We start from the raw sequence: 56,562 nt of genomic DNA, 5'->3' as shown, positions 1-56,562 counted from the left end.
CCCCAGCTCGTCGGCGAGCACCGCGTCGACGTAGGTGATGTCGCCGACGCAGTCGCACCCGAGCTCCAGCTCGTTGGTGTAGCGCCCGAACAGGTATTCGCCGGTGTCGAAGTAGTTCTGCCAGAAGCGGTTGGGCGCGGGGTCGGCGTACGGCACGACCATCTCGCTGATCGAGCCGCGGTACATCACCGGTCGTCCCTGGAAGCTCAGCTGGCGCAGGATCAGCCCTTCGCGCGCGTCGAAACCGATGCGCAGATCCCAGTCCCCCCACACGACGTGCTCCTGGTCGACCGTGAAGCTCGACCCCTCGGGCTGGGTGATGACGATCGGCTTCAGCCCTTCGAGGGGCGGGCCCTGGAGGGCGGGATCGTCGTAGTTGCCGCTCGTCTCGGGCACCGCGAACCCGGGGGTGTCCACGATCTCGATCACCGAGCGCGCCGCGACGTCGATGTAGGCCGTGAGGCCGTCGACGGGATGGGCCCACGGATGGTCCTGGGGGTGATCCTGGCGGAAGGCGAAGGTGCGGAGGATGCGCCGTCCCTCCTCGGCCGGGTACCCGTAGTGTCCCGCCGACAGCGGCACGAGCACGACGTCCTCGACGGTCAGACCGCGGGCGGCGAGCGCGGCCACCCATCCCTCGTCGGCGCCGGCGATCACGCCGACCTCCTCGAACTCCGCATCGAGGATCGGGAGCTGTCCCGCCGTTCCGTCGAGCACCGTCTCGCGCAGCACCTCGCCGCTGGCGAGGGACACGACGAGGTCGCTCGACCGGGTCGTCGCCATGTCGAGCAGCTGCACCCGTGCGCGCCGCTCGGGCGCGGGCCCGCCCTGCTCCCACGCCGCGATCTCGCCCTTGGCCGGCTCTTCGAGTCCGACGTAGACGAATCGGACGCGATCGGTGGTCGACGCGAGCGCCAGCACGATCGTGCGGACCGCGTCGATCTCGGCGGCGGAGAGGGAGGCCAGCGGGTGGGCGGGCACGGCGGGGGCGGCGAAGCCCGACGCGGTGAGGTCGGTGAGGGTCATCCGGATGTCCTTCGTTCGAGGGGTGGGGCTTTCGTGGGGTGCGGCGTTCGAGGGTGCTCAGCCGGCGATGGCGTCGGTGAGCTTCGCGTAGGCGGCGGGGCGGCGCGCGCGGATCCACGCGGCCTGGACGTAGCCCAGAGCGGGGAAGAGCACGACGAGCCCGATGAGGAACCAGCTCAGCCCGCCGAACACCGGGGCGCCCTCGGCATCCACATCACCGACCATGATCGGGAAGTAGGCGACGATGAGCGCCGCCGAGATGACGAGCCCCGCGAACCCGAGCGCCGGGGCGACGATCGTGTTCCAGACCCGCCGGTCGGAGCGCCGCCTCAGGAAGTAGACGATCACCGCCACCGAGGTGACGGCCATGAGGATGGCGATGGCGAGCGTGGCGACGCCGGCGAACCACGTGAAGACGGCCAGCACCGGGTCGAGCTGGAAGGCCGCGAAGACCCCCGTCAGCACGGCGGCCGTGACGGTCTGGACGATGGAGGACGCGTGCGGCGACAGGTGGCGGTGGTGCACGGCGGAGAGCCGCTCGGGCAGAACGCCGGCGGTGGCCATCGAGTGCTGGTAGCGGGTGACGACGTTGTGGAAGGAGAGCACGCACGCGAACATCGACGTGATCAGCAGCACGTTCGTGACGATCTCCCCGATCGGTCCCAGGTAGGTGGCCATCGTGCGCAGGATGAGGCTGCCCGGATCGGCGGCCGCCTCGTCGACGATCGTGCTCGGTCCCCACGCCATCACGAGACCCCAAGAGGCCACGGTGTAGAAGACGCCGATGCCGATCACGGCCATGTAGGTGGCCCGCGGGATGGTGCGATCCGGGTCGCGAGCCTCGTCGCGGAAGATGGCGGTGGCCTCGAAGCCGATGAAGGCCGCGATGGCGAACATGAGCCCGACCCCCGGCGAGCCGCTGGCGATGTTGGCGGGCTCGAAGGGGGCGAGGCTCAGCCCCTCGGGGGCACGGAACAGCACGACGGCGACGAGCACGACGACGACACCGACCTCCGCGATCAGCAGCACCCCGAGCACCTTGCTCGACAGGTCGATGTGCCGATAGCCGAGGATGCCGACCAGTCCGATGACCAGCAGCGAGAACAGCCACCACGGCAGCGAGATCCCGGCCGTCGACGCGAGCGTGTAGGAGAGGATGTAGCCGACGTAGCCGTACACCGAGACCTGGATCGTCGTGTAGGTCAGCATCGCGATCCATGCCGCCGCCAGTCCCGTCGAACGTCCGAGGCCGTAGCCGACGTAGGTGAAGAAGGCGCCCGGCCGCGGGATGTGCCGCGACATCGCGGCGAGACCCACGGAGAACAGCAGCAGGATGACGGCGCTGACGGCGTACAGGGCCGGGAAGCCGACCCCGTTTCCGATCAAAATGCCGAGCGGCGCCGCACCCCCGATGACGGTGAGCGGCGACGCCGCGGCGACGACCATGAAGACGATGGCCGTCGCGCCCAGCGAGCCCGTCAGGGCGCGGGCGGGCGACGCGGCGGACGGCGCGGCGGCGCCGGGTGAGTCGATTCTCGTCATGATGACCTCTCCAGATCGGGGTGCGGAGCGAGGCGGAAGGAACGGATACCGGGATCGTCGCGCAGGGCCGTCACGGCGCCGTCTCGGGGCCGTGAAAATCCCGCGCTCCCGGAATGGGAGGGCCCGCCGACGGCGTCTCATTCGGGGAAACCAGGCGGAAACACGAGAGACGTGGGGCGGCAACGGCGCCGCCCTAGCATCGGCGGGCAAGGAGGGACGATGACCGCACTGGAGCGCGCGATCCGCAGCCCCGCGCCGGTCCGCGACTTCGGCGGACGCTCACCGCTGCACGGCCTGGACCGGCGCAGCGTCGGGTTCATCGACGTGATGGCGCAGTCGGTCGCCGCCGTCGCCCCGGCCGCGGCGGCGACCACGGTCACGGTCCTGGTCGCCGGCGTGTCGCCCGGTGGCGTCATCGTGTCGGTGCTCGTCGCCGGGGTCCTGAGCCTGCTGGTCGCCTCGGCCGTCGGCCAGTTCGCGCGCCGCCTCGCCGCGTCGGGCGCGCTGTACACGTACGCGGCGCGCGGACTCGGGCCGGCGGGCGGACTCGCGACGGGAACCGCCGCCGTGGTCGGGTACGCCGCCGTCGCGATGTTCGCGCTCCTCGGCGGCGCCTATTACACCGCCCTCCTGCTCCGGCCGTTCTGGCCGGCCGCCGACGCACCGCTCGGGATCGCCTGCGTCCTGCTGGCCGAGGCGGGACTGCTGACTCTCGTGCTCGTCCGCGGCATACGCCTCTCCGCTCGCGTCGCGCTGCTCGTGGAGTTCGCCTCCGTCGTGCTCATCGTCGTCCTGCTCGTGGTGCTGCTGACGCGGATCGGTCCGGTCGATCCGGCGGCGCTGCTGCCGTCGCCCGCCGCCGACACGCCGCTGGGCGTGGGCGCCGGGGCGCTCATCGCCCTGACCGCCTACGTCGGGTTCGAGAGCGCGGCGACGCTCGGGGTGGAGGCGCGCACCCCGCTACGGACGATCCCCCGCGCCGTCCGCGCCACCGTCGTGATCTCGCTCCTGCTCTACCTCCTGGCCGCGGCCGCCCAGGTCGCCGGGTTCGCCGCGCTGGGCCGCGACTTCGCCGCCAGCGCGTCGCCGCTCAACGAGCTCGCCGACGCGTTCGGCATCGGCGGGTGGGCGAGCGTCGCCGACCTCGGCATCGCGGCATCCTTCCTGGCGTGCGCCATCGGGTCGACCACGGCGTTGGCGAGGGTGCTGTTCGCGATGGGACGCGACGACGTCATGCCGCGCCTCGCGGGACGCACCCACGCGCGCTACGGCACGCCCATCGGCGCCATCGCGATCGCCCTGCCCGCGGTGGTCGGCGTCCCGCTGGCGCTCGTCGTCTGCGGCGTCGACCTCCGCGACGCGATGCACATCACGATCGCCCTCGGCGGCATCGGCTACATCGTCTCGTACGTGTTCGCCTGCATCGCGGTGCCGCTGTTCCTGCGCAGGATCGGGGAGCTGACGCCGCTCGTCGCCGTGACGGCCCTGTGCGCGGCCGTCGCGCTGTCGGGGGCCGTGGTCGCCTTCGCGGCGGCCGACATCGCGGCGGGCAGCGCCGCCGTGTGGATCGCCGCCGCGGTCGGCGCCGTCTCGGCCGCGCTGATCGCGTGGCGCCTGCGCCGCCCGATCGGCCCGTTGGGGGCGTACGACGTCCCCGTCGCCGCGGCCGTGCTCGGCGGCATCGCACGAGATGACCGGGATGGCTGAGACACGCGCCGGCCCCTCGCAGCCGACGCTCTCCGCGCGCCAGCCGCGCGCGATCCACAGCGCGCTCACGGTGCTCGAAGCGGTCGCGGAGCTCGGCGCCGGCGTGACGGCGCGCGAGCTCTCGACACGGCTCGCACTGCCGCGCGCGACGACCTACCGTCTGCTCAACCTGCTCGTCGAGGACGAGTACCTCGTTCGCACCCCCGATCTGTCCGGATTCGCGCTGGGGTCGAAGGTGGCGCAGCTGGCCGCGGCCGCCGCCCCCGCTCGACTGCCCACCCGCGCCCACGACATGGTCGCCGACGCGCGATCGACCATACGAGGAGGCGTCCATGTCGCCGTGTACGTCGACCGCCGCGTGCAGTTGCTCGACGAGGACCCCGATTTCCCCTTCAGCGATCCGGTGCGCCTCGCGCGCGAGCCGGAGCGCTACGCGCTCGGCGCCCTCATGCTGGTCGCCGCGGGCGATTGCGGACCCACCGCGACGACCGCGGCGGCCGAGCTCGCGCGGATCGGCGGTGTGCGCCGGCTCGACGGCGGCGTGGCGGGGTTCGGATGCCTGGCCGTCCCCCTCCGCGGCGCCGACGGCGGCATCGCCGGCGCGCTGGCCTTCTCCGGCCCGCGGCACCGGATCGTCGAGGCGGACGAGCTGCTCGGTCGGCTGACCCCCGTCGCCGAGGACGTCGCACCGTACGTCGCGTGATGCGACGTCTCTTCCGAACCCGTTGCATTCTTCGAATCTTTGTTCTATACTGGGGCGGAGAAGTCCCGCGCGTGCCCACCTCGTTTCAGCGGGTTCTGCCTCCCGGTCTCGGCCGGGCGGAGGTGACGATGCACGCGATCCCGGATGCCCCGGCTCGGGGTTCGGCCTGGCCGGCGTTGGATGATCTGGTGACGCGCCTGCGGGCGGCCCGGCGCCGCATCGCCGCAGCGCAGGCGGAGGAAGCGGCCGTGCTCGCGGCGGCGGTCGAGCTCGTCGCAGAGCGGGTGGCGGTGTCACGGCAGGAGGCCCAGCAACAGGGCCGGACTCTGCGGATGGGAGACGCGGATCTCCCGGTGCGCGAAGTGTGCCTCGAACTGGGCATGGCGATCCGGGCTTCCGACAGGGGCGTGCAGCGGCGGATGTCCGATGCGCATCAGCTGAAGACCTCGTTCTCCCGCACCCATGCGGCGTGGGCGGCCGGTGAGATCGACGCCGGTCATGCCTGGGCGATCAGCAGGACCGGGACCATGCTCACCGGCGACGAGGATCGCGCGCGGTTCGAGGATCGTGCGCTGGAGGTCGCCCGATCCGAATCCCCGACGCGCGCGGCGCCGGCGATCACGGCGATCGCCGCGAGCATCGACCCGGCCGCGTTCGAGCAGTCCGCCCGTCGGGGCTTCGATGAGCGCTCGGTGCGCCTGTTCGACCTCGACGACGGGATGGCGAGGTTGATCGCCGACCTCCCGGCCCCGCTCGCCCACGCGATCCACGACGCCCTGACCACCCGTGCCCGCGCGATCCTCGACCGCGAGCCGGAGGCGGAGGCCGACGCGGCCCCGCCGCGGGCCGACGCCGATCCCGATGGCGGACACGACGGCGACGAGGATGCCGTGGTCACCGGGGACGGCAGGGGAACCGGCCCGGGAACGGGCGGGCGAACCGGCAGCCGCCACCGGGCGGACGCCCGCACGCTGGCGCAGGTGCGCGCGGACGTCTTCAGCGACCTGGTGCTCACCGGCCGACCGACGACCCGCGCGACCGGCGACGGCCTCGAGGCCGTCGCGGCGCGGATCCACGTCACGGTCCCCGCCCTCACCCTCGCCGGCGACCCGACCGGTGGCCCGGCCCTGCTGGCGGGGTACGGCCCGATCGCCACATCTTTCGCCCGTCGCCTCGCGGGGCTCGCCCCCGGCTGGGACCGGATCTTCACCGACCCGCACACCGGTGAAGTCCGCGCGGTGGACCGGTACCGCCCCAGCGCGGAGCTACGCCGCTATCTCACCGCCCGCGACGAGCACTGCCGCACCCCCGGCTGCACCCGCCCCGCGCAGCGGTGCGACATCGACCACACGACCGCGGCCGCGCACGGCGGCGCCACCGCCCACGACAACCTCGCCCACCTGTGCCGGCGGCACCATACGACGAAGCACCACACGGCGTGGCGCGTCCGGCACCTCGGAAACGGCACGCTCGAGTGGACGAGCCCGGCCGGACACCACTACCGCGACCGCCCACCGGCCACCGTCAGGTTCGTCCCCGCCGCGGAGGACCCGCCGCCGTTCTGACCCGCGCCGAAACGCGGGCACATCGGCGACCGGGTCGCACCGCTACGAGTCGATGCCGAGGTTCGCGTCGTCGCCCGTGACCGCACCGACCACCGGGATGCTGCCGGTGATCACCGGGATCGAGGTGGTCATCGTGGGGACCGAGGCCGACAGCAGTGTGCCGTCCTCACGCAGCGCCTCACCGATGTCGCTGATCGTGGGGCGGCCCGACAGCTCCGGCCCCTGGCCGCGCAACGGCACGACCACCGTGGCGCCCGGCTGCACGACGAGCGACTCGCCCCGCACCGAGAACGCGACGGGCTCGCCGGCACCGGCATCCACGCGCAACTCGTCGGCGGTGATCTCGACCTTCAGACTCGTCCCCTGCCACTGGAGGGAGAACGAGAGCGACGGCCAGTCCTTCGGCAGACGCGGGTCGAAGCTCAACTCGCCGTAGTGGTCGCGCATGCCGCCGAAGCCGGCGACGAGCGCGGTCCACACCCCGCCGGCTGACGCGACGTGCACGCCGTCCGCGGCGTTGTGATGCAGGTCGCCGAGGTCGACGAAGATCGACTGCGAGAAGTACTCGCGCGCGAGGTCCTGGTAACCGACCTCCGCGGCGAGGATCGCCTGGACCACCGCGGACAGCGTCGAGTCGCCCGTGGTCAGCGGGTCGTAGTACTCGAAGTCGGCGAGCTTCTCCTCGTCGGTGAAGTGGTTGCCCTGCAGATACAGCGCCAGCACGACATCCGCCTGCTTCAGCACCTGGTAGCGGTAGATCACGAGCGGGTGGAAGTGCAGCAGCAGCGGACGCTGCTCGCGCGGCGTGTTCTCGAGATCCCATACCTCGCGCTCGAGGAACACCTCATCCTGCGGGTGGATGCCGAGGCCCTCGCTGTACGGGATGTGCATGGCCTCGGCCGCGGCATCCCACGCGTCGGCCTCCGCCGGGTCGAAGGAGAGCCGCTCGACCATCTGCGCGTAGTGCTCGGGAGCGTCCTCTGCCATCTCGCGTACCGCACGCGCCGCGAAGCGCAGATTGAAGCGCGCCATCACGTTCGTGAACAGGTTGTCGTTGACGACCGTCGTGTACTCGTCCGGGCCGGTCACGCCGTGGATGTGGAACACCTCGGGCTGGCCGTCCTCGGTGAAGCGCCAGAAGCCGAGCGTCGCCCACAGCCGTGCCGTCTCGACGGCGATGTCGACGCCCTCGCGGTAGAGGAACTCGTCGTCGCCGGTGGCGCGCACGTACTTGGCGAGCGCGAAACTGACGTCCGCGTTGATGTGGTACTGCGCGGTGCCGGCGGCGTAGTAGGCCGACGCCTCCTCGCCGCTGATGGTGCGCCACGGGAACAGGGCCCCCGCCTCGTTGAGCTGCGCCGCACGACGACGCGCGGCCGGCAGCATGAGGTAGCGCATCCGCAGGGCGTTGCGCGCCCAGATCGGGGTCGTGTACATGAGGAACGGGAGCACGTAGATCTCGGTGTCCCAGAAATAGTGACCGCTGTAGCCCGAGCCCGACACGCCCTTCGCGGGGACGCCCTGACCGTCGGCGCGCGCCGCGGCCTGCGCGAGCTGGAAGAGGCACCAGCGCGTCGCCTGCTGCAGGTCGTCGTGGCCGCCGATGACGACGTCGGAACGGTCCCAGAAGGCCGACATCCACTCGCGCTGACGCTCGAACTGGCGCTCGATGCCCTCGGCCGCCACGCGGTCCAGCGCGCGGCGTCCGCGGTCGACCAGCTCGCGAGCGGGCACCCCGCGCGACGTGTGATAGCTGACGAGCTTGGTGACCGTCACGGGCACCCCGGCCTTCGCCTGCACCCGGTAGACGTTCTTGGCGATGTCGGGCTCGATGAGCGTGCGCGACGAGTACTCGTTGTCCGTCTCGATCACGTGGTCGGCGACCACCGACATCGTCATCCCCGACGCGGTCACGCGGTAGGCGAGCGCGGCACGGTCGCCCTCCTGCCAGTACTCCTCGGGCTGGAGCACGCGGTCCTCGATCTTCTCCGCCTTACGCGGATCGAATCCCTTCGCGGGGCCGCCACCGGGAGCCGAGCCCCCGTACACGTCCTCGCCGTCCTGACGGTTGATGATCTGGCAGCTCACCGTGATCGGGGCGTCGCTGTTGAGCACCGTGACCGTGACACGCATCACGGCGAGGTGGCGCTCTTCGAACGAGACCATGCGCTCGAAATCGATGACGACGTCCTTGCCGCTGGGGGTCATCCAGCGCACGTGGCGCGTGAGGAGCCCGTTGCGCATGTCGAGGGCGCGCTCGTACTCGCGGATGTCGGCGACGTCGAACGACAGGGGCTCGTCGTCGACGTAGACGCGCATGACCTTGGCATCCGGCGCATTGATGATCGTCTGGCCGACCTCGGCGAAGCCGTAGGCCTGCTCCGCGTGGCGGATCGGGAAGATCTCGTGGAACCCGTTGATGAACGTGCCGTGCTCGTGGGCATGGCGGCCCTCGGGCTGGTTGCCTCGCAGGCCCAGGTAGCCGTTGCCGAGCGCGAACAGCGTCTCGGTGACGCCGACGTCGTCGAGCGAGAAGCGCTTCTCCACCAGACGCCACGGGTCGATCGGGAAACGGTCGCGATCCATCCTGTCCATCCTTCCGTCGGACTGGTCGGTCATCAGGCGACGAACGCCGCGAGGTCGTCGACGACGAGCGTCGCGCCGAGGTCGAGCAGCGCCTGGGCACCCGCGCCGCGGTCGACGCCGACCACGAGCCCGAACCCGGCCGCCACGGCGGAGGCGACGCCCGAATGCGCGTCTTCGACGGCGGCGCTGCGCGCCGGGTCGACGCCGAGCATGCGGGCCCCGGCGGCGAACATGTCGGGCGCGGGCTTGGAGCGCAGCCCCTCGCGCGCCGAGACCACTCCGTCGACGACGACGGGGAAGAAGTCGCGGATGCCGGCCGCGGCCAGCACCTCCTCGGCGTTCTTGGAGCTCGAGACGACGCCGATCGGCGTCCCCGCCGCGCGCAGCTGTTCGAGGAGCGCCAGAGAGCCCGGGTAGGGCGCGATGCCGTCGGCGCGCAGGACACGCGCGAACACCTCGTTCTTGCGGTTGCCGATGCCGCAGACGGTGTCCGCGGAGGGATCGTCGTCCGGATCGCCCCAGGGCACCTCGACGTCGCGCGAGCGCAGGAGGCTCGCGACGCCGTCGTAGCGCTGCTTTCCGTCGAGGTACCGGAAGTAGTCCTCTTCCGTGTACGCGGGCTCGATGCCCCACGCGGAGAACAGTTCGGTGAACATCGATTCCCACGCGTGCATGTGCACCTCGGCGGTCGGGGTCAGCACGCCGTCGAGGTCGAAGAGCACGCCGTCGAGAGCGCTGAGGTCGGGAAGGTCGGCTGTCACGGATTCAGCGTAGTGGGCAGGTGCGGACGTCGCGTATCGGTGAGCCGCGTCGCGGCGGATCGGCCGGTCAGTCGGCCACGACCGCGAGCGTCTGACGGGCGATCTCGAGCTCCTCGTTGGTCGGCACGACGAGCACCGTGACGCTCGAGTCGTCGGCCGAGATCGTGCGGATGCCGCGTTCGCGGGCCTCGTTGCGCTCCGCGTCGACACGGATGCCGAGGAATCCCAGCGTCGCCAGGGCCTCCGCACGCACGAGCGGCGAGTTCTCCCCCACCCCGGCCGTGAACGAGATCACATCCACCCCGCCGAGCTGCGCGATGTAGGCGCCGATGTACGCCCGCAGCCGGTGGATGTAGACGTCGAAGGCGAGCATGGCCGCACCGGCGCCCTCTTCGCGGCGGTCCTCGATGTCACGCATGTCGGAGACGCCGGCGAGACCGACCATTCCGCTGCGCTTGTTGAGGAAGTCGTCGAGGTCTCCGGGGCTCATCTCCTCACGGCGGGCGAGCACGAGCAGCACGGAGGGATCGAGGTCGCCGGAGCGCGTCCCCATCACGAGCCCCTCCAGCGGCGTCAGCCCCATCGAGGTGTCGACGGAGTGCCCGCCGTCGATCGCGGTGATCGAGGCGCCGTTTCCCAGGTGCAGCACGAGCTGCTTGAGCTCGCGCAGCGGCCGTCCCACATAGTCGGCGGCGGCCTCGCTGACGAACTTGTGGCTGGTGCCGTGGAAGCCGTAACGGCGGATGCGGTGCTTGCGCGCGATCGTCTGGTCGATCGCGTAGGTGTAGGCGGCCGGGGGCAGCGTCTGGTGGAAGGCGGTGTCGAAGACCGCGACGTGCGGCAGGGCGGGGAAGGCCGCGCGTGCCGCGCGGATCCCCTGCAGCGCTCCGGGGTTGTGCAGCGGCGCGAGCACCGAGAGCTCGTCGATGTTGATCTCGACGAGGTCGTCGATGAGCGTCGGACGGAAGAAGCGCGCGCCACCCTGGACGACGCGGTGGCCCACGGCCGACGGCGGGGTCTCGACGAGCGACGGCCCGTACTCCTCGAACGCATCGAGCATCACGCGGAAGCCGGCGGTGTGGTCGGGGATGGGCAGCTCGCGCGTGTGGTCGGCATCCCCCGTCTTGTGCCGGGCCGACCCGATCTCCTGTCCGATGCGCTCGACGAGTCCCGATGCGAGCGCCGTCTGCGACTCGACGTCGACGAGCTGGTACTTGAACGACGAGGAGCCGCTGTTGATGACGAGGACGACGGTCATGCGTTGTTTCCCTGCTGCTGGTTCTGCGCCTGGATCGCGGTGATCGCGATCGTGTTGACGATGTCTTCGACCAGCGCACCGCGCGACAGGTCGTTGATCGGCTTGTTGAGCCCCTGGAGGACGGGGCCCATGGCGACCGCGCCCGCCGAGCGCTGCACGGCCTTGTAGGTGTTGTTGCCCGTGTTGAGGTCGGGGAACACGAACACGGTGGCTCGTCCCGCGACGGCGGAATCGGGCATCTTCGCCTTGGCGACGGCGGCGTCGGCGGCCGCGTCGTACTGGATCGGACCCTCGACCAGCAGCTCCGGTGCGCGCTCGCGCACGAAGGCCGTGGCCTCGCGGACCTTGTCGACGTCCTCACCCGAACCCGACTCGCCGGTCGAGTAGGAGAGCATCGCGATACGCGGGTCGATGCCGAACTGGCGAGCGGTCGCGGCCGACGAGATCGCGATGTCGGACAGCTGCGTCGCCGTCGGATCGGGGATGACCGCGCAGTCGCCGTAGACGAGCACCCGGTCGGCGAGCGCCATGAGGAACACGCTCGAGACGACCGAGACGCCGGGCCGGGTCTTGATGATCTCGAAGGCGGGACGGATCGTGTGTGCCGTGGTGTGCGCGGCGCCCGAGACCATGCCGTCGGCCAGGCCGAGGTGCACCATCATCGTGCCGAAGTACGAGACGTCGGTGATGGTGTCGGCCGCCTTCTCGTACGTGATGCCCTTGTGCTTGCGCAGCTCCGCGTACTCCTCGGCGAAGCGGTGCACGATCTGGGGGTCGAAGGGGCTGAGCACCTGTGCGGCGCCGAGGTCGAGGCCGAGCTCGACGGCCCGGCCGCGCACCTCGGCCTCGTCGCCGAGGATCGTGAGGTCGGCGATGCCGCGGGCGAGCACCGTGGCCGCAGCCTTGAGCACGCGGTCGTCGCCGCCCTCGGGCAGCACGATGCGCTTGCGTCCCGCACGGGCGCGCTCCAGCAGCTGGTACTCGAACATGAGCGGCGTGACCACGGTGGAGTGGGCGAGGCCCAGCGCGCGCGTGAACTCGTCGGTGTCGACGTGCTGCTCGAACAGGGCCAGGGCGGTGTCGAACCGGCGCTGCGAGCCGGCCGCGAGACGACCCCGGGTGCCCATGACCCGCACCGCGGTGTCGTACGTGTCGAGGTCGGTCTGGATGATCGGCAGCGGCGAGTCGAGGCCGACCATGAGGTCCTGCACCGCCGGCGGCAGCGGGAACGGGCCGTTGAGGATGATGCCCGCGATCGACGGGAACGTCCCCGAGGAGTTGGCCAGCAGCAGGCCCAGCAGCACCTCGGTGCGGTCGGCGGGGACGATGACGATGGCGCCCTCGGTGAGTCGCGGAAGGATGTTGTTGAGCGACATGCCGGCGACGACGACGTCGAGCACCTCGCGCACGAGCAGGGCCTCGTCGCCGCGCAGCAGCGTGCCGCCGAGGGTCAGCATGATGTCGCGCACGGCGGGAGCGACGAGGAACACGTCCTCGGGGATGGACCACACGGCCACGTCGGCCTCGCGACTGCCGTCGACGGCCGGGATGTCGCGCACGACCTCGCCGATCGCCGCGTTGATCTCGTCCAGGTGATCGGGGTCGGCGCGATTGGTGATCACGGCGAACAGCTCGGCGCGCTGGTGCGTGATGTCGGTGAGCGCGAGCGCGGTGAGCTGCGCCAGCTGCTGCGGCGTGCGCGCCTCGCTGACCCCGAGACGGTCGCCTTCGTGGCCGCGCCCGTTGAGCACGACGAGCACCGGCGCGCCGAGGTTCGCGGCGATGCGCGCGTTGTACCCGAGCTCGCTCGTGGAGCCGACGTCCGTGAAGTCACTGCCGACGACGACGACCGCATCGCACTTCGCCTCGACGGCCTTGAACCGCTCGACGATGCGCGAGAGCGCGGCATCCGGGTCGTTGCGCACGTCGTCGTAGGTGACGCCGACCGCCTCCTCGTAGTCGAGGTCGACGCCGATGTGGTCGAGCAGCATCTCGAGCACGTAGTCGCGCTCGTCGATGGAGCGCGCGATGGCGCGGAACACCCCGACCCGCGGAGTGGAACGGCTCAGTGCGTCCAGCACTCCGAGAACGATCGTGGATTTTCCGGACAGGCCCTCGGTGGAGGTGATGTAGATGCTCTGCGCCACGGGTTCCAGCCTAGGCGGGGCCCCCGCGGGGCCGTGAGGGATCTGCCGGAGAAAACCTTCCGGCGGGACGGAAGCACGGCGCGGTCCGTACCCCACCGGGCAAAAGAAAGACTCTCCGCGAACCCGGCAGAGCCCGGTTACCCTTGCTACGTTTCCGTCCTGGGGGAGTTGGCCTGGATGCCGTCTCGCGGAGAGCTACATGCGAGTTTACCCGACGTCGCGCCCGCGGCTCGCCAGCCGGGTTAGCATCGAGCAAGCACCGCCGCTGAGACAGGGAGACGCATGCCCGACCACCCGCTCACCGCCGCCACGTTCGCCCGGGCCGCCGAGGCGGTCGAGACCTCCGTCACGCGCGTGATCGACGGCAAGCCGGATGCCGTGCGCGCCGCGCTGGTCTGCCTCCTGGCCGAGGGCCATCTCCTCATCGAGGACGTGCCGGGGGTCGGCAAGACCATGCTGGCGCGCGCCCTGGCCTCCTCGATCGACGCGAGCGTGCGCCGCATCCAGTTCACCCCCGACCTTCTGCCGAGTGATGTGACCGGGGTCAGCGTCTACAACCCGGTGGACCGCGAGTTCGAGTTCAAGCCGGGGGCGATCTTCGCGCAGATCGTCATCGCCGACGAGATCAACCGCGCCTCCCCCAAGACCCAGTCCGCTCTTCTGGAGGCGATGGAGGAGCGTCAGGTGACCGTCGACGGCACCAGCCACCGGCTGGCCGATCCGTTCCTCGTCGTCGCCACGCAGAACCCCCTCGAGATGGAGGGCACCTACGCACTTCCGGAGGCGCAGCGCGACCGCTTCATGATGCGCATCTCCATGGGCTATCCGGATGCCGCGAGCGAAGCGCTCATGCTCCGCCAGCGCGAGACCGTCAACCCGCTCGACGGGGTGGCCCCCGTGCTCGGCGCCGCGGATGTGCGCGCCCTGATCGCGTGGGCACGCGGGGTGCACGTCTCCCCCGCCGTCGAGGAGTACACCGTGGGGCTCGCGCGCGCCACGCGCGAGCACCCGGATCTGCGGCTGGGCGCGAGTCCTCGCGCCACCCTGCAGCTGGTGCGGGCCGCCAAGGTGCGCGCCGCGCTCGACGGCCGCGAGTTCGTCATCCCCGACGACGTGGCCGCGCTCGTCGAACCGGTCTTCGCCCATCGCCTCATCGCCGCCCGCGGCACCGCATCGGCGCGGGGGCGCTCGTCGGCCGACACCATCGCCGCCGTCCTGCGCGCGATCGTCGGGTCGGTGCGAGTGCCGCTGGCCACCCGCTGAGGCCGGTCGTGTCCGGCTGGCCTCTGACCGCGCGCGGCACCGGCGCGGTGCTGCTCGCGGCGGTGTGCGGGTTCCTCGCGCAGCGCTTCGGCATCGCCGAGCTCGCCTATGTCGGCGCGCTCCTCGCGATCGTCGTCGCCGTCAGCGCGGCGACGCTGTACCTGGTGCCCCGCTCGGCGCGCGTCTCCCGCTCGTTCTCACCCGACGTGGCGCCGGTCGGCACCGACGTCCGCGTGCGCCTCCGCGTGCGCACCCGATCCTCCCTCCCCTCCAGCGAGGGCCGTTGGCGCGACCGACTGCCGGACGGCATCGACGCGAGCCCCGACGCCACCGCCGCGGGGCCGGCCGGCGTGTTCCCGGCGACCGCCTCCGCCGTGGCCGGCACTGAGGGCGTCGAGCTCGTCTACTCGGCGCGGGCGATGCGCCGCGGCATCCGCACGGTCGGGCCCCTCTCCGTCGTCTCGACCGATCCCTTCGGCTTCACCCGCCGGCGGCGCTCGGTCGGTGACGGCTCTCCGCTCGTGATCGTGCCGGAGGTCGTGGAGCTCGGGCCGCTGAGCGATCTGCCCGGCGACGCCGGCGGCAGCACCCGCAGTGTCGTCGACCGTCTCGGGCAGGGAGCCGACAACCTCATCCCGCGCACCTACGCACCGGGCGACTCGATGCGCCGCATCCACTGGCGCGCCAGCGCCCACCGCGACGAGTTGATGGTGCGACAGGAGGAGCAGGAGACGACACCCGAGGCCGTCGTCGTGCTCGACCGCGGCGCACCCCGCTGGCCCGTCGAGGCGGCGCGCGCCCCGGGAGGCGACCCGGGCTTCGAGATCGCCGTGTCGGCATGCCTGTCCGCGACGGCGCTGCTGGTGCGCGAGGGCTACCTCGTGACGGTGATCGACGCGGACGGCGCCGTGCTGGCCGATCCCATCGAGGGCGGCGACGGCCGCGGTGTCGAGCAGCTGGCCATCGCGCTGGCGACCGTGACGGCACGACGCGACCTCCCCCTCGACGCGCTGGTGCGCCTGTTCACGGGTATCTCGGCCGGTCCCGTCGTGCTCGTCACCGGCGCGATCGACGACGCGGATGCCGCGGCGCTGGCTGCGCTGCCCCATCACAGCACGCTGCCGGTGCTTCTGACCGTGGCGGCCTCCGAGGCGGCGCGTGTCCGCGCCGTCGACACGGGGTGGCGGCTCGGCGTCATCGCTCCGGGCGCCGACCTCGCATCGGCGTGGTCGGATGCCGTCGCCGCGACCAGCACGCGAGGGGGCGGCCGTGCCGTCGCGTGAGGGCCGCCGGCGGCGGACGGCGCAACGCGGAGAGCTGCGGCTCTCCCTCGCTCTGTGGCTCGGACTGCTCGCCACCCTCGTGCCGCTCACGCGCGTCGTCCAGAGCGGCTCGTGGCTGTGGGGCGCGGCCGGCCTGCCGCTGGCGCTCCTGACGATCGGCTACGTGCTGCGCCGGCTGCGGGTCGCGGCGACCGTGGTGACGCTCATCGAGCTCGCGGTGTGGGCCGGCGCCGTCACGGCCGTCTTCTTCCCCCGCGATGCGCTCCTCGGCGTCATTCCGACGGGGACGCTCGTCGAGGCGGTGCCGCGCATGATCGCCGCGGCATCCACGTCGATCGCCGACGGCATCGCTCCGCTGACGGCGACGACCCCGTTGAGCTTCGTGATCGTCGCCTCGCTCGGGCTGCTGACGATCGCGCTCGACCATGTCGTCGTGACGGCGCGGATGCCGCTGCTGGCGAGCGTCGCGCTGGTCGCCGTGTGGCTGATCCCCGCGATCGCCGTGCCCGCGGGCGTCGACGTCGTCGCCTTCGTGCTGCTGGCCGTCGCGGTGCTCCTGTTGATCCGGGCGGAGACGCGCACCCGCGAGTCGCGGGCGCCGCGTCGGGCGGGAGGCGTCTCCGCCGTCGCGGTGACCATCGGCGCGGTGGCGATCGTGACGGCTCTCGCGCTCGGGCCGACGATCCAGGCGGCCACGCCGGCGGCGGGCCCCGGCACGGCCACCATGATCGACCCCTCGTTGGATCTCGGCGCCGACCTGCGCCGCCAGAGCGATGCGACCGTGCTCACGATGCGCAGCGACAGCTCCGTCGTCCCCTACCTCCGCGTCGCGACGCTCTCCGTCTTCGACGGCGCCGTCTGGCAGCCCGATCGCACGAGCACGGTCGATCTCGGCGGCGAGCCGCTGGAGGGTCTCGAGGTCGGCCCCGACATCGCCGTCGCGCAGGAGCGCACGACCATCACCGTCAAGAACCTGGCCACGGCCTACGCGCCCGTCCCCTACGCGGCGGCGCAGGTCGACGGCCTCGTCGGGTCGTGGCGGTTCGTGCCGTACAACCGCACGGTCATGGGCTCCCAGGGCGCGACCCAGGGGCAGGAGTACACCGTCCTCGCGGATGTCGCCCGCCCCACCCTCGAGCAGATCCGCGCGACCTCCGCGGGCGGCACGGGCCTGCGGATCGAGGTCGACGCGGTGCCCGCCGACACCCCGCCCATCATCGGCGCGCTCGCCCGCGAGGTCACGGCATCGGCGACCACCGACTACGACAGACTCATCGCCCTGCAGGACTGGTTCCGCGGCCCCGCGTTCACCTACTCGCTCGACGCTCCCGTGCAGGAGGGCTTCGACGGCCAGGGATCGGATGCGGTCGCCGCGTTCCTCGAGGCCAAGACGGGCTACTGCGTGCATTTCGCGGGCGCGTTCGCGCTGATGGCGCGAAGCCTCGGCATGCCCACCCGCATCGTCGTGGGCTTCCTTCCGGGCGCGTTCACCGGTCAGGTCGTCGACGGCGAGCGCGTCGTGAACGTCACCGGCAGCCAGCTGCACGCGTGGCCCGAAGTGTACTTCCGCGGGATCGGCTGGGTGCCGTTCGAGCCGACGAAGAGCCTCGGCACGGCGACACGGTTCCAGAGCGCCGCGTCGAGCGGCACCGACGCGCCCACGAGCGCGCCGACCGCGTCGCCGACCGCCGCGGCCACGACGGCTCCCACCGAAAGTGTGAACGGTCCGGCCGAGACCGCGCCCGCGGATGCCGCCGGTGCGGGGGCGGCCCTCATCGATCCCCGGCCGGTGCTCGGCGTCGTCGCCGCCGTGATCGTCCTGGCGATCCTGCCGGCCGCGGCCGTTGCCGCGCGGAGGATGCTCCTCCGGCGCCGCGCCAGTGTGGCCGCCGCCTGGCGGCTCGTGCAGGACACCGCGATCGACGCAGGCGTGCCCGTGTCATCGTCCCAGACGCCGCGGGCCTTCGGCGCCGTGCTCGTGGCGTCGGCCGACGCGCCGCCCGATGCCGTGTCCCGGCTGGTCTCCGCGGTGGAGCGCGCGAACTACGCCGCGGGAGCGGGGGCGGATGCCGGTGCGCGCGCCGTCGAGGACGCTCTCGGCATCCGCGCCGCGATGCTCGCCGCGATGACTCCCGCTCGGCGCGCGCGGGTGATCGCGCTGCCCCGCTCGCTGCTCATCCGGCCCGGGTCGGCCTTCGCCGACCGCGACGCCCCGGCCTGATCGGTACCGGGGCGTCGCGGGGCGAGAGCCGAGGGGTCAGCTCCGCGACAATGCCGGGGCGCTCTCGGCGTCGTCCGCCGAGTCGTCCGCGAAGGGCTCCCCGTCGCGGGGCGCGTCGTAGAGCGCGCGGTCGAGGATGCCTTCGCGCTTCGCGACGATCGTCGGAACGAGCGCCTGCCCGGCGACGTTCACCGCGGTGCGGCCCATGTCGAGGATGGGATCGATCGCGAGCAGCAGTCCGACGCCTTCCAGCGGCAGGCCGAGCGTGGACAGCGTGAGCGTCAGCATGACCGTCGCGCCCGTCGTCCCCGCCGTCGCGGCCGATCCGACCACCGACACCAGCGCGATGAGCAGGTACGACACGATGTTCAGCTCGATGCCGAAGAACTGCGCGACGAAGATCGCGGCGATGGCCGGGTAGATCGCGGCGCAGCCGTCCATCTTGGTCGTCGCGCCGAGCGGCACGGCGAACGACGCGTACTCGCGCGGCACCCCGAGGTTGCGCTCGGTCACCCGCTCGGTCAGCGGCAGCGTGCCGATCGACGACCGCGACACGAATCCGAGCTGGACGGCCGGCCACACGCCGGAGAAGTACTGCTTGATCGACAGCCCGTGGCTCTTGATGAGGATCGGGTACACGACGAACAGCACCAGCACCAGGCCGGCGTAGACGGCGACCACGAACCACACGAGCGTGAGCAGCTTGTCCGTGCCGTACTGCACCACCGCGGACGCGATGAGCCCGAGGGTGCCGAGGGGCGCGATGCGGATGATCCACCACAGCACGCGCTGGACGATCTTCAGCGACGACTGCGTGAACGCCACGAACGGTTCCGCGCGGGCGCCGATCTTCAGCGCCGCGATGCCGACGGCCACCGACACCACGATCACCTGGAGGACGTTGAAGCCCACCGTCGACGTCACGGCGCCGGTGGCGGCATCCGCGGAGCTCGAGACGGTGAGACCGAGGACGTTCTGCGGGATCAGGCCCTTGAGGAAGTTCCACCAGGTGCCGACCGTGTACGGGTCGGCGGTGGTCAGCTGGTCGTGCGCGACGCGGTTGCCGGGCTGGATCGTGACGCCCAGGACGATGCCGATCGTCACCGCGATCAGCGCCGTGATGCCGAACCAGAGCAGCGTCTGCCCGGCCAGGCGTGCGGCGTTCGTGACGTTGCGCAACTGGGTGATGCTCGCGACGATGGCGAGGAAGATCAGCGGCACGACGGCCGCCTTCAGCAGCGTGACGTACCCGTTTCCGATGGTCGACAGCGTCGCCGTCAGTCCGTTCGGGCCTCCCGCGGCATCCGGACCCAGGTTCAGCGCGAGGACGCCGAGCAGGATGCCGGCGATCAGCGCGATCGTGATCTGGAAGCCGAACGACCGGTAGAACGGCTTCTTCGGCTTGGGCGGACGCGCGGCGGGCGCGGTGGTGCTGGTGGAACTCATGAGGGGGATATCTCCAGATTGACGGATGCCGGGCGGAGCGGCGGCCGCGGCGGCGACCACGGAGGATCACCCGACTCGTGAGGCCAACCTCGTCCTCATCCACCGTATTCCCGGCTTCGTAGCCAGGTCGCGTCCGCGCGGGTGAACGGCCGGCCCTTCCGTCCCGGGAATGACGATGAGCCCCACCATGGAGAGGTGGGGCTCATCTCGGAGCGGAAGTGACAGGATTTGAACCTGCGAGGCGAGTTACCCCGCCTACATGGATTCCAGCCATGCTCCTTAGGCCGCTCGGACACACTTCCGCCGACGATCCTATCAGCCGCGGGGAAGCCTCGATGTCGACCGAGGGTCAGGACGGCAGCGGGATGCGCCGGGTCCGATCGCCGAGATCCCACGGCTCGGTCCAGCCGAGGCGGTCGAACAGGGCATCGAGCAGCATCGCCGTGAAGCCCCACACCAGGTGCCCCTGAACCTCGAACGCCGGTCCGCGCCAGACCCGGCCGTCGCGCTCGATCACGGTGACGGCGCGGTTGCGCGGGTCGAGCAGGTCCGCGACGGGGGCGCGGAAGACCGCGGCCGACTCGGCGTCGTCCACGACGCGGACGGGCGACGGATGCCGCCACCAGCCCAGCACGGGCGTGACGAGGTGACCGGAGAACTCGAGGGGAACCGACGGGAGCGCCCCCAGCACCTCCACGCCCGCGGGGTCGAGTCCCGTCTCCTCCTCCGCCTCGCGCAGCGCGGCCGCGATCGGCCCGGCATCCCCGGGGTCGAGACGACCGCCGGGGAAGGCGACCTGGCCGGGGTGGGCACGCAGCGTCGTCGCACGCTCGAGCAGCAGCACATCGAGCTCGCGCGAGACCGCGGCATCCTGCGCGTCGTGCGCACTGGGCACCGCATCGAGCACGCCGAACAGGATGAGCACGGCGGCGGGCCGCGCCGATGCCGGGGCGGGCAGCTCGCGCAACGGCACGCTCCAGTCCTCGCCGCCGGCGGCGAGCGCGATCAGCTCGGCCCGTGCTCCCCCGCCCGCGGGGTCGAGAGCACGTTCTGAGGGCACCCGTTCAGGCTACGGCCTCACGGCGGCGGACGGCGCGGGGGCGGGCCCGCCCGTCGATAGGGTGGAGCGGTGAGCTCGCCCGCGCCGCGCATCGGCATCGTCGTGACGGACGCCTACTCCGACGAAGACCCCGACCACGACACCCCGCTGCTGCTCGACGCTCTTCGCAGCCGCGGCGCCGCGGCGGACGCCGTGGTCTGGCATGACGATCGCGTCGACCTCGCCGCGTTCGACCTGCTCGCGATCCGATCGCCGTGGGACTACCCCGAGCGTCCCGCGCAGTTCCAGGCATGGCTCGACCGCGCCGAGGCGTCCACGCGTGTCGTGAACGCCCCCGCGACCATGCGCTGGAACCTCGACAAGCACTATCTGGCCGAGCTGGACGGCGCGGGCATCCGCGTGGTGCCGACCGCCTACGCGCGGAGCGTCGACGAGGCTCGCGCGGCCCTCGGCGCCCACGAGCGCGTCGTCGTGAAGCCGTCGGTGTCGGCGGGGGCCCGCGACACCGGGCTGTTCGACGCCGTCGACCCGGCGGCGCTCGCCCTCGCCGCGCGGATCATCGACGGCGGCGGCACGGCGATGATCCAGCCCGAGGTGGCGGAGCTCTCGCGCGGATGGGAGAAGGCCCTCTACCTCGTCGACGGCGTCTTCACCCACGCGATCTCGAAGGGTGCGCTGCTGGAGGTGGGCGGCGGTCTCATCGGCGGCGTGTACGAGGAGCATCCCGAGCAGGTCCCCGCGTTCGACGACGAGGTCGCCTTCGCGACCGAGGTCGTGCGCGCGGTGCAGACCGTGACCGGCGGCCCCCTCCCCCTGTACGCCCGCATCGACACGGTGCGCTCGCGCCGCTACGGGCTCGTGCTGCTGGAGGTCGAGCTCGTCGAGCCCGCCCTGAACCTGCACGTGGCGCCGCACGCGACGCCCGCGGTCGTCGACGCGCTCCTGCGCGCCGCCGCGCGCTGACGCGGCGGCCTCACCGTCGGGGTCGACCCGACCGCGGCAGCAGCGTCATGACGAGCGGCACGACGGATGCCGCCATCAGCACGGTTCCGAACACCCCGTCGGTGGCGCGCAGCAGGATGCCGGCGATGAGGAGGATGCCGAACACCATCGCCGTGAGCCCTCGCGAGGCGATCCGCTCCAGACGGTCCAATCGCCGCTCCAGCCGCGACATGTCGACGGCGACCGTGCCCTCCTCGAAACCCGTGATGAGGCCGTCGAGACGCCCCGGCAGCCGCCACGAGGTGGCCAACACGTCGCCGACCTGGGCGAGGGCGTCCTTGACGACGTTGCCGCCCTCGTCGCGCAGCACCTGACCGGCGAACGGTTCGACGCTCTCCCAGATGTTGAACTCGGGGTCGAGCGTGCTGCAGACACCCGACGTCAGCGAGATCGCGCGGATGATCAGCAGGAAGTTCTCCGGCAACTGGAACGGAAGGGTCCGCACGACGTCGCCGAACTCCTCCGCGAAGTCGCGGAACTCGCGCGGATCGACCTCGCGCAGCTGCGCGAAGCCCATCCCGCCGAAGCGCGCGAACAGCTTCGCGTAGGCGCGCTCGAGGTCACGGGTGTCGGCGCCGGGCAGGAGCGCACCGACGTCGAGGATGCCCTGGACCAGACGCTTGCTGTCGCGCGCGGCGACGGCCAGCAGCACGGTGCGCAGCCCCGAGCGCAGCCGCGTGTCGACCGTGCCCATCATCCCGAAGTCGATGAAGGTGAGCGTCCAGGGCGGCGCCGCGGCATCCGCCGACGCCGGTCGCGGCGTGACGAACACGTTGCCGGGGTGGGGGTCGGCGTGGAAGAAGCCCGTGCGGAACAGCTGGGTGAACATCGTCGTCGCGAAGGCGTGCGCGACCTCGGACGGGTCGATCCCCGCGGCGCGCAGGGCGTCGACGTCGGAGATCTTGATCGCCGTGACGTCCTCGAGCGTGAGCACCTTGCGGGTCGAGCGCTCCCAGACGACCTCCGGGACGGCGACCTGGGCATCGGCGGCGGTGTCGGCGGCGAAGCGCTCGGCGTTCTGCGCCTCGTGGAGATAGTCGATCTCCTCGAGGGAGGTCGCCGCGAACTCCTCCGCGAGCGCCGGGGCGTCGACCCGGTCGGACACCAGCCGCACGCGGCTCAGCCAGCCCGCGACACGGCGGAGGGCGGCGAGGTCGACCTCGACGATCTCATCGATCCCGGGCCGCTGCACCTTGACGATCACCGCGCCGTAACCGGTGAGCGTCGCATCGGCCGGCGTGAGCCGCGCGCGGTGCGCCTGCCCGAGGGATGCCGCCGCCACCGGCGACTCGTCGAACCAGGCGAACGCCCGTTCGAGGGGCACGCCCAGCTCGGCCTCGGCGGCCGCGCGGATCAGCGCGAACGGCACCGGCGGCACCTCGTCCTGCAGCCCTTCCAGCTCCTGCGTGATCTCCGGCGGCAGCACGTCCAGCCGCGACGACATGAACTGCCCGACCTTGATCATCAGGCCGCCGAGGTCGACGGCGAGCGCGTGGAAGCGGCGTGCGATGCGCTGCATCCGGGCGCTGCGCGAACGTTCGGCCAGTCGGCGCAGCCCGACGCGCGGGAGGAACAGGTCGTACCACCAGGTCTGCGCCAGCGACAGTGCGGCGAAGCGGAGGATGCGCCGGTATCGCGCGCGGGACCCGGACGGCACGCCGGTCAGTCCTGCGCGAGGAGGGCGTAGATGCGGCGACGCGCCTCGTCGAGCACATCCACGGCCTGCTGCACCTGCGCGGGCGTGCCGGTGCGTCCGACCTGGGCGACGGCCTGCGCGAGCTCGAACCCGGCCTTGGGCAGCGCGCTCATGCGCCCACCGTCGCGCTGGCCCGGCGTCTCCCACGGCGCCGTCCGCTCCGCGGCCGCGTCGGCCTCGGCGCGACCCGCGTCGGTGAGGCTGTAGGTCTTGCGCCCGTTCGCCTCCTCGGCGGCGATCAGGCCCTCATCGGCGAGCATCTGCAGGGTCGGGTACACCGAGCCCGCACTGGGCTTCCACGCCCCGCCGCTACGCTGCTCGATCTCCTGGATGATCTGGTAGCCGTGCATGGGCTGTTCGGCGAGCAGTGCGAGCACCGCCGCGCGCACGTCCCCGCGTCCCATGCGCGGGCCGGTGCGCTGCTCGAACGACGCGCGGAGGTTCTCCATCGCGTCCCACATGCCGCCCGGACCTCCGCCGAATGCTCCCGCGCCGAACCCGCGCCCGCCGAAGCCGTGGGCTCCCGGCCGGCGTCCGCCGAAGTCTGCACCTGCGAATGAGTCGTTCATGATGCCTCCCGATGTCGCGTCGACGATTCGACGATAGTCAACGATATATCGTTCGTCTGTGTGCGGGCTTGGAATCCGAGCAGCGGCGCGGGCGGCGCGACGCGGTCTCAGCCGAGGAACTGCAGCGGATCGAACTCCTCGATCGGGATGACCCGCACCCGCGGCAGGACGGCGTCGAACGCGTGCACGTCGTACTCGAGGTCGAAGAACTCCAGGCCCGGCACGGCGGCGAACTCGCTGCTGCGGAACTCGTGGAATCCGATGAGGCCCACCCGCCGCTCCTCGCCGGCGAGGACGGCGAGGTCGTCGACGAAGTCGCGGTCGTGGCTGACGAGCACGACGTCGCCCCCGCGATCGCGAAGCGCGCGGAGGGTCCGCTGGATCGCCAGATCGACCACCTTCGCGTCGCTCGGACCCGACAGCGGCACGGGCGTGTAGCCGAGCGCGAGCAGCGCCTGCACGAACGGCATCGGCAGGTGCGTCGAGGCGTTGAGGAAGAACAGCCCGCGCACCGGCTGCTGCCACCGCTCCTCGAGGAACCCGAGGAGGCGGTCCCAGCGCGGTCGCTCGTCCGGTTGCGGTCGACGACCGAGGATCGATCCGCCGAGCGTGGCGTCGATGTTCTCACCGTCGACGAGGATCCAGCTGGTCCGTTCCGTCACGTTGCCTCCCTCGGCATCCACGCGTCCTCTCGCGGTCCGCGCCCCTCGACCGTAGCAGCGGGCACGGAGCGGGCGGCGATCAGTCGTCGCCGCGGGCGAAGGCGCCGCGCAGGAAGAAGAACACGATCACGGCGACCACGAGCACGACGCCGATCTTCGCGATGAACCACAGCACGCTGAAGACCACGTTCACGAGTACCCACGCGATGAGGATCGCCACGACGACCCCGACGACGGTCCCGAGAGTGCTCCTGCTCATGGTTCCAGCGTAGACGCTGCCGCGCGCGGGCGACCGGGATGCCGCGGCTCGGAGCTCAGCGCCGAAGCGCCGACGCGATGGGGGTCGCGCCCGCGTTGAAGCGGATCGTCCGCCCGACGGTCGACGGCTCGTCGATCACCGCGGCGATCACAGCCGCGACGTCGGCGCGCGACACCGACGCGCTCCGTTCGGCATCCACGTCGATGAGCCCCGTCGGCGGGTCGAGCGTCAGCGCCGACGGCGCGACGATCGTGTAGGCGAGGCCGCTGGCGCGCAGGTGCTCGTCCGCGGCGGCCTTGGCCTCGGCATACGCGTAGAACCCGTCCTCGGGGTCGACGCCGTGATCGGGCCCCGCGCCGAAGTACGACACCATCACGAAGCGAGAGACCCCCGCGGCGCGCGTGGCGTCGATCGTGCGGATCGCCGCGTCGCGGTCGACCGCGTAGGTACGGGCGGCGTCTCCCCCGCCCGCGCCCGCCGACCACACGACGACGTCGAAGCCGCTCACGAGCCCGGTGAGCCGGTCGAGGTCGAAACGCTCGACATCCGCGACGAGCGGGTGCGCGCCGGTGGCGGAGACCTCGTCCTCGTGGGCGGGGTTGCGGATGACGGCGGTGACCTCGTGGCCCCGGTCGGCCAGGAGCGGCTCGAGGAGCAGGGCCACCTTGCCGTGTCCGCCGATGAGCAGGATGCGCGCCATGGTCAGTCCTCCGGTCGTCGCTGCGGTGCCTCCAGCGTACGCGCCGCCGCCTACGCTGGAGCCATGACCGCAACGACTCCCCTCGTCCTCGTCGCCAACGCCGCGGACGGCTCGATCTCGACCTTCCGCCTCGCCGACGGCGCCCTCGAGCGGCTCGCCGTCACCGAGGGACTGACCGGATGCTCGACCTTCGCCGTCGACGCCGCGCGCGACCTGGTCTACGCGGCGGTCAAGGGCGAGCCCGCCGGGATCGTGACCCTCGCGCTCGATCGCGAGAGCGGTCGGCTGACGACGGTGTCGCGGCTCGACCTGCCGGGCGGCGGCATGAACTACCTGGCGCTCACGCGCGACGGCACCGCCCTCCTGGGCGCGAGCTACGGCGGCGGCTACGGCATCAGCTGCCCCGTCGCGGACGGCTCCGTCGGCGCGCCGGTCTCGCGGATCGCCTACCCGAACCTGCATTCCGTGCTCGCCAGCGCCGACGGCCGCTTCGCGTACTTCGTCTCGCTCGGAGCCGACCTCGTCGCCCAGTACGCCCTCGCCGACGACCTCTCGCTCGTCCCGCTCGAGCCCGCGACCGCCGCGGCCCCGGCCGGCAGCGGCCCGCGCCACCTGGTGCTCAACGACGCGCAGGATGCCGTGTACGTGCTGACCGAGTTCTCCGGCGAGGTGCTGCACTACCGCCGCGACACCGCCGCGGGAACGCTCGAGCTCGTGGGCGCGGCATCCGCCTTCGACCGGTCGAAGGGCCTCGGCCACAGCGAGTTCGGCGCCGACCCGCTCGCCCATCACTACATCTGGGGCGCCGACCTGCACTGGGGCACCGACGGCGCGGTGCTGTGGGCGTCGGAGCGCACCGAGAGCACGCTGGCCGCGGTGCCGGTCGCCGCGGACGGGACGGTCGCGGATGCCGAGTCGTTCACCGTGACCGAGCAGCAGCCTCGCGGCTTCGCCACGGGCCTCGGGGGGCGTTACCTCGTCGCGGCCGGGGAGAAGTCGACGACCGTCACGCTCTACGCGGTGGACGGCGCGCAGCTCGAGCGCCGCCAGCGCGCCGAGACCGGCCGCGGCGCGAACTGGGTGCGCTTCGTCGAGTGACCGCCGGTTCGTCCGTCCCGTTCCGCCGCTTCCGCGCCGCCGTGGCGACCACGCGGGACGGATGAACGCGGTCAGAGACCGACCATCTCCGCACTGCGCTCCCACAGGCGCCCCGCCATCACCGGATCGGCGGCGAGCGGCGAGGTCCGGGCCGGGCGGTTGGCCTCGTAGTAGCCGCCCGACTCCCAGTCCAGACCGGGCTTGCCGAGCGCCAGCCAGGCCAGTCGCGCGCCGCCGACGTCCACCGACGTCAGCAGCCGGCTCGTGACCGGGTTCGTGTACAGGAACCGCCAGGCGCCCTTCGCGGTCGACGCGAAGCTGCTGCCGATCACCCCCGGGTGGAAGGCGGCCGCCGCGACCCCGTCGCCGCCCCAGCGCCGGGCGAGCTCCTTCGTGAACAGCACGTTCGCCAGCTTCGCGTTTCCGTAGGCCGCACTGGCGGAGTAGCGCCGTTCGGCGTTGAGGTCGTCGATGTCCCAACGGGCGAAGCGGCGTGCGGCGACGCTCGAGGTCTGGATGACCGAGGCTCCGCTATCGACCAGGCGCTCGCGCAGCAGGTTCGTGAGCAGGAACGGCGCGAGGTGGTTGGTCTGGAACGTCGCTTCCAGGCCGTCGACCGTCACCGTGCGGTCGCCGAAGATGCCGCCGGCGTTGTTGGCGAGCACGTCGATGCGCGGATGGGCGGCGAGCAGCTCCTCCGCGAGCGCGCGCACCTCGGCGAGCACGGCGAAATCGGCGACGTGGAACGGCATGCCCAGCTCGCCGGCGACCTGCTGCGTACGACGCCGGTCACGGCCGACGATCACCACGCGCTGTCCGGCCAGCACCAGCTGACGCGCGGCGGCGGCGCCGATGCCGCTGCTGGCCCCCGTGATCACGATCGTGCGGGCTGCGGCATCCTCTGTCATGGGTCGCGAGTCTACGCGTCAGCGCACGCGGGCGCGTTCGTCCGTCCCATCGTGCCGCCACGCCGCCGGCACAGCGACCTCGCCGGACGGATGGACGGGTGCGACCGGGCGGCGGCGTTCGATCGCGACGTTCCACGCGCCGAGCGCGAGCACGATCGCGGCGGCGACGGCGGGCACGACCATCGCGACGCCCACCGACACCTGCTCGGCCAGCCAGCCCGTGAACGCGGCCGACAGCGCCTGCGCCAGCGTCAGCGCCGAGCTCAGCAGCGTCATGGTCGTCGCCGAACGGCCCTGCGGCGCGCGGTGGCCGGCGAGGGAGAACAGGGTCACGAGGGTCGGCCCCACGCCGAGCCCCATCACCAGCAGCCACACGGCCACGGCGCCCAGTCCCGCCGCGGTCGCGTACCCGATGGATGCCGCGGTCAGCACGGCCGCGAACGCCAGCCACCGGTGACGCAGCGCGAAGCGCGCGGGAAGCAGCACGACGCCGAGCGCGAGGACGGCCGAGCCGATGCCCATCAGGCCGTAGAGCAGACCGGCCTGCGCCTCGTCTCCCGCGTCGCGGGCGACGGCGGTCAGCGAGGTGAGCGTGGAGCCGAAGAACATGCCGACGGCGAAGGTCGCCGCGACGAGGACGAGCAGGGGCCGCGTCAGGACCGCGCGGAACGAGGCGCGCTCCGCGTCGGCGTCGGCGCGGCTCTGCAGCATCCGGGCCGTGGGGTGCAGCGCGAAGGCGAGCACGAACCCGAAGCTCAGGGCGGCCGCGATCGCGATGGGCGCCCACGGCGCGATGAGGGCGGCGAGGATGCCGACGAGGAACGGGCCGATCACGAACGCGGTCTCATCCGCCGCCGACTCGTACGACATCAACCGTGCCGTGGTCGTCGTGCGGCGCTCCGGGGCGATGCGGGCCGCGACGATCGCGAGCAGGCGGCTGCGCGACATCGCGGCGGCCTGCGGACCGGTGAGCCCGATCGCGAGGGCGGCGGCCAGGACGACCCCTTCGGGCATCGCGCCGGTCGCGACGAGGGGGAACACGGCCAGCAGCAGACCGTTCGCGAGGCCGATCGGGACGAGCACACGGCGCTGGCCGTGGCGGTCGACGAGGTCGCCCATGATCGGACCGGCGATGACGACGCCGATGCCGACGGCCGCCGAGGTCAGCCCGCCGAAGCCGACGGAGCCGGTGGCGTGGACGACGAGCATCAGCACGCCGACGGTCATCATCGCGAACGGCAGCCGCGCGATGAAGGCGATCGGCCAGTACGACCAGCCGGTGTGCGCGATCAGCGACTGCCGACCGCGTGCGGTCGAGGGGTGGTGCACAGAATCCTCCGGGACATCGGCTCGTTATTCACGTGCCGCCTTGCCCTCCGAATGGATCCGGGGCCGCGTTCCCGCCGCGACGTCGCGGCCGGATGGCTGGGTGGAGCAGGTAGATGCACTTCGCGTCCCCGTCGGGGACACAGCGCTTCAGTGTACCCGATGCGACCCGTCGGAGGCGAAGAACGCCGCCGCCACGCGCGTGAGCGCGTCGAGATCCGCCGTCCCGGCGAGCTCCCGCGCGGAGTGCATCGAGAGGATCGGGATGCCGACGTCGACCGTCCGGATGCCGAGACGCGTCGCCGTGATCGGGCCGATGGTCGACCCGCACGGCACGGCGTTGTTCGAGACGAACTCCTGCGAGACGACCCCGGCCGCGTCGCACCAGCCGTGCCAGGCGGCGGCGCCCGCGGCATCCGTCGCGTAGCGCTGGTTGGCGTTGATCTTGAGGATGGGGCCGCTGCCGAGCACGGGCTGGACGACCGGGTCGTGCTTGTCGGGGTAGTTCGGGTGCACCGAATGGCCGACGTCGCTCGAGACGCACCAGGATGCCGCGAGCGCCCGCAGCTGCTGGTCGCGATCGGCGCCGAGCCCGAGCTGGATCCGCTCGATGACGTCGGCGAGGAACGGCCCCGCCGCCCCGGAGCGGGTCGCGGAGCCGACCTCTTCGTGGTCGAACACGGCGAGCATCGCGATGTGGTCGGCGTCGGTGTCGGCAGCGGCGAGGGCGACGACCCCGGCGTGCACGGAGGCGAGGTCGTCGAGGCGTCCGCTCGCGAAGAACGCGTCGTCCTTGCCGAAGACCGCGCCCGGGGCCGCGTCGGCGGTGACGACGTCGTAGCCGCGGATGCGCGCGGCATCCACGCCGGCCGCGGCGGCGAGCTCGCCGAGCAGATCGGCGGATGCCGCGTCGCCCAGTCCCCACACGGGCTGGGTGTGGGCCTGCTTGTTCAGGGCGAGGTGGTCGTTCGCCTCGCGGTCGAGGTGGATCGCGAGCTGCGGCAGGCGCAGCAGGGGCCCGGTGGCGGCGAGCGCGGTCGTGCCGTCGTCGAGGACGAGGCGGCCGGCGAGGCGCAGCTCGCGGTCGAGCCACGAGTTCAGCAGCGGTCCGCCGTAGATCTCGACGCCCGCCTGCAGCCAGCCGAGGCGGCCCGTCGTGGGCTTCGGCTTGAGCTTGAAGGCCGGCGAGTCGCTGTGCGCACCGAACACGCGCACCGGCGTCGCGGCGTCCGCCCGTGTGGGCACGACCCACGCGATGACGGCGCCGTCGCGGACGACGAGGTGCTTGCCGCCGGCAGCGTGCGGCCACGCCTGGTCCTCGGCGACCGCCGTGAACCCGGCATCCCGAAGCCGTCGCGCGACCTCCGCGGCGGCGTGGAAGCTGGACGGCGAGGCGGCGACGAACGCGGCCAGATCCTCGGCGTGGGCGCGGATCGCGGTGGAGTCGGGCATCGTCTCAGCGTAGTTCGCGGGGGCGCCTCACGCGGCGCGGCGCCGCGTCGTGGCCCGGCGCAGCAGCAGCGCGACGAGCCGCCAGCCGAGGAGGAACACCGCGAGCACGATGCCCGCCACGATCACGAACGAGACCGCGATGCCCTGACCGGACGCCACCCGCAGCAGCATGCCGCCGACGAGGGTCACCGCCCACACGGGCAGGCCGGTGCGTCCGAGGGCGAACGGCGCCTTCCACCCCTGCGCGATCAGCCATCCCAGCACGAGGGCGGCGAGGAACGGCCAGGCCGTCGTCGCGAGCCCCGTCCAGACGTCGGAGTCGTGGCTGGCCCGGCCGACGGCGGCGAAGGTGATCACGAGCGCGACGTCGAGGGCGGCGGCGAGCAGGAGGGAGGCGGAACGCGACATGCCTCCATCCTCCTCCCCCGTCGCCGGGCTGCCGTCCGTCAGTTCAGCGCGCGTGTCCCCTCGGGGATCACCCCGTCGGCGTAGAGCTGCGCGGCGACGTCCTGGAACGCGGTCAGCGCGACGCGCTGCGTCAGCGGACCGTACGAGATGCGGGCGACGCCGAGCTTCTCGTAGTCGGCGGCCGCGAGCGCGCCGGGCAGGCCGATCACACTGACGGCGCGCTCGCCGATGCCCGCGACCAGCTGGGCGGTCGCGTCGGCGTCGAGCACGCCGGGGACGAACACCGAGGTCGCGCCCGCCTCGAGGAACGCGCGACCGCGGGCGATCGCGTCGGCGATCGACTCCGCCGGCGGGCGCTCTCCGCCGCGCACGATCGCGTCGGTGCGAGCGTTCAGCGCGAACGGCACGCCCTCGGCCGCGGCAGCGGCGACCGCGGCGGCGACCCGCGCGACCGACTCGTCGAAGGGGCGCAGGCGGTCTTCCATGTTGGCGCCGACGATCCCCACGCCGATGGCGCGGCGAACCGTCTCGCCGGGCTCGTCGTAGCCGTCGTCCAGGTCGGCGCTGACCGGCACCTCGCCCGCGACGGACACGATGCGCCCGACCATGTCGAGCGTCGTCTCCAGCGGGATGGTGCCGTCGGCGTACCCGAAGGATGCCGCGATCGAGTGGCCGGCGGTGGCGAGGGCGCGGGTCTCGGGCAGCGCGAGCACCGCCTGCGCGGAGACGACGTCCCACACGTTCACGACGCGGAGGATCTCGGGGGCGGTGTACAGGTCGCGCAGGCGCTGAGCGCGGGCGGCCGTGGTGTCATCGGTCATGACCTCAGCCTGTCGTGAACGACGCCTCCTCGCCAGCTCTTGACAGCGGACCCACGGGGAATGCGCGCAGGAGGCACGGCTGTTGCCCCTCGCATGACAACAGTGGGAATCATCGGAGCAGGACACATCGGCAGCGCGCTCGCGGAAGGTCTCGTCGCCCACGGGTACGACGTGGTGATCAGCAACTCGCGCGGCCCCGAGACGCTGGCCGGTCTCGTCGACCGTCTGGGCGCGCGCGCCCGCGCGGCGACCGCCGCGGAGGCCGCGGAGGCGGCGGACTGGGCCGTCGTCACGGTGCCGCTGAAGGCGATCGGCGACGTGCCGGCCGCACCCCTGGCCGGCAAGATCGTGCTCGACACCAACAACTACTACTGGGAGCGGGACGGACGCATCGCCGCGCTCGAGGACAAGACCACGACCACCACCGCCCTCGTGCAGGACCATCTCGCGGGTGCACGCGTCGTGAAGGCGTTCAACCACATCCCCGCCGCCGACATCCTCACCACCGGCGCTCCCGCCGGCACGCCCGGCCGACGCGCCCTCGCGATCGCGAGCGACCACGCGGATGCCGCGGCACTCGCCACGGCGCTCTACGACGCGTTCGGCTTCGACACCGTCGACATCGGCTCGGTCGCGGAGAGCTGGCGCGTCGAGCGCGACCAGCCGGCCTACGTCGTGCGCCAGGACGCCGACGAACTGCGGGCGAACCTGGCGCGCGCGACGCGCTGATCCTGCCGCGGCGCGATCAGCGACCGACGATCTCGCCGGCGTTGTCGGCGATCCAGCTCATGAGCGGCAGGACGCGCTCCATGAGCTGGTCGCCGCGCGCGGTGAGGGCGTACTCGACGCGGGGCGGGACCTCCGGGTAGGCGGTGCGCACGACGAGCCCGTCGGCCTCGAGGGTTCGCAGCGTCGACGCCAGCATCTTCTCGCTGATGCCGTCGACGGCGCGCCGCAGCTCGCCCCAGCGGGCGGTACCCTCACTGAGCGCCAGCAGCACGAGGACGCCCCACTTGCTCATGACGTGGTCGAGGACGACGCGCGTCGGACAGTTCTCCGTGAACGCCTGATCGTTCTGGGTGCGTATTTCCGCAAGACTAACCATCACGTAGGTACCTTACGTGAAAGTGGGTACATGTTCTTCGGAATGTACTGATCCTCCGTATGGGTTCCCTCCCTCGGACCCCAACGAAAGGACCAACTCATGACCATCCTCGTCACCGGTGCCAGCGGGCACCTCGGCCACCTCGTCGTCGACGCGCTGCTGACGCGCGGCGCCACGGCATCCGACATCGTCGCCGGCGCGCGCTCCGTCGCCAAGCTCGACGACCTCGCCGCCCGCGGTGTGCGCACCGCCCACGTCGACTACGACGACCCCGCCACGATCGCCGCCGCCCTGGAGGGCGTCGACACCGTGCTGCTGATCTCGGCCTCCGAGGCCGGTCGCCGCTTCGCCGGGCACAAGAACGTCATCGACGCGGCCGTCGCCGCGGGCGTGCAGAAGTTCGTGTACACGAGCGTCTCGAAGGCGACCACGTTCGACTGGGCCCTCGGCGCCGAGCACAAGGCCACCGAGGAGGCGCTCGCGGCGAGCGGCCTGCCGACGGTGATCCTCCGCAACGACTGGTACACCGAGAACTACCTCACCGACCTCCAGCGCGCCGCCGACTCCGGTGTCATCGCCGCCTCCGTCGCCGACGGTCGCGTCGCCGCGGCCGCCCGGGCCGACTACGCCGAGGCCGCCGCCGTCGTGCTACTCGAGGACGGCCACCTCGGCCAGGTGTACGAGCTCGCCGGCGACCGCAGCCTGGGCTACGACGACCTCGCGGCCGCGGCCGGCGAGGCGCTCGGCCGCGAGGTCGCGTACGTACCGGTCTCGCGCGACGACTTCGTCGCGGCCCTTCAGGGCGCCGGTCTGGATGCCGGGACCGCCGAGTTCGTCGCGGGCATGGAGGACGGCATCCGCGGCGGTGTCCTCGCCGACACGGATGGCACGCTGGCGCGCCTCATCGGCCGCCCGACGACCCCCGTCGTCGACACCTTCCGCGCCGCCCTCGCGGGCTGAACGGACGGCTCGGGGCGGTCGGGGCCGCTCAGACGGGACGCCCGATCGCCTCGAGCCACCGCAGCCACAGCTCGCTGAGCGTGGGGTACGCCGGTACCGCGTGCCACAGCCGCGTCAGCGGCACCTCGCCGACGATCGCGATCGTCGCCGCCTGCAGCAGCTCCGCCGTGTCGGCCCCGACGAGCGTCGCCCCCACGAGCACGCCGCGGTCGGTGTCGACCACGGCGCGGGCCTGCCCGCGGTAGTGCGCCGCGCGCGTGCTGGCACCGGCGATGTTGGCGAGATCGAGGTCGACGACGCGCGCCGCGAGCCCCTTCTCCTCGGCCTCCGCGGCGGTCAGTCCGACGGCCGCGACCTCGGGTGAGGTGAAGACGACCTGCGGCACGGCCATGTGATCGGCCGTCGCGACGTGCGCACCCCACGGCGCGTCGTCGACCTCGCCGCCGCGGGCGCGCGCGGCGATGACGTCGCCGGCGGCGCGCGCCTGGTACTTGCCCTGATGCGTGAGCAGGGCGCGGTGGTTGACGTCGCCCACCGCGTACAGCCAGTCGCTGCCGCGCACGAGCATCGTGTCGTCGACGTCGAGCCACGACCCCGGTTCCCGTCCGGCGACCTCGAGGCCGACGTCGCCGGTGCGCGGGACGCGCCCGGTCGCGACGAGGATCTCGGATGCCGTCACCTCGCCGTCGGCGAGCGTCACCGTGACCGCGCCCGTCGCGGCATCCCGCGACACGGCCTGCGGGTGAGCGCCCGTGCGCACGTCCACGCCGTCGTCCCGGAGCGCCTGAGCGACCGCCTCCCCGGCGAACGGCTCCATCGAGCCCAGGAGCCCCGAGCGGGCGAGCACCGTGACCGTGCAGCCGAACGACGCGTACGCCGTCGCCATCTCGCACGCCACGACGCCGCCGCCGAGGATCACGAGGGACTCCGGCACCTCCCGCACACCGGTCGCCTCGCGGGAGGTCCAGGGCGAGGCCGCGGCGAGCCCGGGGATGTCGGGCAGCAGCGCCGCCGACCCCGTGCACACCGCGACCGCGTGGCGGGCACGGAGCACCGCGGCATCCGCACCGTCGCGCGTGACCGTCACCTCCTTCTCCGCGCTCAGGCGGCCGTGCCCGCGGACGAGCGCGATGCCCGCACCGTCGAGCCACTCGACCTGGCCGGAGTCGTTCCAGTCGTGCACGATCTCGTCGCGGCGCGCGAGCACCGCGGCCACGTCGACCGGGCCGGCGGGCGGGCTCGCGAGGGCCCCGGGCGCGTCGGCGGCGTCCGCGCGCGCGGCACCCGCGCGCAGCAGCACCTTCGAGGGCATGCACGCCCAGTAGGAGCACTCCCCTCCGACCAGCTCCGACTCGACGATCGCGACCGTCAGTCCGCCCTGTACCGCCCGATCGGCGACGTTCTCGCCGACGGGTCCTGCTCCGATCACGATGAGGTCGTACTCTTGGACATCCATTCCTCACGCATACCGGACTGTGACGCCAGATTCCAGCCCCTTGTCGCCGTGTCGGGGGTATGTGGTTGGGTGGTTGAATCCGAGCCCGGAGGACGTATGGCGATCGAGTTCCGCTCCGTCACGAAGCGATTCGCTGACGGCACCGTCGCGGTGGACGACTTCAGCCTCGTCCTGCCCGCCCACAAGACGACGGTCTTCGTCGGCTCGTCCGGATGCGGCAAGACGACGCTCCTGCGCATGATCAACCGCCTCGTCGAGCCGACGAGCGGCGAGATCACGATCGACGGCGAATCGATCCGCGACCGCGATCCGGTGCAGCTGCGCCGGGGCATCGGCTACGTCCTGCAGAGCGCGGGGCTGCTGCCCCACTTCAGCGTCCTCGACAACGTCGCGACCGTCCCGATCCTCAACGGCACGCCCAAGAAGCAGGCGCGTGCGCGTGCGCTCGAGCTGCTCGACATCGTCGGACTCGATCGCGCGCTCGCCGACCGCTATCCCCGCCAGCTGTCCGGCGGCCAGCAGCAGCGCGTCGGCGTCGCGCGCGGACTCGCGGCCGATCCCAACATCCTGCTGATGGACGAGCCCTTCGGCGCGGTGGATCCCATCGTGCGCAAGGAGCTGCAGACCGAGACGCGTCGCCTGCAGCGCGACCTCGACAAGACGGTCGTCTTCGTCACGCACGACATCGACGAGGCGTTCCTCCTCGGCGACCAGGTCGTGATCCTCGAGAAGGGCGCGCACATCGCGCAGGTCGGCACGCCCGACGAGATCATCGAGAACCCCGCCAGCGCGTTCGTCGCCGAGTTCGTGGGGGTCGAGCGCGGATCGCGCGCGCTGACGCCGAAGAAGACCGCACACGGCACGGTGCTCGTGGATGCCGCGGGCCGGGCACAGGGCGTGCTCGTCGACGGGGTGCCATGAACTGGGTCGCGAACAACCTCGATCTGATCGGCTCGCTGGCGCTCGCGCACCTGCGCCAGAGCGCGATCGCGATCGTCGCCGCCTTCGTCATCGCGCTCCCCCTCGGGTGGCTCGCCTGGCGGTACACGGCGCTGCGCGGGTCGGTGCTCACCACGATCGGGCTGCTGTACACGATCCCCTCGCTGGGGCTGTTCGCGCTGCTGTGGGCGGTCTTCGGCATCCCCTATCTCTCCGAGAGCAACCTCGTGATCGCGCTGACCGTCTACGGCGTGGCGATCATGACGCGCTCGGTCACCGATGGACTCGACTCCGTCGACGCCGCCACCCGTGACGCCGCGATCGCCGTCGGCTACGGCCCGTGGCGACGGTTCTGGACGGTCGACCTCCCGCTCGCCGGCCCGGTGCTGCTGGCCGGCCTGCGCGTCACCGCGACCTCCACGATCGCGCTCGCGACCGTCGGCATCCTCATCGGCGTCGAGAACCTCGGCTACCTCTTCACCAACGGGCTCCAGCGCCGGATCATCCCCGAGGTGCTGGCGGGCGTGGTGATCGTCGTGGTGATCGCGCTCGTCTTCGACCTCCTGCTCGTCCTCGCCGGACGCGTGCTCATGCCGTGGATGCCGCGACGCGACGGCAGCCGGGCCGAGCGCCGCGCACTGCGCCGTCTCGCCGCCCGTCGGCTCGACTCCGCGGAGGCGGCATGAATCTGTTCGCCGACGCCTTCGCGTGGATCTTCTCCCCCGACCGCCTCACCGGGTCGCTGCCCCTGCCCGAGGCGATCGCCCAGCACCTCGCCTTCACGTTCGGCTCGGTGCTCATCGCCGCACTGATCGCGATCCCGGCCGGGTGGGCCATCGGGCACACCGGCCGCGGGCGCGAGTTCGCCGTCGCCCTCTCGGGCGCCGCGCGCGCCATCCCCACACTCGGACTCGTCGTGCTGCTCTACCTCCTCGTCGGCGTCGTCTACAAGAGCCAAGCCGCGGTCGTCGCGTTCGTGATCCTCGCGATCCCGTCGATCCTCGCGGGGGCCTACGCGGGGTTCGAGGCGATCGACCGCTCGACCATCTCCGCCGCGCGGGCCGTCGGCATGACCGGCCGCCAGATCCTGTGGAAGGTGGAGGTGCCCCTCGGTCTGCCCCTGCTGATCGGCGGCCTGCGCTCGGCCACCCTGCAGGTGGTCGCCACCGTGACCATCGCCACCTACGTGGGCTTGGGCGGCCTCGGCTTCTACATCATCCAGGGCATCCAGCTGCGCGACACCGCCCAGATCCTCGGGGCATCGATCCTCGTCGTCGTGCTGGCCCTCGTCCTCGACGGCGTGTTCGCCCTGCTGCAGCGCATCGTCGTCCCCCGCGGCGTCGCCGCCCGCACGGCGCGTTCGCGCCCCGTGGCCCGGGCCGCGACGGCATCCTGACTCTTCCTCCCACAGCACCCAACGAAAGGCACCTCTCATGTCCGCACTGCGCACCTCCCGTCTCGGAGCGCGGCTCGCCCTGGCGGCGACAGCGCTCACCGTGACCGCCCTCGCCCTCACCGGCTGCGGCTCCAGCAGCTCCCTCGAGCAGCCCGCCGCCACCGGCGACGCGACCGGCTCGGCCTCCACCATCACCATCGGCTCTCAGGCGTACTACTCCAACGAGGTCATCGCCGAGATCTACGCCCAGGCGCTCGAGGGCGCGGGCTACACGGTGGAGCGCAAGTTCAACATCGGCCAGCGCGACGCCATCGTGCCGTCGCTGCAGAACGGCACCATCTCGCTGACGCCGGAGTACACCGGCAACCTGCTGCAGTACTTCGACAAGAACACCACCGCCACCACCACCGAGGACGTCTACGCGGCGCTCAAGAAGGCGCTGCCCGAGGGTCTCAGCGTCCTCGACCAGGCCTCGGCGACCGACCAGGACTCGTACAACGTGACCGCGGCCTTCGCCGCGGAGCACAACCTCACCTCGATCGCCGACCTGGCCAACGTCCCGAACCTCGTGCTCGGCGGCGCGCCCGAGCTCGAGCAGCGCCCCTACGGCCCCACCGGCCTGAAGGACAAGTACGGCGTCACCGTGAGCTTCAGCGCGACGGCCGACACCACGGTCGACGAGCTCGTCGCCGGCGGCGTCCAGCTCGCCGACGTCTACAGCGCCGACCCGAGCATCAAGACGAAGAACCTCGTCACGCTGGAAGACCCCAAGGGCCTCTTCCTCGCGTCGCACGTCGTCCCGCTCGTGAGCAGCTCGTTCCCCGCCGACGCGGCGGATGTCATCAACGCGGTCAACGCGAAGCTGACGCCCGAGGGCCTGGTCGCCCTCAACGTCGAGTCCAAGGTCGACCAGAAGTCGACGAAGGACATCGCCGCCGCCTGGCTGAAGGCCAACGGCCTGAGCTGAGGCGTCGGGCGTTTCGACTCGTCTGCGTTTCGACTCGTCGCTGTGCTCCTCGCTCAACGACCGGGCTACAAACTCCCGGTCGTTGAGCGAGCGCAGCGAGTCGAAACGCAGAGCGCAGCGAGTCGAAACGCCCCACCCCTCGCCCGTGCCGGCCGGAGCGGCGTCAGAACGAGTGCAGGTTCGCCCGCAAGCCGCCGTCCGAGAGCTCGTCGCGGAGGATGCCGCGGCGACGCAGCACGGGAACCAGCTCGTCGAGCGTGCGGTGGATCGTCACGGGATGCAGGTCGCCCCACAGCAGCACGCCTTCGTTGCCCCAGTCGCCGAGCTCCTCGATGAGGTCGGCGAACTCCTCCGCCGTACCGACGAAGCCCGACCGGTCCGAGATGCGCCCCAGCCGCGCGAGCGCGGTCAGGTGCGCGCGCAACGGCGCGGTCGCGGCATCCCGATCGCCGATGAGCCGACGCAGGGATCCCTGCGAGACGTGGTCCGCGAACAGTCCCGCCGGCAGCGGCGCGTCGAGCTCGAGCGCGGTCAGATCGGTCTCCAGGTCGCTGGACTGGCGCTGCGCGATCAGGCGCAGCGCGTCGTCGTCGGGCCGCGCGGAGGCGGCGACCAGGCGATCGGCCTCCTCCGGCGACGACACGATCACCGGTGAGATGGCGAACATCACCGTCACATCCGACGGCGCACGCCCGCGCTCCACCGCGGCGGCGTGGATCTTCGCGCGATACGCGCGGACGCTCTGCTCGGTGAGCGGAGCGAGCGCCAACTGGATGTCGGAGTTCGCCCCCGCGAACGCGAGCCCGCGGCCCGACCCGCCCGGAGAGGCGATCACCGGCTCCCCGCGGGTGAAGGGCACGGCGTTGAGCGGACCGTCGAAGGCGAAGTACTCGCCGCGGTGGCGGACGGCGTCGAGCCGGGCGCCGTCGGCGTAGACGCCGGTCGCGGCATCGCGCACGAGAGCGCCCTCACCCCACGAGTTCCACAGCTCCCGCAGACCGGCCAGCCATTCCTCCGCGCGGTCGTAGGCGGCGTCGTGGCCGAGCGGCGCGGCATCGCCGAAATGGCGCGCACTGCCGGTGTCGGTCACGACGTTCAGCCCCAGCCGGTCGCCGCTCAGGTGCTGCAGCGTGGCGAACTGGCGGGCCGCGGTGTAGGGCAGGTACGCGGCGGGGTTGACCGTCGGGATCACGCCGAGGCGCTGCGTCGCCTGGAAGAGGTAGGGGGCGAGCAGCAGCGGGTCGAGCTTGGGTCCGCCGAAGGCGTGGCGGATGCGCAGGTCGATCGTGTCCGGCGACCCGAGCGAGGGCGCGTCCTCGATGAGCACGAACTCGAACCCCGCGCGCTCGAGCTCGCGGACGGACTGCTGATACAGCTCGGGCCGGGTCCAGTCCCAGTTCCAGTCCAGGTACGGATGACCCCACCCGTGCGGCCCGAAGCCGCGCGCGAGGAACCAGCCGAAGTGCTGCGGACGCGTCATGCCAGGACCGCGACCGGCACGTCGCTGGCGACGGTGAGCGCGTGCGACAGGTCGTCGATGAGGTCGGCGGCATCCTCGATGCCGATCGACACGCGCAGCGTGCCGTCGTGCACGCCCACGGCGGCGCGCTCGGCATCCGTGAGCGCGGCGTGCGACGTGGATGCCGGGTGCAGCACCAGCGACCGCACGTCGCCGAGGTGGGTCATGTGGGTGAAGACCTCGAGGGCCTCGACGAACGCGCGGGCCGTGTCGGCGTCGCCGTGGAGGGTGAAGCTGAACACGGATCCGAAGCCGTCCGGGAGGTCGCGCAGCGCGAGATGGTGGTCGCGGTGGGCGGGGAGCCCGACGTAGTCGACGGAGGCCACCTCCGGACGTCCCGCCAACCACTGCGCGACCGCGAGCGCGTTCGCGCTCTGCCGCTCGACGCGCAGGCTCAGCGTCTCGATGCCCTGCCCGATCAGGAAGGCGTTCAGCGGCGACGGCGTGGGACCGAACCGGGGAGCGACGGCCTCGCGCGCATACGCGATCCGCGCATCGCCGCCCACCCGCTCGAACACGCTCGGGACACCGCCGCGACCGGGCGCCGTCAGATGCGGGTAGAGCCGTCCGAGGCTGGTCTCGTCGAGGCGACCGCTGTCGACGATCGCTCCCCCCAGCACGCTGCCGTGCCCGGCGAGGAACTTGCTCGCCGAGTGGACGACGACGTCGGCGCCGAGCTCCAGCGGACGGACGAGGTACGGGGTGGCGAACGTGTTGTCGATGACCAGGGCGATCCCGTGGCGGTGCGCGAGGTCGGCGAGCGCCGGGATGTCGACGAGGCGGTTGCTGGCGTTCGAGATGGACTCGGCGAACAGCACGCGCGTGGTCGGCAGGATCGCGGCCTCCCACGCCTCGAGGTCGTCGATCTCGGAGACGAAGGTCGTCGTGATGCCCAACCGCGAGAGGTTGTCGCGCAGCAGGCCCCGGGTGCCCTCGTACACGTGCGTCGAGGACACGACGTGCTGGCCCGCCTCGAGCAGTCCGAGCAAGGCGACCGTGGTGGCGGCCTGGCCGCTCGCGAGCAGGAGCGCCTGAGAGCCGCCCTCGAGGGCGGCAAGGGTGTGCTCGACGGCGTCGACGGTCGGATTGCCGATGCGCGTGTAGGCGTAGCCCTCGCCGCGACCGAAGTGCGCGGCCGCGTCGTCGTACTCGCCGAACTCGAAACCGGCGGTCAGGTAGATGGGCGTCGCGCGGGACGTCGCGATCCGGGCGTCGCCGTCGCGGCGTGCGCGCTCGTGCACCTGTCGGGTCGCGAATCCTCGCCTGCTCATGGCGTCCTCCTGTCCGCGCCGACGGCTCGGGACGCGTCGACGTCCCCATCGTCCCGGGACGGCGCGGTCACGGGCGAATCGCGTTTCGTCGTGTGACGCGTCGCGCGTCAGCCGTACGCGGCATCCCACCGTCGCAGCGCACGCAGCGCGAAGAAGGTGACCCACTTCGACGGCTCGCCCACGGCGACGTCGAGCGGGAACCAGACGTCGCCGGCGAAGTGATGGCCCTGGAGCCACGTGCCGTCGGGGCGGCGGGCGGCGCGCACGATCGCGATGCTGTCGGCGGCGCGGGGATCGGGCGGGATGCCGTCGTGCACCGCAGCGGCCGTCACGTGGTCGATCGCCTTGAGCGCGGTGAAGGGCGCCCGGTAAGGATGGACGATGACGTCGGTCCACGGCCCGACCTGCTCCCCCGTCGACAGGCGGGTGCGCAGGCGGCGTGCGAGCAGGTACTCCTCGCCCCGCCGGCGCGAGGCCGCGAGGGAGGCGTCACCGGTGAGCAGCTCGTAGGCGAGAAGTCCGCGGACGGCGTTGATCGTCGAGTGGAACGACGACCGCACCGAGCCGTCGACCCATTCGCAGTTCCACCCGCCGTCGGCGAGCTGGTGCGCGGGAAACCACGCCGCCAGCGCCGACATGTCGCGCCCCAGCCACGCGCCGTTGGCGAGCGTCATGGCGTTGATGCACACGTCGACCTCACCGTCCCAGTAGGGCAGGTCGTCGTACTCCCACCGGGCGCTGCGTTCCAGCCGATCGGCGGTGTCTCCGAGCGCGCCCGCATCGGTGCCCCACTCGCGGAGGGTCGTCAGGGTCCAGGTGGTCGCGGTGTACGGCTGACCGGGCATCTGATCCTGCGTGTCGACGTCGAAGTCGGCGGGAAAGAACGCTCCCCCCGCCCACCGGCCGTCGGCATCCTGGTGCGCGAGCAGGCGCGCACCGTCGCCCTCGACGGCGATCCGCGACCGCGTGCGCGCCCACACGTCCTCCGGCAGATCGAGCAGGTCGCGCTGCACCTGCCATCGCAACGTCGGGTCTGAATCCAGCAGCCAGTCACGGACGGCGTCGTCGATCATGCGGCCCCGCTCCTCTCACCGCGCCCGCTGCACGGGCACACCCAGCCATCCGGCGAGGTCGTCGATCTCGGCATCCACCATCTCGCGCTCCTCCGGCTCCAGCGGCGTGAACTCGTGCACGGCGGTGACGACGAGGTTCTCCTTCTTCTTGTCGAGCTCGGCGTCGAGCAGCCCCACGAAACCGTCGCCGATGAGGATGGGATGCGCGAAGTATCCGTACCGGCGCTGCGCCTTCGGCTTGAACTGCTCGAGCACGAACTCGAACGCGAAGAGCTCGGTCAGGCGCGGACGGTCGAAGAGCATGCCGTCGTAGGGGTTGAGGATCGCGACGCGACCGCCGGCGTCGTCGTCGAGAGCCGCCAGCGCCGCCGGATCGACGCGCCACGACCACGACGAGCCCTCGACGGTCGCGGGCTCCCCCGCCATCCCCACCGGGGTCCACCGGGACTTCTGGCGGGCGATGCCCGCCGCCTGCAGCCGGCGCTCCTCGAGCAGCGCCGTCGCCTCGTCGGGGTCGATCACCGGGACGTCGGCGTACACGCGTTCGCCGAGGTCCCACACGCGCTGGCGGCCCTCCCGACGGACGACCGCGGTCTCGCCGACGTACGACAGCAGGTCGAGCATCCTGGGCACCTGGTTCGAGCCGTACCAGCCGGCCTCGTCCTTGTGCGCGACCTGGCTGGTGTCGTCGATCTGACCGGCCAGCAGCGGGCCGTCGGCGCGGAGGCGCGCGATCACGTCGGCGCGGAAGCGCGCGTTGGCCTCCAGCCAGCCCGCCGCCTGCGCGCGGAAGACCCGCGCGCGCATCCGCGCGAGCATCGCCGGCAGCAGGGATGCCGCGTGGAACTGGCCGTCGAACTCGAACAGCGCCCGGTCGTCCTCGACCGCCTTCACGAGCTGACCGGGCTCGTAGCCCCAGCCGATGCGACTGAACGGGATCGTCTGCTCGGCGGGCGCGATCGTGGCCGTCGGGTCGATCTTGATGGACCCGAGCTGCTCACCGACCTCGACCACGTCTCCGGGACGATCGGCGTCGAGCAGCTGCGCCCGCACGGCGATGCGACGCGCCTGCTCCCGGCTCAGGTGATGCATGCCGCCACGGTACCCGCCGCATCCGACACCGCGCAGCCCGGGGGCTCACATGTCGGTGGGCGTCCACTCCGAGACCTCGTCGAGCTCGGCGACCTCGTCGGCCGTGAGCTCCACGCGACCGCCGTCGAGCAGATCGGCGACCTGCGACAGCTTCGACGCCGACGCGATCGGGGCGACGACGGTCGGCTTCGCGCGCAGCCAGCCGAGGGCGGTCGCGGCGATCGACACGTCGTGGGCCGTGCCGATGCGCTCCAGCACCTGGATGATCTGCAGGCCCTGCGGGGTCGCGTACACCGCGGCGCCCTGCGCGCGCGGGGTGTCGTGGGCCGCGGCATCCGTCGAGCGGTACTTGCCCGTCAGGAAACCCTTCGCGAGCGAGAAGTAGGGCACCAGCGACAGGCCGAACTCCTCGGCGACCGGCACGATGTCGTCCTCGGTCTCGCGGTGCACGAGGTTGTAGTGCGGCTGGATCGCGACCGGCTCGGCGACGCCCAGCTCACGGGCGATGCGCACCCACTCGCGGATGCGGTCGGCCGAGTAGTTCGACACGGCGGTGTAGCGGACGAGGCCGTCGGACACGAGCTGGCCGAAGGCCGCGACCGTCTCCTCCAAGGGCGTCTCGGCGTCGTCGAAGTGGGCGTAGTACAGGTCGATCGACTCGACGCCGAGCCGCTCGAGCGACGCCTCCGCGGCGGCGCGCACGGTGGATGCCGCGAGCCCTTTGAACTGCGGATGCTGGCTGACCTTCGTCGCGACGGTGACGTCGCCGTGGCCGCGCTCGGCCAGCCAGGCACCGATGATCGTCTCGCTCTCGCCGCCGCTGTGGCCGGGGGCCCAGGCGCTGTAGGAGTCGGCGGTGTCGATGAAGGTGCCGCCGCCGGCGTGGAACGCGTCGAGGATGCGGAAGGACTCCTCGCGGTCGGCCGTCCAGCCGAACACGTTGCCGCCGAGGGCGAGGGGGAAGACGTCGATGTCGGTGTGCGCGATGCGGGTCATACATCGATCCAACCACCGCCGTGGCGGACGTGTTCCGCGCATTCCGATCTGTTGCAGGGCCGGACGCGTACGCTGGAGGGGTGAGTATCGGGAACGGCCCCCGCCGTGCGGGCCAGAGGGAGGTCATCGGCGAGCTCTTCGCCGATGAGAGGTGACGTCGCCCCGGCGCCGTGAGCCGCGTCTCGCACGCGGCCGGCGCTGATCGTCGACCTTCCGTCACGGATGCCGCCGCGGCATCCGCCTTCGCACGACTCTCACCGAAGGGCATGCTCATGCACGCACTCACCGAAGCGCAGATCCGCGCCTCGCTCATCAACGTCACCCAGTCCGAACGCCGCAGCCTCACCCTGCCGTCCGACTTCCCGGACACGGACTGGGACTCCCGGCAGTTCTACGGCACCCGCGACCGCAAGCTGGCGCTGGTCGGCTACGTCGTCGTCGAGCTCGACGGCGAGCCCACCGGCCTGCTGCTGCGCCAGGCCGACACCCGGCCGAAGAGCCGCGCGCAATGCTCGTGGTGCGCCGACATCCACCTGCCGAACGACGTGCTGCTGTTCACCGCGAAGCGCGTGGGTGACGCCGGACGCCGCGGCGACACGGTCGGCACGCTCGCGTGCGACCGCTTCCAGTGCAACGACAACGCGCGCCGTCGTCCCGCGTCGGCCTACATCGGGTTCGACGTGGAAGCCGCGCGCGCGGCGCGCATCGCCGCGCTGCGCGCGAACGTCGAGGCGTTCGTCCGCAGCGTGCGCGACGGACGCTAGAGGCGGACCTACGGCAGCCGCGACATCCATTCAGTGGAATGGATGCGGGACGCGTAACGTTGCCCCCATCATGCAACGCTTCGGAACCCTCTCCTTCGGCCACTACGGCCCGCTCGGCGGCGGGCGCGAGCTCACCGCCGGCGACATGCTGCACCAGGCGATCGACCTCGCGCAGGGCATGGACGACCTCGGCGTCAACGGCGTCGCGGTGCGCGTGCACCACTTCGCGCGCCAGCAGGCCGCCCCCATGCCGCTGCTGTCGGCGATGGCCGCCAAGACGAAGCGGATCGAGGTGGGCACCGGCGTCATCGACATGCGCTACGAGAACCCGCTCTACCTCGCCGAGGAGGCCGCCGCCGTCGACCTCATCTCCGACGGGCGCCTGGCGCTCGGCGTGAGCCGCGGCTCACCCGAGACGGTCGTGCGCGGCTACGAGAAGTTCGGCTACACCGGGGCAGACCCCCGCGGGGCCGACCTCGCCCGCGAGCACATGGACCTCTTCCTCCGCGCGATCGACGGCGAGGGCCTCGCCGAGCGCGACGCGAACTCCCCCTTCGGCGGCGGCCACGGCCTGCAGCGCATCGAGCCGCATTCGCCCGGGCTGCGCTCGCGCGTGTGGTGGGGCGCGGGCTCGCGCGACACGGCCGAGTGGGCGGGGCGCACGGGCCTCAACCTCATGTCCTCGACCCTCGTCACCGAGGCGGACGGCCGCCCCTTCGACATCCTGCAGGCCGAGCAGATCGACCGCTTCCGCGCCGCCTGGGCCGAGGCCGGGCACACCGGCACGCCCCGTGTCTCGGTGAGCCGCTCCGTGTTCCCGATCACGACCGCGGAGGACGAGCTGTACTTCGGCCACAGCCAGGAGGGCGACGGCATCGGCTACATCGACGGCTTCCGCTCGACCTTCGGCAAGACCTACGCCGCGGCGCCCGACGTGCTCGTCGAGCAGCTGCGACAGGATGCCGCGGTCATGTCCGCCGACACCCTCATGCTCACCATCCCCAGCCAGCTGGGCGTGGAGTTCAACCTGCGGATCATCGAGTCCTTCGCCCGCCACGTCGCCCCGGCGCTCGGCTGGCAGTCCACCCTCGCCTCCGCGTAGGGAGCGGATGCGGAGGAACGCATCGGATTCGGACGGCGGATGCCACGGCATCCGAATCCGGTGCGCGTCTCCGCAGACGGGCATGACGTCCGGATCGGCGATTGACGCCGCGACGGGGATGATCGACGCTGGTGACCATGAGCCGCGTCCGCCTCGACCTGAACATCTCCCTCGACGGTTTCGCCACCACCACCGACCAGACGCCCGAGAACCCGTTCGGTGAGGACTGGATGCGGCTGACGCGGGACTACACGGCGACCCGCACCTTCCGCGAGCGTGTGCTGCACGACTCGTCGGGCGCCGGCACGACCGGCGTCGACGACCGCTACGCGATGCGCTACTTCGCCGACCTGGGCGCGGAGATCATGGGCGCCGGCATGTTCGGTCTGCACGAGCACGGCGACGACCCCGAGTGGCGCGGCTGGTGGGGCGAGGAGCCGCCCTTCCGCATCCCCGTGTTCGTCCTCACCCACACACCCCGGGCATCGATCGAGATGGCCAACGGCACGAGCTTCCACTTCCTCGACGCGAGCCCGCACGACGCCCTGGCCCGGGCGCGCGCCGTCGCCGGCGGCGGCGACATCCGCATCGGCGGTGGGGCCACCACGGCGCGCGACTTCCTCGACGAAGGGCTCGTGGACGACATCCACGTGGCGGTCGTGCCGATCCTGCTGGGGCGCGGCATCCGCCTGTGGGACGACCTCCGCGGGCTGGAGAACGGCTACCGCGTGACGTCGGAAGCGGCCGAGAGCGGCGTGACCCACATCACCTTCAGCCGACCGCCGGAGTGACCGCGCGCCGCCGTCGGTGCCGGACGGACGATGAAGGCGACCGCCGTATCCCCCCAGACCGGCGATCGCCCTCATCGATGCGCTGGCCGACTTCGGGCGCCGGCTCGCGTACTGACGACGCTACGTGGTTCGGCTCGTACGAGACAGCGATCGGCGCGAATCTTGCGGCATCCTCAACATTCACGCGCATACGACCCGGGAACGCCGTCCGAGGCACTCTCGGCCTGCGGAAATCTTGCGCAGATCTTGAGGTCGCCGATCTTGACGCGACGCCGACGCGAAGGTAAAAGCGTCGTCACCCGCCGGGCGTCACGGAGAGCCCGAGCACGGGGTACAGCACCGTGAAACCCTCCACGATCCCGAGCTTCAACGCGTCGCCGGTGTGACCGGCGCCGGGGATGTCGTAGCGCGTCACGGTCATTCCGGCCTTCTGCGCGGCGGCCGCGACGGCGTCGGCGTGGGCGCGATAGGTCGGATCGTCCGCTCCCGCGGTGAACACCGCGGTCATTCCGGCATACGTGCCCGCCGGCGCGGCGGCCAGGACGTTGACCGGCTTGGACGCCTCGAACGCGGCCGCGTCACCGCCGAAGATCGTCTTCGTGATGTTCTCCACCTGCTCGGAGCCGGGGAACGGCTCCCCCGAGATGTCCAGGATGTTCTTCCACAGTCCGGGGTAGTCGGCACCGAACGACAGCGCACAGCCGCCGCCGTTGGAGTACCCCGCGATCGTCCAGTAGGCGGGGTCTTGGATGATGTTCAGGTTCGCCTTGGCCCACGCCACCACGTCCTGCGTGACGTAGGTGCGGGCGCGGCCGTAGGCGCTCGAATCGGCGCATGCGGTGTCGTTGACCGCCGAGCCCACCTGGTCTGCGACGATCACGGTCGGCGCCAGGCCGTGGTTGCGCGCCGCGAAGTCGTCCAGCACGTCGCTGATCGCCGTCGGGTCGGGGTTGCCGGGGTGGCCCATCATCATGATCACCAGCGGCAGCGCCGGCGCGTTCGGGACGAGGGCGGCGGGCGGGAGGTAGATGCCCGCCGGACGCGCGTCGAACCCGGATGCCGTGGCGGGGATGTTCCGGGTTCCGCGCGTGCCTTTCTGCGGCATCCCCGCGGGCGGGACGAACGACTGCGCGAGCGGGACGGCCGGCGCCGCCCCGTTCGTGTTGTCGGCGTGCGGAAGATCGATGCTGTTGTCGACCGCGATGCCGAACAGCGTGCCGAGCGTCGGGTTGAGCCCGAAGGAGGCGTTGGCCCCGATCGTCGCGGAGACGAGGAAGCTGAGGACGGCCACCGCCGACACGATCCGCAGCCACGGACGGGCACCGACCATCGCCCCGATCGCCCATCCGGATGCCGCGAGCGCACCGGCCGCCCACTGGAGCACGAACGCGGGGAGCGGGTCGGCGCCGAACACCTGCGAGCGGTCCACGAGGTGCACCGCGAGCACCGCGAGGCCGGCCCCGGCGACCGCGCCGATCACCGCCCACAGGAGGGCGCGTCGATCCCACCGGCGCACGAGCACGACGGCGAGGAACACGGCGGCCACGGCGTGGACCACGATCGGAACGGCACCACCGATGATCGGCAACTGCCAGATCTGCATGCTCCGACTCTAGGGGCGCAGACCTGAGGTCGCGCTGAGCGGATGCGGAGCTTCCGCGGGACCGGAAGAAAGCGCCGGATTTCGGGGGTGGCGGTGGGGGGCGTCACCGTGAATAATGTGAGGTATGACCACAGGTCGCCCGGTTGGGTACAGCGCCATTTCCAGCTATTCACGTGTCGAGATCCTGCACCTCGTGCAGGAGCAGCCGCGTCGCACGATCACCGAGATCGTCGATGCGACGGGGCTGCATCCGAACACCGTGCGCGAGCATCTGCAGCGCCTGATCGACGAGGGATACGTCGTCTCGGCAGCGGAGCACCGCACGACCCGAGGGCGTCCGCGCGTGCTCTACAGCGTGGCCGACGGCGTGCGCGCCTCGAGCCCGATCCAGCGGCGCAAGGTGCGCGCCGCCGCCGAACGCGGCGACCTCATGCGGCGGGTGCTCCCCGGCGCGGCGCCCGAGCTCGACACCGACGCGCTGCACCAGGTCGACGCCCTGGTCGAGGACCTCATCGACGCCGGCTTCGACCCGCTCGTCGACGAGCGGGAGCTGACGGTCGACCTGACGCCGTGCGCGCACGCCTCGTCTCAGGCGGAGCACCGCGAGATGCTCTGCCAGGTGCACCTGGGCCTCATGCAGAGCGTGCTCGCCGCCGCCGGCGGACCGCTCGCGGTGGACGAGATGCGCCCCTCCTGCGACCCGCGCGAGTGCGTCGTCCAGCTGATGTTCGCCCCGGCCACGGCCTGATCAGAACCCTTTTCTTTTTCACGGCCCAGCGCCTCCAAGGCTGGGAAAACCCTGTGTAGCTTCAGTCTCGAAGAAGACTCCCACCCTCGGAAGGATGACGATGGACTTCCTGGATCCGCTGCTGCTCGCACGATGGCAGTTCGGTCTCACGACCCTGTACCACTTCATCTTCGTGCCGCTCACGCTCGGCATGTCGCTGTTCGTCGCCATCTTCCAGACGGTCTGGCACCGCACGGGAGACGTGAAGTGGCTGCACCTCACGCGCTTCTTCGGGAAGATCTTCCTGATCAACTTCGCGATGGGCATCGTCACCGGCATCGTGCAGGAGTTCCAGTTCGGCATGAACTGGTCGAGCTACTCCCGCTTCGTCGGTGACGTCTTCGGCGCCCCGCTCGCCTTCGAGGGTCTGATGGCCTTCTTCTTCGAGGCCACGTTCATCGGTCTGTGGATCTTCGGGTGGAACAAGCTGCCCCGCCGCATCCACCTGCTCACCATCTGGATGACGGTCGTCGGCACCTGGCTGTCGGCCTACTTCATCCTCGCGGCCAACGCGTTCATGCAGAACCCCAAGGGCTACCAGATGTCGGCCGCGGGCCACCGCGCCGAGATGGCCGACTTCTGGCAGGTGCTGACCAACCCGGTCGCCCTGACGCAGTTCCCCCACACGATCTCGTCGGCCATCATGTTCTCCGCCGGCGTCGTGATCGCGGCATCCGCGTGGCACCTCGCCCGCAAGCAGAACGTCGAGATGCTGCGCCCGGCGCTGAAGTTCGGGCTCTGGGCGATGATCGCCGGCTTCGTGGCCGTGTTCCTCTCGGGCGACCAGCTGGGGCTGGTGATGGTGCAGACCCAGCCCATGAAGATGGCAGCTGCGGAGGCGATGTTCAACACCGCGTGCGGCGCGGACGCCTCGTTCTCGATCTTCTCGATCGGCACGCCCGACGGCACCGGCGAGGTGTGGTCGCTGCGCGTCCCCTACGTGCTCGCCTTCCTCTCGACCCACGACTTCAACGGCTGCGTCGAGGGCATCAACGACCTCAACCAGCTCTACACCACGCAGCTGTTCCCGCAGTTCGCGGATCAGGTCGACGGCAACTTCGCCCCCGTCCTGTGGGTCACCTACTGGGCCTTCCGCTGGATGATGGGCTTCGGCCTGCTCGCCACGGCGATCGCCGTCGCCGGCCTGTGGGTGACGCGCAAGAAGGCGAAGCGCCCCGTCGCCGGCTGGATGTGGAAGCTGGCCATCTGGCAGGCGCCGCTGGCCCTGCTCGGCATCCTCGTCGGCTGGATCTTCACGGAGATGGGACGCCAGCCCTGGATCGTCTTCGGCCTCATGCTCACCGAGGACGGCGTCTCGCCCAACGTGCCCGGCTGGACCGTGCTGATCTCGCTCATCGCCTTCACCGCGATCTACGCGATCCTCGCGGTGGTCGAGTTCGGCCTCATCTTCAAGACGGTCAAGGAGGGCCCGCAGCCGCTGCCCGAGCCCGGTGACCCCGATCCGTCCGACGTCCCGGTCGATCAGACCCCGTCCACGGTCTACTAGGAGCTGACATGGACCTCGCCTATCTCTGGTTCTTCATCGTCGGAGTGCTGTTCGTCGGCTACTTCGTGCTCGACGGCTTCGACTTCGGTGTCGGCATGTCGCTGCCCTTCCTCGGCAAGGACGAGGTGTCGCGCCGCCAGGTGATCAACACGATCGGCCCCGTGTGGGACCTCAACGAGACCTGGGTCATCGTCGCCGGCGCCTGCCTGTTCGCGGCGTTCCCGGAGTGGTACGCGACGCTGTTCAGCGGGTTCTACCTGCCGCTGCTGCTGATCCTGCTGGCGCTCATCGCGCGCGGCGTCTCGTTCGAGTACCGCCACCAGCGCGACGACCTGCGGTGGAAGCGCCGCTTCGACGCGATGATCGTGGTCGGCTCGGCCGTGCCCGCCCTGCTGTGGGGCGTCGCGGTCGCGAACATCGTGCAGGGTGTGCCGATCGACGCCGACAAGAACTTCACCGGTTCGCTGTTCACGCTCCTCAACCCGTACGGGCTGTGGGTGGGCGTGACGACGCTGCTGCTGTTCTTCCTGCACGGCGTGTACTTCGTCGGCCTGAAGACCGACGGGCAGGTGCACCACGACGCGCAGGCGCTCGGCAAGAAGCTCGCGATCCCCACCGTGATCTTCGCCGCGGGCACGGTCGTCTGGACGATCTTCATCGCCGCGGGCCGCGAGGCGCCGCTGCTGTGGGCCGTCATCGCGTGCGGCGTCATCGCCGCGGTCGCGCTGCTGCTGTCGGTGTGGCTCAATATCGCCGACCGCGACGGCAAGGCCTTCGCCGCCGGCGCCGTGACGATCGTCTTCGCGGTGCTCACGCTGTGGCTGGCCCTGTTCCCGTACGTGATGCCGTCGACGACCGACGACGCGTTCAGCCTGACGATCTCCAACGCCTCCAGCACGACCATGACGCTGCAGATCATGTCGTGGGCCGCGCTGATCTTCCTGCCGCTGGTGCTCGCCTACCAGGCGTGGACCTACTGGGTGTTCCGCAAGCGCATCACCCGCTCGACGATCGAGAAGGCCGAGCTGGCCGAAGCGCACTGACACTCACCGCCGAGCCGCCACGTTCTGTTCGAGCCGACATGCTTCGGCCGGCCGGAACGTGGCGGCTCGGCCGTGTGATGGCGGCTCGCGGGGGATGAAGGATGAGGCAGGATCGAAGGATGGCAGACACACGCGTGCGACCCGTCGACCCGCGCCTGCTGCGGTATGCGTCGGCATCCCGCGCGTTCTTCGTCGCGATCGCCCTGATCGGAGCGGCGCAGACGGCCGTCGTCGTCGCGTTCGCCTGGCTGCTCACCCACGCGATCACCCGCGCGATCGAGGGGATGCCGTGGGCCGAGCTCACCGCGACGCTCCTGGCCCTCGGCGGTGTCGTGGTGGTGCGGGCACTGCTGCTGTGGGCGCGCGAGGTGCTGTCCGCGCGGGCCGCCGCGCGCGTGCAGGCCCAGCTGCGGGCGCAGCTGGTGGATGCCGTCGGCATCCTCGGCCCGGGCTGGCTCGCGGGACGCAACACGGCCCGCCTGGCCGTGACCGCGGGACGGGGGCTGGAGGCGCTCGACGCCTACTTCGGGCGCTACCTGCCGCAGCTCGTCCTCACGGCCATCGCGACGCCCGTCCTGCTGGCCGTCATGTGGTGGCAGGACTGGATCTCGGGGCTGACCGTCCTGCTGACCCTCCCCCTCATCCCCCTGTTCATGGTGCTCATCGGGCTCGCGACGCGCACCGTCCAGCAGCGGCAGTGGCGCACGCTCGGGCGGCTCGCCGCACGCTTCGCCGACACCGTCCAGGGGCTGTCGACCCTCACGGTGTTCGGGCGCCAGCACCGCGCGGCCGGCTCGATCGAGAAGGTCACCGACACCTACCGCACCGAGACGATGCGCGTGCTGCGCGTGTCGTTCCTGTCCGGCTTCGCGCTCGAGCTCTTGGCCTCGATCTCGGTGGCGATCGTCGCCGTGTCCATCGGCTTCCGCCTCATCGACGGGACGATCACGCTCGCCGTCGGCCTGTTCGTGCTGCTGCTCGCCCCCGAGGCCTACCTGCCGCTGCGCCAGGTCGGCGTGCAGTTCCACGCCGCCGCCGAGGGCGTGGCCGCGACGGAGGACGTGTTCGCGGTGCTCGACGAGGCCCGCGCGTCGGCGGCATCCGGCGGAGAGGCCGCGCGCGCCGCGGCGCCCGCGCTCCCTCCCGGGCCGCGGGGGCACCTCGTGGTCCGCGAGCTCCGCGTGCGCCGCGGGGAATCGACGCTGGCACCGGTCGACTTCGACGCCGCGCCGGGAACGATCACGCTTCTGGAAGGGCCGAGCGGCGCGGGAAAGTCGAGCGTGTTCGCGGCGCTGCTCGGCGCCGCCGGGTTCGACGGCACGGCCGAGCTCGACGGGATGCCGGTGAGCGCGCTGCCGTCGGCGACCTGGCTCGCGTGGGCGGGGCAGCGTCCCGGACTCGTCGCCGGCACGATCGCCGCGAACGTCGCGCTCGGTGACGAGGATGCCGATGCGGCCGCCCGGCGTGCCCTCGTCGTCCGCTCCCTGCGGATCGCGCAGGCGCACGAGCTCGACCCGGACCTCGATCTCGGAGTCCAGGGCGCGGGTCTGTCCGGAGGACAGGCCCAGCGGGTCGCCGTCGCACGCGCCGTGTACCGGCACCTGCGCGGCCACGCGTCGGTGCTGGCCCTCGACGAGCCCAGTTCGGCCCTGGATGCCGCGACGGAGGCCGCCCTCTGGCGCGGCATCCGCGAGCTCGCCGACGCCGGCGCGACGGTGCTGCTCATCTCCCACCGCCGCAGTGCACGCGAGATCGCCGACCGCGTGGTCGCCGTCACCGGCGCCGAGGTCACCCGCGCCGCCGCCCCCGCCGACTCCGCCGTTCCCGCCGTCTCCGCCGAGGAGGTGACGAGGTGACCACGACGACCGACGTCCTCCGGCGCGCGATGCCGTCGCTGCGACGGTTCTGGCCGGGCGCGGCCGCCGGCTTCCTGTCCGAGGCTTCCGCGGTCGCACTCCTCGCCTGCAGCGCGTGGCTGATCGTCCGCGCCAGCGAGCAGCCCCCCGTGATGTACCTGTCGGCCGCCGTCGTCGGCGTGCGGGCGTTCGCCCTCAGCCGCGCGGCCTTCCGCTACACCGAACGGCTCGCGAGCCACGATGCGGCCCTGCGCCAGCTCGCGGTCACGCGCACCGATCTCGTGCGACGGCTGATCCCGCTGGCCCCGGACGGCCTCACCCGCACCCGCCGCGGGTCGGTGCTGGGCGCGCTCGTCGACGACGTCGACGAGCTGCAGAACCTGCCGCTGCGGGTGGTGCTGCCACTCGTGTCGTCGGCGGCCGTCGCCCTGGGCGCCGTCGTGCTCGTCGCGTTCGTGTGGTGGCCGGCCGCGCTCACCCTCTTGACCTGCCTGGTCGTCGCGGCGCTCGTCGCGGTCGGCTGGGGATGGCTCGCCGGCTCGCGGGCCGAGCGGTCGATCGCCCCGCTGCGGGCCCGGCTCGCCGACGCCGTCCTCGACCATCTCGCGAGCCTCGACGTGCTGACCGCGTACGGCGCGGCCGGGCGCAGCGCGGCACGGATCGCCGCCGCCGACGCGGAGCTGCGCCGCGCGGTCACCCGCCGCGCCGGCGCGCAGGCGGGCTCGACGGCTCTCGTGTCGGTGCTGGCCGGTGCCGCGTCGCTGCTCGCCGTGCTCGCGACGGTGGGCGCCGTCGGAGACGGCACGATCACCGGTCCCGCCTTCGCGGTCGTCGTGCTCGTGCCGATGGCCGTGTTCGAGGTCTTCACCGCCGTTCCCGCCGCGGCATCCGCCTGGCGTCAGGTGCGCGCGGCGGCCGCACGCATCGCCGAGGCGGTGCCCGACACGGTGCCGGCCGGCATCCCGATCGCCACCGTCCCGGCGGTCGGCACGGGCCCCGATCTGGGCGACGGCATCGTGCTCCACGGCGTGTCGGCGCGCTGGCCGTCGGCGCAGGAGGACGCGCTGCACGACCTCGACCTGTCGATCGCCCCGGGCGAGCGCGTGCTCGTGGTGGGCTCCAGCGGCGCGGGCAAGACGACCGTGGCGCACGTGCTGGTCCGCTTCCTCGACACCGTGCGCGGGCGCTACACGATCGGCGGCGTCGACGTCGCCGATCTCGATCCCGACGACGTACGGGAGACGGTCGGACTGTGCGAACAGCAGCCGATGCTCTTCGACGAGGACATCCGGCAGAATCTTCTCTTCGCCCACGACACCGCGACGGATGCCGAGCTGGAGGCCGTGCTGGAGCGGGTCGGTCTGGGCGACTGGCTGCACGAGCGCGGCGGACTGGACGCGCGCGTCGGGGAGCGCGGCGCGCTCGTGTCGGGAGGGCAGGCCCAGCGCATCGCCCTGGCGCGGGCGCTGCTGCACGGCTTCCCCGTGCTGGTGCTCGACGAGCCCACCGCCGGTGTCGACGTCGACGCCTCGGATGCGCTGCTCACCGACCTGCTGTCGGCCGTCGGTCCCGATCGGGCCGTCGTCCTGATCTCGCACGTCGAGGTGCCGGCCGGACTCGTCGACCGCACGGTGCGCCTCGCCGGAGGTCGCATCGAGGCCTGACCCGGGCGCGCCGGATGCGGCTCAGCCGCCGATCGCGTTCATCCCGCGATGCGGCTGCAGGAACGACGGATCGTCGATCGCGTGGCCGGGGAGCTTGCCCGCGACGCAGTCGTGCAGCACGGCGTCGATCGCGGCGTCGTCGGAGCCGGCCGCGCGCAGCACGGGCAGCAGGTCGTACTCGTCGTTCGAGAACAGGCAGTTGCGCAGCTGCCCGTCGGCGGTCAGCCGCAGCCGGTCGCACGCGCCGCAGAAGGGGGCCGTCACCGAGGCGATGACGCCGACCGTCGCGGGACCGCCGTCGAGGAGGAAGCGCTCCGCGGGCGCTCCGCCCCGCCCGGGGATCGGATCGAGGGTCCACCGGGCGGCGAGAGCGGCGAGGATCTCGTCGCGGGTGACCATCTGCGAGCGGTCCCACGTGTGCCCGGCATCCAAGGGCATCTGCTCGATGAAGCGCATCTCGGCGCCGTGGTCGAGCGCGAAGGCGACCAGGTCGGCGAGCTCGTCCTCGTTCACGCCGCGCATGGCGACGGCGTTGAGCTTGAGCGGCCGCAGACCCGAGGCCGCGGCGGCGGCGATCCCCGCGCGCACCTCGTCCAGCCGGTCCCGCCGGGTGAGCTCGCGGAACCGCTCGCGGTCGAGCGTGTCGATCGAGATGTTGAGCCGCTGCAGTCCCGCCGCGACGAGGTCGGGCAGCACCTCCCCCAGCCGGATGCCGTTGGTCGTCAGGGCGATCTCGACGGGGCCGCTCGGACCCTCGATCGCCGCAAGGCGCCGCACGACGTCGACGATGTCGGCGCGCAGGAGCGGCTCGCCACCGGTGAGGCGGAACGTCGTGATCCCGGATGCCGCGGCCACCGCGGCCACGCGGACGATCTCGTCGGTGGAGAGGATGCTGGTGCGCGCGAGCCACTCGTTGCCCTGCTCGGGCATGCAGTAGGTGCAGCGGAGCGAGCAGCGGTCGGTGAGCGAGATGCGCAGGTCACGGTGCACCCGGCCGAAGCGGTCGACGAGCGGGGCGCCGGGCGCTGCCGGCGACGTCGACCGGGGCGCGGAAACGGCGCCGTCCTGTCGCGCGGCGTGCGTCGTTGCGCGCAGCGTGAGCGGGACGGCGACCATGCTCCGAGGCTACCCGCCCGATGGACGGCTCGGGCCGAGGGCAATGTTCTCTTGCGATTTTCGAAGTTTTGTTCTATTATGGAGGG

At 71.9% G+C, this 56,562-nt stretch carries 49 protein-coding genes, 1 tRNA gene and 1 other RNA gene (1 of these 51 only partly in view); 22 read left to right on the top strand and 29 right to left on the bottom strand.

Annotated elements, in window-relative coordinates; translation table 11 throughout:
* Together MHO01S_RS11635 and MHO01S_RS11630 are read right to left on the bottom strand one after the other, a co-directional pair.
* Window positions 1-1,026, bottom strand: the 5' portion of a protein-coding gene (locus tag MHO01S_RS11635; protein WP_060960006.1) for a primary-amine oxidase. Its footprint begins 963 nt before the window's first position; the window shows 1,026 of its 1,989 coding nt (coding positions 1-1,026); it begins with the start codon at window positions 1,024-1,026; its stop codon lies beyond the left edge, outside the window.
* 57 nt (window positions 1,027-1,083) lie between these two features.
* Window positions 1,084-2,568 (bottom strand): APC family permease, encoded by a 1,485-nt coding sequence (locus MHO01S_RS11630; protein ID WP_061782349.1) that lies wholly within the window; start codon window positions 2,566-2,568, stop codon window positions 1,084-1,086.
* 219 nt (window positions 2,569-2,787) lie between these two features.
* Here MHO01S_RS11630 and MHO01S_RS11625 point away from each other — a divergent pair, with 219 nt between their 5' ends.
* The 3 genes from MHO01S_RS11625 (at window position 2,788) to MHO01S_RS11615 (ending at window position 6,543) form a co-directional block, all read left to right on the top strand.
* The gene (locus tag MHO01S_RS11625; RefSeq protein ID WP_061782348.1) at window positions 2,788-4,275 is read left to right on the top strand and encodes an APC family permease; all 1,488 of its coding nucleotides are present in this window, start codon (window positions 2,788-2,790) and stop codon (window positions 4,273-4,275) included.
* Complete coding sequence (locus MHO01S_RS11620) at window positions 4,268-4,978, top strand: helix-turn-helix domain-containing protein (RefSeq protein ID WP_061782347.1); 711 nt, start codon at window positions 4,268-4,270, stop codon at window positions 4,976-4,978. The genes MHO01S_RS11625 and MHO01S_RS11620 overlap by 8 nt, the downstream gene beginning before the upstream one ends.
* Window positions 4,979-5,166: 188 nt before the next feature.
* Window positions 5,167-6,543, top strand: coding sequence for an HNH endonuclease signature motif containing protein (locus MHO01S_RS11615; RefSeq protein WP_255266090.1), 1,377 nt, complete (start codon window positions 5,167-5,169; stop codon window positions 6,541-6,543).
* A 42-nt stretch (window positions 6,544-6,585) separates the two neighbouring features.
* On the opposite strand, the gene MHO01S_RS11610 is transcribed toward MHO01S_RS11615, so the two are convergent.
* From MHO01S_RS11610 to ffs, 5 genes are all read right to left on the bottom strand, one after another.
* Entirely contained in the window at window positions 6,586-9,129 is a 2,544-nt protein-coding gene (locus MHO01S_RS11610) for a glycoside hydrolase family 65 protein (RefSeq protein ID WP_060960016.1), read from the bottom strand.
* Between the two features lie 32 nt (window positions 9,130-9,161).
* On the bottom strand, window positions 9,162-9,890 hold the full coding sequence (locus MHO01S_RS11605) for an HAD family hydrolase (protein WP_061782345.1): 729 nt from the start codon (window positions 9,888-9,890) through the stop codon (window positions 9,162-9,164).
* A gap of 67 nt (window positions 9,891-9,957) precedes the next feature.
* On the bottom strand, window positions 9,958-11,148 hold the full coding sequence (locus MHO01S_RS11600) for an acetate/propionate family kinase (protein ID WP_060960002.1): 1,191 nt from the start codon (window positions 11,146-11,148) through the stop codon (window positions 9,958-9,960).
* Complete coding sequence (gene pta / locus MHO01S_RS11595) at window positions 11,145-13,295, bottom strand: phosphate acetyltransferase (protein ID WP_061782344.1); 2,151 nt, start codon at window positions 13,293-13,295, stop codon at window positions 11,145-11,147. Before pta ends, MHO01S_RS11600 begins: the two co-directional genes overlap by 4 nt.
* Before the next feature lie 103 nt (window positions 13,296-13,398).
* An RNA gene (ffs, locus tag MHO01S_RS11590) (signal recognition particle sRNA small type) lies at window positions 13,399-13,495 on the bottom strand.
* 82 nt (window positions 13,496-13,577) lie between these two features.
* Between ffs and MHO01S_RS11585 the strand changes: the two genes are divergently transcribed.
* The 3 genes from MHO01S_RS11585 to MHO01S_RS11575 are packed head-to-tail and all read left to right on the top strand — an operon-like array spanning window position 13,578 to window position 18,062.
* Window positions 13,578-14,558, top strand: a complete 981-nt coding sequence (locus MHO01S_RS11585; RefSeq protein WP_060960000.1) for an AAA family ATPase — start codon at window positions 13,578-13,580, stop codon at window positions 14,556-14,558.
* 8 nt (window positions 14,559-14,566) lie between these two features.
* Window positions 14,567-15,841, top strand: coding sequence for a DUF58 domain-containing protein (locus MHO01S_RS11580; protein ID WP_061782343.1), 1,275 nt, complete (start codon window positions 14,567-14,569; stop codon window positions 15,839-15,841).
* Window positions 15,828-18,062: a transglutaminase TgpA family protein gene (locus MHO01S_RS11575; RefSeq protein WP_061782342.1), complete on the top strand. Its 2,235-nt coding sequence runs from the start codon at window positions 15,828-15,830 to the stop codon at window positions 18,060-18,062. The genes MHO01S_RS11580 and MHO01S_RS11575 overlap by 14 nt, the downstream gene beginning before the upstream one ends.
* 36 nt (window positions 18,063-18,098) lie before the next feature.
* Here the strand turns inward: MHO01S_RS11575 and MHO01S_RS11570 are convergent, their stop codons facing one another.
* The 3 genes from MHO01S_RS11570 to MHO01S_RS11560 form a co-directional block, all read right to left on the bottom strand.
* Window positions 18,099-19,508, bottom strand: coding sequence for a dicarboxylate/amino acid:cation symporter (locus tag MHO01S_RS11570; protein WP_082734188.1), 1,410 nt, complete (start codon window positions 19,506-19,508; stop codon window positions 18,099-18,101).
* Between the two features lie 213 nt (window positions 19,509-19,721).
* Window positions 19,722-19,810, bottom strand: a tRNA-Ser gene (locus MHO01S_RS11565).
* 47 nt (window positions 19,811-19,857) lie between these two features.
* On the bottom strand, window positions 19,858-20,568 hold the full coding sequence (locus MHO01S_RS11560; RefSeq protein ID WP_060959997.1) for an NUDIX hydrolase: 711 nt from the start codon (window positions 20,566-20,568) through the stop codon (window positions 19,858-19,860).
* Window positions 20,569-20,637: 69 nt separating this feature from the next.
* Between MHO01S_RS11560 and MHO01S_RS11555 the strand changes: the two genes are divergently transcribed.
* Entirely contained in the window at window positions 20,638-21,531 is an 894-nt protein-coding gene (locus MHO01S_RS11555; protein WP_061782341.1) for an ATP-grasp domain-containing protein, read from the top strand.
* Window positions 21,532-21,541: 10 nt separating this feature from the next.
* On the opposite strand, the gene MHO01S_RS11550 is transcribed toward MHO01S_RS11555, so the two are convergent.
* The 5 genes from MHO01S_RS11550 to MHO01S_RS11530 all read right to left on the bottom strand — a co-directional run bounded on the left by MHO01S_RS11550 (window position 21,542) and on the right by MHO01S_RS11530 (window position 25,456).
* Complete coding sequence (locus tag MHO01S_RS11550; RefSeq protein WP_082734187.1) at window positions 21,542-23,227, bottom strand: ABC1 kinase family protein; 1,686 nt, start codon at window positions 23,225-23,227, stop codon at window positions 21,542-21,544.
* A 5-nt stretch (window positions 23,228-23,232) separates the two neighbouring features.
* Entirely contained in the window at window positions 23,233-23,835 is a 603-nt protein-coding gene (locus tag MHO01S_RS11545; protein WP_061782340.1) for a PadR family transcriptional regulator, read from the bottom strand.
* A 107-nt stretch (window positions 23,836-23,942) separates the two neighbouring features.
* The gene (locus MHO01S_RS11540; protein WP_060960013.1) at window positions 23,943-24,497 is read right to left on the bottom strand and encodes an NYN domain-containing protein; all 555 of its coding nucleotides are present in this window, start codon (window positions 24,495-24,497) and stop codon (window positions 23,943-23,945) included.
* 79 nt (window positions 24,498-24,576) lie between these two features.
* Window positions 24,577-24,756 carry a hypothetical protein gene (locus tag MHO01S_RS11535; RefSeq protein ID WP_060959994.1) on the bottom strand — a complete coding sequence of 60 codons (180 nt, stop codon included), beginning with the start codon at window positions 24,754-24,756 and terminating at the stop codon, window positions 24,577-24,579.
* Between the two features lie 55 nt (window positions 24,757-24,811).
* On the bottom strand, window positions 24,812-25,456 hold the full coding sequence (locus MHO01S_RS11530; protein WP_060959993.1) for an NAD(P)H-binding protein: 645 nt from the start codon (window positions 25,454-25,456) through the stop codon (window positions 24,812-24,814).
* A 63-nt stretch (window positions 25,457-25,519) separates the two neighbouring features.
* On the opposite strand from MHO01S_RS11530, the gene MHO01S_RS11525 reads away from it, so the two are divergent.
* The gene (locus tag MHO01S_RS11525) at window positions 25,520-26,554 is read left to right on the top strand and encodes a lactonase family protein (protein WP_060959992.1); all 1,035 of its coding nucleotides are present in this window, start codon (window positions 25,520-25,522) and stop codon (window positions 26,552-26,554) included.
* Between the two features lie 71 nt (window positions 26,555-26,625).
* On the opposite strand, the gene MHO01S_RS11520 is transcribed toward MHO01S_RS11525, so the two are convergent.
* From MHO01S_RS11520 to MHO01S_RS11500, 5 genes are all read right to left on the bottom strand, one after another.
* Window positions 26,626-27,462, bottom strand: coding sequence for an SDR family NAD(P)-dependent oxidoreductase (locus MHO01S_RS11520; RefSeq protein WP_060959991.1), 837 nt, complete (start codon window positions 27,460-27,462; stop codon window positions 26,626-26,628).
* An 18-nt stretch (window positions 27,463-27,480) separates the two neighbouring features.
* Window positions 27,481-28,791, bottom strand: a complete 1,311-nt coding sequence (locus tag MHO01S_RS11515; protein ID WP_060959990.1) for an MFS transporter — start codon at window positions 28,789-28,791, stop codon at window positions 27,481-27,483.
* 147 nt (window positions 28,792-28,938) lie between these two features.
* Window positions 28,939-30,240 carry a M18 family aminopeptidase gene (locus tag MHO01S_RS11510; RefSeq protein ID WP_061782339.1) on the bottom strand — a complete coding sequence of 434 codons (1,302 nt, stop codon included), beginning with the start codon at window positions 30,238-30,240 and terminating at the stop codon, window positions 28,939-28,941.
* A gap of 27 nt (window positions 30,241-30,267) precedes the next feature.
* Complete coding sequence (locus MHO01S_RS11505) at window positions 30,268-30,648, bottom strand: DUF3054 domain-containing protein (protein WP_060959988.1); 381 nt, start codon at window positions 30,646-30,648, stop codon at window positions 30,268-30,270.
* A 38-nt stretch (window positions 30,649-30,686) separates the two neighbouring features.
* Window positions 30,687-31,469, bottom strand: coding sequence for an isocitrate lyase/PEP mutase family protein (locus tag MHO01S_RS11500; protein WP_061782338.1), 783 nt, complete (start codon window positions 31,467-31,469; stop codon window positions 30,687-30,689).
* Window positions 31,470-31,562: 93 nt separating this feature from the next.
* Here MHO01S_RS11500 and MHO01S_RS11495 point away from each other — a divergent pair, with 93 nt between their 5' ends.
* The gene (locus tag MHO01S_RS11495) at window positions 31,563-32,198 is read left to right on the top strand and encodes an NADPH-dependent F420 reductase (protein WP_061782337.1); all 636 of its coding nucleotides are present in this window, start codon (window positions 31,563-31,565) and stop codon (window positions 32,196-32,198) included.
* A gap of 16 nt (window positions 32,199-32,214) precedes the next feature.
* Here the strand turns inward: MHO01S_RS11495 and MHO01S_RS11490 are convergent, their stop codons facing one another.
* Window positions 32,215-32,574: a winged helix-turn-helix transcriptional regulator gene (locus tag MHO01S_RS11490; RefSeq protein WP_060959985.1), complete on the bottom strand. Its 360-nt coding sequence runs from the start codon at window positions 32,572-32,574 to the stop codon at window positions 32,215-32,217.
* Window positions 32,575-32,673: 99 nt separating this feature from the next.
* Here MHO01S_RS11490 and MHO01S_RS11485 point away from each other — a divergent pair, with 99 nt between their 5' ends.
* Window positions 32,674-33,534, top strand: a complete 861-nt coding sequence (locus tag MHO01S_RS11485) for an NmrA family NAD(P)-binding protein (protein WP_061782336.1) — start codon at window positions 32,674-32,676, stop codon at window positions 33,532-33,534.
* 28 nt (window positions 33,535-33,562) lie between these two features.
* On the opposite strand, the gene MHO01S_RS11480 is transcribed toward MHO01S_RS11485, so the two are convergent.
* A complete protein-coding gene (locus tag MHO01S_RS11480; protein ID WP_061782335.1) occupies window positions 33,563-34,990 on the bottom strand; it encodes a dihydrolipoyl dehydrogenase family protein in 1,428 nt (475 codons plus the stop codon).
* A 96-nt stretch (window positions 34,991-35,086) separates the two neighbouring features.
* Between MHO01S_RS11480 and MHO01S_RS11475 the strand changes: the two genes are divergently transcribed.
* From MHO01S_RS11475 to MHO01S_RS11460, 4 genes are read left to right on the top strand one after another with little or no spacing between them, the layout of a single operon-like run.
* Window positions 35,087-35,911: an ABC transporter ATP-binding protein gene (locus tag MHO01S_RS11475; RefSeq protein WP_060959983.1), complete on the top strand. Its 825-nt coding sequence runs from the start codon at window positions 35,087-35,089 to the stop codon at window positions 35,909-35,911.
* Complete coding sequence (locus tag MHO01S_RS11470) at window positions 35,908-36,615, top strand: ABC transporter permease (RefSeq protein WP_060959982.1); 708 nt, start codon at window positions 35,908-35,910, stop codon at window positions 36,613-36,615. Before MHO01S_RS11475 ends, MHO01S_RS11470 begins: the two co-directional genes overlap by 4 nt.
* Complete coding sequence (locus MHO01S_RS11465) at window positions 36,612-37,325, top strand: ABC transporter permease (RefSeq protein WP_060959981.1); 714 nt, start codon at window positions 36,612-36,614, stop codon at window positions 37,323-37,325. Before MHO01S_RS11470 ends, MHO01S_RS11465 begins: the two co-directional genes overlap by 4 nt.
* Window positions 37,326-37,362: 37 nt before the next feature.
* Entirely contained in the window at window positions 37,363-38,292 is a 930-nt protein-coding gene (locus MHO01S_RS11460) for an ABC transporter substrate-binding protein (protein WP_060959980.1), read from the top strand.
* 163 nt (window positions 38,293-38,455) lie between these two features.
* Here MHO01S_RS11460 and MHO01S_RS11455 read toward each other — a convergent pair whose 3' ends face one another.
* The 5 genes from MHO01S_RS11455 to MHO01S_RS11435 all read right to left on the bottom strand — a co-directional run bounded on the left by MHO01S_RS11455 (window position 38,456) and on the right by MHO01S_RS11435 (window position 44,243).
* On the bottom strand, window positions 38,456-39,772 hold the full coding sequence (locus tag MHO01S_RS11455; RefSeq protein ID WP_060959979.1) for an LLM class flavin-dependent oxidoreductase: 1,317 nt from the start codon (window positions 39,770-39,772) through the stop codon (window positions 38,456-38,458).
* Window positions 39,769-41,082, bottom strand: a complete 1,314-nt coding sequence (locus MHO01S_RS11450) for an O-acetylhomoserine aminocarboxypropyltransferase/cysteine synthase family protein (protein ID WP_060959978.1) — start codon at window positions 41,080-41,082, stop codon at window positions 39,769-39,771. Before MHO01S_RS11450 ends, MHO01S_RS11455 begins: the two co-directional genes overlap by 4 nt.
* Window positions 41,083-41,189: 107 nt before the next feature.
* A complete protein-coding gene (locus MHO01S_RS11445; RefSeq protein WP_060959977.1) occupies window positions 41,190-42,155 on the bottom strand; it encodes a hypothetical protein in 966 nt (321 codons plus the stop codon).
* Between the two features lie 15 nt (window positions 42,156-42,170).
* Window positions 42,171-43,247, bottom strand: coding sequence for a DNA glycosylase AlkZ-like family protein (locus tag MHO01S_RS11440; RefSeq protein WP_060959976.1), 1,077 nt, complete (start codon window positions 43,245-43,247; stop codon window positions 42,171-42,173).
* Between the two features lie 45 nt (window positions 43,248-43,292).
* A complete protein-coding gene (locus MHO01S_RS11435) occupies window positions 43,293-44,243 on the bottom strand; it encodes an aldo/keto reductase (protein WP_060959975.1) in 951 nt (316 codons plus the stop codon).
* A 170-nt stretch (window positions 44,244-44,413) separates the two neighbouring features.
* Here MHO01S_RS11435 and MHO01S_RS11430 point away from each other — a divergent pair, with 170 nt between their 5' ends.
* From MHO01S_RS11430 to MHO01S_RS11420, 3 genes are all read left to right on the top strand, one after another.
* The gene (locus MHO01S_RS11430) at window positions 44,414-45,007 is read left to right on the top strand and encodes an FBP domain-containing protein (RefSeq protein ID WP_307131812.1); all 594 of its coding nucleotides are present in this window, start codon (window positions 44,414-44,416) and stop codon (window positions 45,005-45,007) included.
* A 70-nt stretch (window positions 45,008-45,077) separates the two neighbouring features.
* Window positions 45,078-46,109 carry an LLM class flavin-dependent oxidoreductase gene (locus MHO01S_RS11425; protein WP_060959974.1) on the top strand — a complete coding sequence of 344 codons (1,032 nt, stop codon included), beginning with the start codon at window positions 45,078-45,080 and terminating at the stop codon, window positions 46,107-46,109.
* 137 nt (window positions 46,110-46,246) lie between these two features.
* Window positions 46,247-46,900 (top strand): dihydrofolate reductase family protein, encoded by a 654-nt coding sequence (locus tag MHO01S_RS11420; protein WP_061782334.1) that lies wholly within the window; start codon window positions 46,247-46,249, stop codon window positions 46,898-46,900.
* A gap of 295 nt (window positions 46,901-47,195) precedes the next feature.
* On the opposite strand, the gene MHO01S_RS11415 is transcribed toward MHO01S_RS11420, so the two are convergent.
* The gene (locus MHO01S_RS11415) at window positions 47,196-48,503 is read right to left on the bottom strand and encodes an alpha/beta hydrolase (protein WP_061782333.1); all 1,308 of its coding nucleotides are present in this window, start codon (window positions 48,501-48,503) and stop codon (window positions 47,196-47,198) included.
* A 124-nt stretch (window positions 48,504-48,627) separates the two neighbouring features.
* Here MHO01S_RS11415 and MHO01S_RS11410 point away from each other — a divergent pair, with 124 nt between their 5' ends.
* The 5 genes from MHO01S_RS11410 (at window position 48,628) to cydC (ending at window position 55,360) form a co-directional block, all read left to right on the top strand.
* Window positions 48,628-49,251 carry a helix-turn-helix transcriptional regulator gene (locus MHO01S_RS11410; protein ID WP_060959971.1) on the top strand — a complete coding sequence of 208 codons (624 nt, stop codon included), beginning with the start codon at window positions 48,628-48,630 and terminating at the stop codon, window positions 49,249-49,251.
* Window positions 49,252-49,351: 100 nt separating this feature from the next.
* Window positions 49,352-50,797, top strand: a complete 1,446-nt coding sequence (locus tag MHO01S_RS11405; protein ID WP_060959970.1) for a cytochrome ubiquinol oxidase subunit I — start codon at window positions 49,352-49,354, stop codon at window positions 50,795-50,797.
* Between the two features lie 8 nt (window positions 50,798-50,805).
* Window positions 50,806-51,840, top strand: coding sequence for a cytochrome d ubiquinol oxidase subunit II (gene cydB, locus MHO01S_RS11400; RefSeq protein WP_060959969.1), 1,035 nt, complete (start codon window positions 50,806-50,808; stop codon window positions 51,838-51,840).
* Window positions 51,841-51,959: 119 nt separating this feature from the next.
* Window positions 51,960-53,696 carry a thiol reductant ABC exporter subunit CydD gene (gene cydD / locus MHO01S_RS11395; protein WP_082808079.1) on the top strand — a complete coding sequence of 579 codons (1,737 nt, stop codon included), beginning with the start codon at window positions 51,960-51,962 and terminating at the stop codon, window positions 53,694-53,696.
* Window positions 53,693-55,360 (top strand): thiol reductant ABC exporter subunit CydC, encoded by a 1,668-nt coding sequence (gene cydC, locus MHO01S_RS11390; RefSeq protein WP_060959967.1) that lies wholly within the window; start codon window positions 53,693-53,695, stop codon window positions 55,358-55,360. Before cydD ends, cydC begins: the two co-directional genes overlap by 4 nt.
* A 21-nt stretch (window positions 55,361-55,381) precedes the next feature.
* On the opposite strand, the gene moaA is transcribed toward cydC, so the two are convergent.
* The gene (gene moaA, locus MHO01S_RS11385) at window positions 55,382-56,476 is read right to left on the bottom strand and encodes a GTP 3',8-cyclase MoaA (RefSeq protein ID WP_060959966.1); all 1,095 of its coding nucleotides are present in this window, start codon (window positions 56,474-56,476) and stop codon (window positions 55,382-55,384) included.
* Window positions 56,477-56,562 lie beyond the last annotated feature (86 nt).

The sequence above is a fragment of the Microbacterium hominis NBRC 15708 genome, from assembly GCF_001592125.1.
Lineage (GTDB): Bacteria > Actinomycetota > Actinomycetes > Actinomycetales > Microbacteriaceae > Microbacterium > Microbacterium hominis.
The sequence above is the reverse complement of the archived record's forward strand: the minus strand, read 5'-3'. Positions and strand labels throughout refer to the sequence as shown.

Coding starts and splice junctions, on each gene's coding strand:
- MHO01S_RS11610 (WP_060960016.1), bottom strand. CDS start 9,129: ATGGATCGCGACCGTTTCCCGATCGACCCGTGGCGTCTGGTGGAGAAG.
- MHO01S_RS11630 (WP_061782349.1), bottom strand. CDS start 2,568: ATGACGAGAATCGACTCACCCGGCGCCGCCGCGCCGTCCGCCGCGTCG.
- MHO01S_RS11490 (WP_060959985.1), bottom strand. CDS start 32,574: ATGGTTAGTCTTGCGGAAATACGCACCCAGAACGATCAGGCGTTCACG.
- MHO01S_RS11445 (WP_060959977.1), bottom strand. CDS start 42,155: ATGATCGACGACGCCGTCCGTGACTGGCTGCTGGATTCAGACCCGACG.
- MHO01S_RS11440 (WP_060959976.1), bottom strand. CDS start 43,247: ATGCATCACCTGAGCCGGGAGCAGGCGCGTCGCATCGCCGTGCGGGCG.
- cydB (WP_060959969.1), top strand. CDS start 50,806: ATGGACCTCGCCTATCTCTGGTTCTTCATCGTCGGAGTGCTGTTCGTC.
- MHO01S_RS11480 (WP_061782335.1), bottom strand. CDS start 34,990: ATGGATGTCCAAGAGTACGACCTCATCGTGATCGGAGCAGGACCCGTC.
- MHO01S_RS11525 (WP_060959992.1), top strand. CDS start 25,520: ATGACCGCAACGACTCCCCTCGTCCTCGTCGCCAACGCCGCGGACGGC.
- MHO01S_RS11420 (WP_061782334.1), top strand. CDS start 46,247: ATGAGCCGCGTCCGCCTCGACCTGAACATCTCCCTCGACGGTTTCGCC.
- MHO01S_RS11620 (WP_061782347.1), top strand. CDS start 4,268: ATGGCTGAGACACGCGCCGGCCCCTCGCAGCCGACGCTCTCCGCGCGC.
- MHO01S_RS11570 (WP_082734188.1), bottom strand. CDS start 19,508: ATGAGTTCCACCAGCACCACCGCGCCCGCCGCGCGTCCGCCCAAGCCG.
- MHO01S_RS11425 (WP_060959974.1), top strand. CDS start 45,078: ATGCAACGCTTCGGAACCCTCTCCTTCGGCCACTACGGCCCGCTCGGC.
- MHO01S_RS11500 (WP_061782338.1), bottom strand. CDS start 31,469: ATGACCGATGACACCACGGCCGCCCGCGCTCAGCGCCTGCGCGACCTG.
- MHO01S_RS11510 (WP_061782339.1), bottom strand. CDS start 30,240: ATGCCCGACTCCACCGCGATCCGCGCCCACGCCGAGGATCTGGCCGCG.
- MHO01S_RS11475 (WP_060959983.1), top strand. CDS start 35,087: ATGGCGATCGAGTTCCGCTCCGTCACGAAGCGATTCGCTGACGGCACC.
- MHO01S_RS11485 (WP_061782336.1), top strand. CDS start 32,674: ATGACCATCCTCGTCACCGGTGCCAGCGGGCACCTCGGCCACCTCGTC.
- MHO01S_RS11530 (WP_060959993.1), bottom strand. CDS start 25,456: ATGGCGCGCATCCTGCTCATCGGCGGACACGGCAAGGTGGCCCTGCTC.
- MHO01S_RS11455 (WP_060959979.1), bottom strand. CDS start 39,772: ATGACGCGTCCGCAGCACTTCGGCTGGTTCCTCGCGCGCGGCTTCGGG.
- MHO01S_RS11415 (WP_061782333.1), bottom strand. CDS start 48,503: ATGCAGATCTGGCAGTTGCCGATCATCGGTGGTGCCGTTCCGATCGTG.
- MHO01S_RS11520 (WP_060959991.1), bottom strand. CDS start 27,462: ATGACAGAGGATGCCGCAGCCCGCACGATCGTGATCACGGGGGCCAGC.
- MHO01S_RS11495 (WP_061782337.1), top strand. CDS start 31,563: ATGACAACAGTGGGAATCATCGGAGCAGGACACATCGGCAGCGCGCTC.
- MHO01S_RS11460 (WP_060959980.1), top strand. CDS start 37,363: ATGTCCGCACTGCGCACCTCCCGTCTCGGAGCGCGGCTCGCCCTGGCG.
- MHO01S_RS11585 (WP_060960000.1), top strand. CDS start 13,578: ATGCCCGACCACCCGCTCACCGCCGCCACGTTCGCCCGGGCCGCCGAG.
- MHO01S_RS11465 (WP_060959981.1), top strand. CDS start 36,612: ATGAATCTGTTCGCCGACGCCTTCGCGTGGATCTTCTCCCCCGACCGC.
- MHO01S_RS11535 (WP_060959994.1), bottom strand. CDS start 24,756: ATGAGCAGGAGCACTCTCGGGACCGTCGTCGGGGTCGTCGTGGCGATC.
- MHO01S_RS11600 (WP_060960002.1), bottom strand. CDS start 11,148: ATGACCGTCGTCCTCGTCATCAACAGCGGCTCCTCGTCGTTCAAGTAC.
- MHO01S_RS11470 (WP_060959982.1), top strand. CDS start 35,908: ATGAACTGGGTCGCGAACAACCTCGATCTGATCGGCTCGCTGGCGCTC.
- MHO01S_RS11505 (WP_060959988.1), bottom strand. CDS start 30,648: ATGTCGCGTTCCGCCTCCCTCCTGCTCGCCGCCGCCCTCGACGTCGCG.
- MHO01S_RS11410 (WP_060959971.1), top strand. CDS start 48,628: ATGACCACAGGTCGCCCGGTTGGGTACAGCGCCATTTCCAGCTATTCA.
- moaA (WP_060959966.1), bottom strand. CDS start 56,476: ATGGTCGCCGTCCCGCTCACGCTGCGCGCAACGACGCACGCCGCGCGA.
- MHO01S_RS11625 (WP_061782348.1), top strand. CDS start 2,788: ATGACCGCACTGGAGCGCGCGATCCGCAGCCCCGCGCCGGTCCGCGAC.
- cydD (WP_082808079.1), top strand. CDS start 51,960: ATGGCAGACACACGCGTGCGACCCGTCGACCCGCGCCTGCTGCGGTAT.
- MHO01S_RS11450 (WP_060959978.1), bottom strand. CDS start 41,082: ATGAGCAGGCGAGGATTCGCGACCCGACAGGTGCACGAGCGCGCACGC.
- MHO01S_RS11435 (WP_060959975.1), bottom strand. CDS start 44,243: ATGACCCGCATCGCGCACACCGACATCGACGTCTTCCCCCTCGCCCTC.
- MHO01S_RS11405 (WP_060959970.1), top strand. CDS start 49,352: ATGGACTTCCTGGATCCGCTGCTGCTCGCACGATGGCAGTTCGGTCTC.
- MHO01S_RS11545 (WP_061782340.1), bottom strand. CDS start 23,835: ATGAACGACTCATTCGCAGGTGCAGACTTCGGCGGACGCCGGCCGGGA.